Annotated in this window: 60 protein-coding genes (1 of these 60 running past the window's edge); 40 read left to right on the plus strand and 20 right to left on the minus strand. The window is 66.1% G+C overall.

Features of this window, described 5'->3' with window-relative positions:
- Positions 1-1,514, minus strand: a 1,514-nt coding sequence (locus MFF30_RS06745; RefSeq protein WP_238278077.1) for a phage terminase large subunit family protein, incomplete at its 3' end; no start/stop codon positions are given.
- A gap of 34 nt (positions 1,515-1,548) precedes the next feature.
- On the minus strand, positions 1,549-2,193 hold the full coding sequence (locus MFF30_RS06750) for a hypothetical protein (RefSeq protein ID WP_238278079.1): 645 nt from the start codon (positions 2,191-2,193) through the stop codon (positions 1,549-1,551).
- A 209-nt stretch (positions 2,194-2,402) separates the two neighbouring features.
- Between MFF30_RS06750 and MFF30_RS06755 the strand changes: the two genes are divergently transcribed.
- The 8 genes from MFF30_RS06755 to MFF30_RS06790 all read left to right on the plus strand — a co-directional run bounded on the left by MFF30_RS06755 (position 2,403) and on the right by MFF30_RS06790 (position 7,200).
- Entirely contained in the window at positions 2,403-3,530 is a 1,128-nt protein-coding gene (locus MFF30_RS06755; RefSeq protein ID WP_238278081.1) for a hypothetical protein, read from the plus strand.
- Positions 3,531-3,805: 275 nt separating this feature from the next.
- Entirely contained in the window at positions 3,806-4,048 is a 243-nt protein-coding gene (locus tag MFF30_RS06760) for a DUF6522 family protein (protein ID WP_283205871.1), read from the plus strand.
- 177 nt (positions 4,049-4,225) lie between these two features.
- Positions 4,226-4,546 (plus strand): hypothetical protein, encoded by a 321-nt coding sequence (locus MFF30_RS06765; RefSeq protein WP_238278083.1) that lies wholly within the window; start codon positions 4,226-4,228, stop codon positions 4,544-4,546.
- Positions 4,547-4,882: 336 nt separating this feature from the next.
- Complete coding sequence (locus MFF30_RS06770; protein WP_238278085.1) at positions 4,883-5,155, plus strand: hypothetical protein; 273 nt, start codon at positions 4,883-4,885, stop codon at positions 5,153-5,155.
- A 75-nt stretch (positions 5,156-5,230) separates the two neighbouring features.
- A complete protein-coding gene (locus MFF30_RS06775) occupies positions 5,231-5,491 on the plus strand; it encodes a hypothetical protein (protein ID WP_238278087.1) in 261 nt (86 codons plus the stop codon).
- 44 nt (positions 5,492-5,535) lie between these two features.
- Complete coding sequence (locus tag MFF30_RS06780) at positions 5,536-6,081, plus strand: hypothetical protein (RefSeq protein WP_238278089.1); 546 nt, start codon at positions 5,536-5,538, stop codon at positions 6,079-6,081.
- A complete protein-coding gene (locus tag MFF30_RS06785) occupies positions 6,078-6,848 on the plus strand; it encodes a hypothetical protein (RefSeq protein WP_238278091.1) in 771 nt (256 codons plus the stop codon). Before MFF30_RS06780 ends, MFF30_RS06785 begins: the two co-directional genes overlap by 4 nt.
- A 112-nt stretch (positions 6,849-6,960) precedes the next feature.
- On the plus strand, positions 6,961-7,200 hold the full coding sequence (locus MFF30_RS06790) for a hypothetical protein (protein ID WP_238278093.1): 240 nt from the start codon (positions 6,961-6,963) through the stop codon (positions 7,198-7,200).
- A gap of 634 nt (positions 7,201-7,834) precedes the next feature.
- On the opposite strand, the gene nusG is transcribed toward MFF30_RS06790, so the two are convergent.
- From nusG to MFF30_RS06820, 6 genes are all read right to left on the minus strand, one after another.
- Positions 7,835-8,389: a transcription termination/antitermination protein NusG gene (nusG, locus tag MFF30_RS06795; RefSeq protein WP_238278094.1), complete on the minus strand. Its 555-nt coding sequence runs from the start codon at positions 8,387-8,389 to the stop codon at positions 7,835-7,837.
- 205 nt (positions 8,390-8,594) lie between these two features.
- Complete coding sequence (locus MFF30_RS06800) at positions 8,595-10,136, minus strand: AAA family ATPase (protein WP_238278097.1); 1,542 nt, start codon at positions 10,134-10,136, stop codon at positions 8,595-8,597.
- A gap of 207 nt (positions 10,137-10,343) precedes the next feature.
- Entirely contained in the window at positions 10,344-11,174 is an 831-nt protein-coding gene (locus MFF30_RS06805) for a hypothetical protein (protein WP_238278098.1), read from the minus strand.
- Positions 11,171-11,455 (minus strand): DUF837 domain-containing protein, encoded by a 285-nt coding sequence (locus MFF30_RS06810; RefSeq protein ID WP_238278100.1) that lies wholly within the window; start codon positions 11,453-11,455, stop codon positions 11,171-11,173. The genes MFF30_RS06805 and MFF30_RS06810 overlap by 4 nt, the downstream gene beginning before the upstream one ends.
- Before the next feature lie 107 nt (positions 11,456-11,562).
- Positions 11,563-11,709: a hypothetical protein gene (locus MFF30_RS06815; RefSeq protein WP_238278102.1), complete on the minus strand. Its 147-nt coding sequence runs from the start codon at positions 11,707-11,709 to the stop codon at positions 11,563-11,565.
- 409 nt (positions 11,710-12,118) lie between these two features.
- Positions 12,119-12,343, minus strand: a complete 225-nt coding sequence (locus MFF30_RS06820) for a hypothetical protein (RefSeq protein WP_238278103.1) — start codon at positions 12,341-12,343, stop codon at positions 12,119-12,121.
- On the opposite strand from MFF30_RS06820, the gene MFF30_RS06825 reads away from it, so the two are divergent.
- From MFF30_RS06825 to MFF30_RS26160, 8 genes are all read left to right on the plus strand, one after another.
- Positions 12,342-12,584: a hypothetical protein gene (locus tag MFF30_RS06825; protein WP_238278105.1), complete on the plus strand. Its 243-nt coding sequence runs from the start codon at positions 12,342-12,344 to the stop codon at positions 12,582-12,584. The two genes, MFF30_RS06820 and MFF30_RS06825, sit on opposite strands and share 2 nt — an antisense overlap.
- 51 nt (positions 12,585-12,635) lie before the next feature.
- Positions 12,636-12,899 carry a hypothetical protein gene (locus tag MFF30_RS06830; RefSeq protein ID WP_238278107.1) on the plus strand — a complete coding sequence of 88 codons (264 nt, stop codon included), beginning with the start codon at positions 12,636-12,638 and terminating at the stop codon, positions 12,897-12,899.
- A 403-nt stretch (positions 12,900-13,302) separates the two neighbouring features.
- The gene (locus tag MFF30_RS06835) at positions 13,303-13,965 is read left to right on the plus strand and encodes a helix-turn-helix transcriptional regulator (RefSeq protein ID WP_238278109.1); all 663 of its coding nucleotides are present in this window, start codon (positions 13,303-13,305) and stop codon (positions 13,963-13,965) included.
- A gap of 275 nt (positions 13,966-14,240) precedes the next feature.
- Positions 14,241-15,431, plus strand: a complete 1,191-nt coding sequence (locus MFF30_RS06840) for a hypothetical protein (RefSeq protein ID WP_238278111.1) — start codon at positions 14,241-14,243, stop codon at positions 15,429-15,431.
- A gap of 4 nt (positions 15,432-15,435) precedes the next feature.
- The gene (locus MFF30_RS06845; RefSeq protein WP_238278113.1) at positions 15,436-15,888 is read left to right on the plus strand and encodes a hypothetical protein; all 453 of its coding nucleotides are present in this window, start codon (positions 15,436-15,438) and stop codon (positions 15,886-15,888) included.
- Positions 15,885-16,151, plus strand: coding sequence for a hypothetical protein (locus MFF30_RS06850; RefSeq protein WP_238278115.1), 267 nt, complete (start codon positions 15,885-15,887; stop codon positions 16,149-16,151). The genes MFF30_RS06845 and MFF30_RS06850 overlap by 4 nt, the downstream gene beginning before the upstream one ends.
- Positions 16,138-16,881: a hypothetical protein gene (locus tag MFF30_RS06855; RefSeq protein ID WP_238278117.1), complete on the plus strand. Its 744-nt coding sequence runs from the start codon at positions 16,138-16,140 to the stop codon at positions 16,879-16,881. The genes MFF30_RS06850 and MFF30_RS06855 overlap by 14 nt, the downstream gene beginning before the upstream one ends.
- A gap of 133 nt (positions 16,882-17,014) precedes the next feature.
- Positions 17,015-17,215 (plus strand): helix-turn-helix transcriptional regulator, encoded by a 201-nt coding sequence (locus MFF30_RS26160; protein WP_354465622.1) that lies wholly within the window; start codon positions 17,015-17,017, stop codon positions 17,213-17,215.
- Here MFF30_RS26160 and MFF30_RS06860 read toward each other — a convergent pair.
- On the minus strand, positions 17,132-18,334 hold the full coding sequence (locus tag MFF30_RS06860; protein WP_238278119.1) for a tyrosine-type recombinase/integrase: 1,203 nt from the start codon (positions 18,332-18,334) through the stop codon (positions 17,132-17,134). The two genes, MFF30_RS26160 and MFF30_RS06860, sit on opposite strands and share 84 nt — an antisense overlap.
- Positions 18,335-18,963: 629 nt before the next feature.
- Between MFF30_RS06860 and MFF30_RS06865 the strand changes: the two genes are divergently transcribed.
- From MFF30_RS06865 to ribB, 3 genes are all read left to right on the plus strand, one after another.
- Entirely contained in the window at positions 18,964-19,770 is an 807-nt protein-coding gene (locus MFF30_RS06865; protein WP_238278121.1) for an FkbM family methyltransferase, read from the plus strand.
- 976 nt (positions 19,771-20,746) lie between these two features.
- Positions 20,747-21,850 carry a chorismate synthase gene (gene aroC, locus MFF30_RS06870; RefSeq protein WP_238278123.1) on the plus strand — a complete coding sequence of 368 codons (1,104 nt, stop codon included), beginning with the start codon at positions 20,747-20,749 and terminating at the stop codon, positions 21,848-21,850.
- Positions 21,851-21,901: 51 nt separating this feature from the next.
- Entirely contained in the window at positions 21,902-22,978 is a 1,077-nt protein-coding gene (gene ribB, locus MFF30_RS06875) for a 3,4-dihydroxy-2-butanone-4-phosphate synthase (RefSeq protein ID WP_238278125.1), read from the plus strand.
- A 2-nt stretch (positions 22,979-22,980) separates the two neighbouring features.
- On the opposite strand, the gene MFF30_RS06880 is transcribed toward ribB, so the two are convergent.
- Positions 22,981-23,877 (minus strand): carotenoid 1,2-hydratase family protein, encoded by an 897-nt coding sequence (locus MFF30_RS06880; protein WP_238278127.1) that lies wholly within the window; start codon positions 23,875-23,877, stop codon positions 22,981-22,983.
- Positions 23,835-25,364 carry a 1-hydroxycarotenoid 3,4-desaturase CrtD gene (gene crtD / locus MFF30_RS06885; protein ID WP_238278190.1) on the minus strand — a complete coding sequence of 510 codons (1,530 nt, stop codon included), beginning with the start codon at positions 25,362-25,364 and terminating at the stop codon, positions 23,835-23,837. Before crtD ends, MFF30_RS06880 begins: the two co-directional genes overlap by 43 nt.
- Before the next feature lie 89 nt (positions 25,365-25,453).
- Between crtD and MFF30_RS06890 the strand changes: the two genes are divergently transcribed.
- The 12 genes from MFF30_RS06890 (at position 25,454) to pufC (ending at position 36,651) form a co-directional block, all read left to right on the plus strand.
- Complete coding sequence (locus MFF30_RS06890; protein ID WP_238278129.1) at positions 25,454-26,323, plus strand: polyprenyl synthetase family protein; 870 nt, start codon at positions 25,454-25,456, stop codon at positions 26,321-26,323.
- A gap of 85 nt (positions 26,324-26,408) precedes the next feature.
- On the plus strand, positions 26,409-27,473 hold the full coding sequence (locus tag MFF30_RS06895) for a methyltransferase (RefSeq protein ID WP_238278192.1): 1,065 nt from the start codon (positions 26,409-26,411) through the stop codon (positions 27,471-27,473).
- A gap of 130 nt (positions 27,474-27,603) precedes the next feature.
- The gene (bchC, locus tag MFF30_RS06900) at positions 27,604-28,539 is read left to right on the plus strand and encodes a chlorophyll synthesis pathway protein BchC (protein ID WP_238278131.1); all 936 of its coding nucleotides are present in this window, start codon (positions 27,604-27,606) and stop codon (positions 28,537-28,539) included.
- Positions 28,536-29,552, plus strand: a complete 1,017-nt coding sequence (locus MFF30_RS06905; protein ID WP_238278133.1) for a chlorophyllide a reductase iron protein subunit X — start codon at positions 28,536-28,538, stop codon at positions 29,550-29,552. The genes bchC and MFF30_RS06905 overlap by 4 nt, the downstream gene beginning before the upstream one ends.
- Before the next feature lie 6 nt (positions 29,553-29,558).
- Positions 29,559-31,154, plus strand: a complete 1,596-nt coding sequence (gene bchY, locus MFF30_RS06910; protein WP_238278135.1) for a chlorophyllide a reductase subunit Y — start codon at positions 29,559-29,561, stop codon at positions 31,152-31,154.
- Positions 31,154-32,620: a chlorophyllide a reductase subunit Z gene (bchZ, locus tag MFF30_RS06915; RefSeq protein ID WP_238278137.1), complete on the plus strand. Its 1,467-nt coding sequence runs from the start codon at positions 31,154-31,156 to the stop codon at positions 32,618-32,620. The genes bchY and bchZ overlap by 1 nt, the downstream gene beginning before the upstream one ends.
- A gap of 119 nt (positions 32,621-32,739) precedes the next feature.
- Positions 32,740-32,955, plus strand: a complete 216-nt coding sequence (locus MFF30_RS06920) for a hypothetical protein (protein ID WP_238278139.1) — start codon at positions 32,740-32,742, stop codon at positions 32,953-32,955.
- Positions 32,956-33,155: 200 nt separating this feature from the next.
- On the plus strand, positions 33,156-33,377 hold the full coding sequence (pufB, locus tag MFF30_RS06925; protein WP_055956020.1) for a light-harvesting antenna LH1, beta subunit: 222 nt from the start codon (positions 33,156-33,158) through the stop codon (positions 33,375-33,377).
- 14 nt (positions 33,378-33,391) lie between these two features.
- On the plus strand, positions 33,392-33,580 hold the full coding sequence (gene pufA, locus MFF30_RS06930) for a light-harvesting antenna LH1, alpha subunit (protein WP_238278141.1): 189 nt from the start codon (positions 33,392-33,394) through the stop codon (positions 33,578-33,580).
- A gap of 108 nt (positions 33,581-33,688) precedes the next feature.
- A complete protein-coding gene (pufL, locus tag MFF30_RS06935) occupies positions 33,689-34,513 on the plus strand; it encodes a photosynthetic reaction center subunit L (protein WP_238278143.1) in 825 nt (274 codons plus the stop codon).
- Positions 34,514-34,540: 27 nt separating this feature from the next.
- Positions 34,541-35,533, plus strand: coding sequence for a photosynthetic reaction center subunit M (gene pufM, locus MFF30_RS06940; RefSeq protein ID WP_238278145.1), 993 nt, complete (start codon positions 34,541-34,543; stop codon positions 35,531-35,533).
- A complete protein-coding gene (pufC, locus tag MFF30_RS06945; protein WP_238278147.1) occupies positions 35,530-36,651 on the plus strand; it encodes a photosynthetic reaction center cytochrome PufC in 1,122 nt (373 codons plus the stop codon). Before pufM ends, pufC begins: the two co-directional genes overlap by 4 nt.
- 488 nt (positions 36,652-37,139) lie before the next feature.
- Here the strand turns inward: pufC and MFF30_RS06950 are convergent, their stop codons facing one another.
- The 3 genes from MFF30_RS06950 to MFF30_RS06960 all read right to left on the minus strand — a co-directional run bounded on the left by MFF30_RS06950 (position 37,140) and on the right by MFF30_RS06960 (position 40,059).
- On the minus strand, positions 37,140-38,576 hold the full coding sequence (locus MFF30_RS06950) for an IS1182 family transposase (RefSeq protein WP_238278149.1): 1,437 nt from the start codon (positions 38,574-38,576) through the stop codon (positions 37,140-37,142).
- Positions 38,577-38,676: 100 nt separating this feature from the next.
- Positions 38,677-39,162, minus strand: coding sequence for a GNAT family N-acetyltransferase (locus MFF30_RS06955; protein ID WP_238278151.1), 486 nt, complete (start codon positions 39,160-39,162; stop codon positions 38,677-38,679).
- An 84-nt stretch (positions 39,163-39,246) separates the two neighbouring features.
- The gene (locus MFF30_RS06960) at positions 39,247-40,059 is read right to left on the minus strand and encodes an aminoglycoside phosphotransferase family protein (protein ID WP_238278153.1); all 813 of its coding nucleotides are present in this window, start codon (positions 40,057-40,059) and stop codon (positions 39,247-39,249) included.
- 926 nt (positions 40,060-40,985) lie between these two features.
- On the opposite strand from MFF30_RS06960, the gene MFF30_RS06965 reads away from it, so the two are divergent.
- From MFF30_RS06965 to MFF30_RS06990, 6 genes are all read left to right on the plus strand, one after another.
- Positions 40,986-41,735, plus strand: a complete 750-nt coding sequence (locus tag MFF30_RS06965) for a glucose 1-dehydrogenase (protein WP_238278155.1) — start codon at positions 40,986-40,988, stop codon at positions 41,733-41,735.
- 11 nt (positions 41,736-41,746) lie between these two features.
- The gene (locus tag MFF30_RS06970) at positions 41,747-42,748 is read left to right on the plus strand and encodes an AraC family transcriptional regulator (RefSeq protein WP_238278157.1); all 1,002 of its coding nucleotides are present in this window, start codon (positions 41,747-41,749) and stop codon (positions 42,746-42,748) included.
- Between the two features lie 10 nt (positions 42,749-42,758).
- Positions 42,759-43,451 carry a Rossmann-fold NAD(P)-binding domain-containing protein gene (locus MFF30_RS06975; protein ID WP_238278159.1) on the plus strand — a complete coding sequence of 231 codons (693 nt, stop codon included), beginning with the start codon at positions 42,759-42,761 and terminating at the stop codon, positions 43,449-43,451.
- 251 nt (positions 43,452-43,702) lie between these two features.
- The gene (gene rplM / locus MFF30_RS06980; protein WP_238278161.1) at positions 43,703-44,164 is read left to right on the plus strand and encodes a 50S ribosomal protein L13; all 462 of its coding nucleotides are present in this window, start codon (positions 43,703-43,705) and stop codon (positions 44,162-44,164) included.
- Positions 44,165-44,166: 2 nt separating this feature from the next.
- Positions 44,167-44,646 (plus strand): 30S ribosomal protein S9, encoded by a 480-nt coding sequence (gene rpsI, locus MFF30_RS06985; protein ID WP_238278163.1) that lies wholly within the window; start codon positions 44,167-44,169, stop codon positions 44,644-44,646.
- Between the two features lie 80 nt (positions 44,647-44,726).
- Positions 44,727-44,978: a hypothetical protein gene (locus tag MFF30_RS06990; RefSeq protein WP_238278165.1), complete on the plus strand. Its 252-nt coding sequence runs from the start codon at positions 44,727-44,729 to the stop codon at positions 44,976-44,978.
- 35 nt (positions 44,979-45,013) lie between these two features.
- Here MFF30_RS06990 and MFF30_RS06995 read toward each other — a convergent pair whose 3' ends face one another.
- The gene (locus tag MFF30_RS06995; RefSeq protein ID WP_238278166.1) at positions 45,014-45,514 is read right to left on the minus strand and encodes a hypothetical protein; all 501 of its coding nucleotides are present in this window, start codon (positions 45,512-45,514) and stop codon (positions 45,014-45,016) included.
- A 217-nt stretch (positions 45,515-45,731) separates the two neighbouring features.
- Between MFF30_RS06995 and argC the strand changes: the two genes are divergently transcribed.
- The 3 genes from argC to MFF30_RS07010 all read left to right on the plus strand — a co-directional run bounded on the left by argC (position 45,732) and on the right by MFF30_RS07010 (position 48,268).
- Positions 45,732-46,670 (plus strand): N-acetyl-gamma-glutamyl-phosphate reductase, encoded by a 939-nt coding sequence (argC, locus tag MFF30_RS07000; RefSeq protein WP_238278168.1) that lies wholly within the window; start codon positions 45,732-45,734, stop codon positions 46,668-46,670.
- A gap of 400 nt (positions 46,671-47,070) precedes the next feature.
- Positions 47,071-47,469, plus strand: coding sequence for a hypothetical protein (locus tag MFF30_RS07005; RefSeq protein ID WP_238278170.1), 399 nt, complete (start codon positions 47,071-47,073; stop codon positions 47,467-47,469).
- A 256-nt stretch (positions 47,470-47,725) separates the two neighbouring features.
- A complete protein-coding gene (locus MFF30_RS07010) occupies positions 47,726-48,268 on the plus strand; it encodes a Ros/MucR family transcriptional regulator (protein ID WP_238278194.1) in 543 nt (180 codons plus the stop codon).
- A gap of 563 nt (positions 48,269-48,831) precedes the next feature.
- On the opposite strand, the gene MFF30_RS07015 is transcribed toward MFF30_RS07010, so the two are convergent.
- From MFF30_RS07015 to MFF30_RS07035, 5 genes are all read right to left on the minus strand, one after another.
- Positions 48,832-50,088 carry a hemolysin family protein gene (locus MFF30_RS07015; RefSeq protein ID WP_238278196.1) on the minus strand — a complete coding sequence of 419 codons (1,257 nt, stop codon included), beginning with the start codon at positions 50,086-50,088 and terminating at the stop codon, positions 48,832-48,834.
- Positions 50,089-50,239: 151 nt separating this feature from the next.
- Positions 50,240-50,749 carry a ferritin-like domain-containing protein gene (locus tag MFF30_RS07020; protein ID WP_238278198.1) on the minus strand — a complete coding sequence of 170 codons (510 nt, stop codon included), beginning with the start codon at positions 50,747-50,749 and terminating at the stop codon, positions 50,240-50,242.
- Positions 50,750-50,921: 172 nt separating this feature from the next.
- The gene (locus MFF30_RS07025; protein WP_238278172.1) at positions 50,922-51,131 is read right to left on the minus strand and encodes a hypothetical protein; all 210 of its coding nucleotides are present in this window, start codon (positions 51,129-51,131) and stop codon (positions 50,922-50,924) included.
- 121 nt (positions 51,132-51,252) lie between these two features.
- Positions 51,253-52,818, minus strand: coding sequence for an efflux transporter outer membrane subunit (locus MFF30_RS07030; protein WP_238278174.1), 1,566 nt, complete (start codon positions 52,816-52,818; stop codon positions 51,253-51,255).
- Between the two features lie 98 nt (positions 52,819-52,916).
- A protein-coding gene (locus MFF30_RS07035; RefSeq protein WP_238278176.1) for an efflux RND transporter permease subunit crosses the window boundary here: on the minus strand, positions 52,917-55,325 show its 3' portion. The gene runs 753 nt beyond the window's last position; the window shows 2,409 of its 3,162 coding nt (coding positions 754-3,162); its start codon lies off the right edge, out of view — the gene reads right to left on this strand; the stop codon is at positions 52,917-52,919.

Here is a 55,325-nt window from a genome sequence, read left to right on the forward strand (position 1 = left end):
GCTACGCGGCGGCATTCCTCGGCGTGGGCGCCAAGGAATGCCGCCGCGTAGCTGTCCTGGCCGTCGACCGCGTGAACGGCGCGCCCGGCCTGGGTCCGGACGAAGGCGTAGACCTCGGCGGTGAAGCCGCTGGAATCCACGCCCCAATCGCGAACGCGCATGTCGGCGCCGCTCTCGTGCTCCCATGTCTCGTCGAACATGGCCTCGAGGTCTTTCCAGACCTGGGCCCGAACCGTGTCACCGGGGAGCACCCGGTGCTCGACCAGCCAACGCTCCCGGTTGCGCCCGAAGGCCCAGACGCTCGCCTCGAGGCGGTCTTTCTGGACGTCGACGCCGCCGAAGAGGATGAGGCCGCTTGCCGGCACGGTGCCGCTGCGATACCGATCCTTCCGCGCGTAGACGTCCTGCCACTCCGGCGCGTCGGCCCCCTCTTTCCATGTCCGCGCCAGCTGGGTGTTGAAGAACGTCCTCAACGCCTCCGGACCTCGTCTCAGCGCGCGGGCGAACTTCGCCACCGTCTCGCGGATGGTCTGCTTCGGGGCGTAGAGCTTGGACGCCTGGAAGCCCGCATGGTCGTTCGGCACCGCCTCCGCGCCGCAGTGGATGCACAGGGCCAGGGCGACGCCGTGCGCCTCTGGCGCCCAGCGTTCCGGAGTCTGATTTTCGCCGCAGCAGGTAAACGGCCGGGTCTGGCGCCACTCCACCTTGCGCAGCGCGACGAGCCGCTGGGGCTCCGTCATCGGGTGCTCGCAGGCCACGCATTCGTAGCGCGCGGTCTCGGGCCGGATCTTGCCGGCCTCATCCTTGTCGAAGCGAACCTGCTCCCATTCGAGCGGGTGCCAGCCGTGGCAGCCCTGGCACTCGACGAAGGCCTTTCGCTGGTCGCTCTCCTCGTAGGAGGCCTCGATGGCGCTGCGGCCTGCGATCGTCGGGGAGCAGGCCCGCACCGAAAGGCTGTTCGCCTTGAACTCGGCCTGCCGCTCCTCGGCGAGGTCGATGGGCGAGCCTTCACCGCCGGCCGAGAGCGGGTATTTGTCGATCTCGTCGCAGCAGAGCAGCCGGATCGGCCGCATCGCGAGGTTGGTCGGGCTGTTCGAGCCCACGAGGGTGATGTGCCCGCCGGGGAACTGCTTGTGCGTCAGCGTAGCGCCGGCGTCCCGGGACTTCAGGTCGCCGAAGATGTCCCGAAGGGCCTTCGAGTCCCGGATCATCGGGGCCAGCCGGTCCTTCGAGAACGTCTCGGCTGCGTCGTCCTTCGGCTGCACCACGAGGATGGGGCACGGGTCGATGTGGATGAACCGCCCGAGGATGTTCTCGATGACGGTCGTCTTCAGCAGCTGCGTGCAGGCCATCAGGGTGATGGTGGCCACCCCCGGCTCCGTCGCCGCCAGCATCGGGCCGCGGGCGACCTCGACCCGGGAGGTGACGAAGCGTCCTCCGTTCGAGGATTCCTTGCTGAGGCGCCGGAACTCCTCTGCCCACTCGACCACGTTGAAGTCTCGGGTCGGGGTCATCCCCTTCCGCCAGGACCGGAGCAGGCTCCCCGTGTCAGCCGAAGTCGGCTTCAGGATCGCCGAGCTCGGAGAGGTGCTGTTTGACATAGGCGTTCAGGATCGCCGTCAGCGCGCGGGGGTCGACCTTCAACTCATCGGCCATCGGGATGGCGACCCGGGCGGGCCAGGACAGCCACGCGTCGCGGACATCGCGCGCCTGGTCGAAGAACAGTTTCTCGGCGGCCTCGCGGTCGACCAGCTTGCCCTCGTTCTTCTCGACCTCCTGCTTGCGCTGCAGGCCGAGGAAGTTCTCCTTCCGGCGGATGGCCAGCGGGAGGGGCAGGTTCGTCGGGTCGAGGCCCGCCCCGTCGTCCTCACCCTCGACCGGCACCGCGCCGGGCCTGGGCATCGCCTCGCTGATCGTCTGCCAGGTGTCCGGCTTCGGCTTGGCGGGCGCCTTTGGCTCTGGCGCTGGCCTGTTACCCGGTACGGCTCGTACCGGGCGATGGGTAACACCGCCCCGATAGTTCGCCGGGCGCTGGTCGAGGGCCCATTCGGTGGCCTCGACGTCGATCCGGCCAGCCTCGTCGGTGACGAGAATACCCTTTTGCTTCCAGCCAGTTACCGTCTTCCGGGACACTCCGCGACGGCGGGCGAAGTCGGCTTGGCTTAGGAATTTAGCCCCGGTCGTTTCGGCCATAGGCGCTGTTACCTGTTACCCTGTTACCGGGTTTTGGGGCCCTGGCGCTAGGAACATTGGGGGCCCCGACCACCCGTATAGGGTTCGAAGGCCTAGGGTCCCTGCCGGTCAGCTGATCAAAACAAAATCTGGATCGATAAGTAGGATGTCGACATCTGGACTCAGACCGAAGATAGCCGAGCCCCTTACCTGACAGCGTAGGATACCTGATGCGAGCGACTGTATGGATCTCCGGATGTTTTGCCGCCCTTACCCCAGTCTCGGTTTTCTCACTGGACGCGACGAACCCTCCGGTGCGCGGCGGGCCAATCACTCTTGAGACGTTGACGATTACGCAGCCCGGCTCGACCGGCGACGCTTCGCTGCTAAGCGTCAAGCGAGGAGACGGCGCAACGGAAACCCTACGGGCTCTTGCGGACGGTGTGGCGGCTAAGGCCGACAAAGCGGACTTGGGCAGTAGCATCCCAGGGGTTGCGTGGAGGCCCTTTCAAACCCGGATACTCATCACGAAAGATCACCAGCCGGGCGAGGCGCAAGGGCTTCTTGATGTTCAGGTCAACACCCGTCCGGGTACGATCAATGGCGGCAGCGGTGTGGGAAACGGTGTCTCGGTGACGTCCCGAGTGCTTGCTGGAACGAAGTACGGGCACTTCAGCTTTGTCGCACTCACCGAAAATTACTCTGAGATGAAACCCGGCGATCCGTTCTTCGGCCACACCGGGGCGTCGCTTTACATAAATCAGAACAAAATCAACAGCGCACCAGGTTGGGGCTATGCGGCCGAGGTGAAGGAGACGCACGGCCTGTCAAACCCGATGCACGGGTCACTGGCGGGCGAGAACGCCATTATCGCAACAGGTACAGACGTTCACAGGAAGCGAGCAGGCCTTTTTATTCCGCTCAACATTCTGCCTGGCAACGAGAAGACCCCAACTGAGGCTGCGCAGGGTTGGTACGTTAAAACTGCCCCAAACGCCCGCTTCTACGACGGTGGTCTCTTCGAAGGCGACTACGGCAATGTCATTAATGCAAGCAGTGTCAACGCTCGCTCTTTCATCGTTGGGACGGGTAAGTTCTCATCACCTGTTATCGACCTCCATGCCGTTCAGGCGGCAGGTAATGGCGCGGCGATCGCGCTGAACGCGACCCACTCCTTGCAATGGCAAACGGCAGAAGGCGTGAGCTTGGGAGGCATAGGGTATGATACGTCAGTACCTGCGGCTCAGACGATTCAAATCACAGGTGTGCGCGTGCAAGAAGCACCGGGAGGAGAAATGGAAGCAGTCATCAACATCAACGGCAAGCGTTACGGTATCCGCCTACGTCCGCTTCCTTAGATTAGCTTCCGATCGGCTCCGCTCAGAATTGCAGATCATGTTGCGCGAATGAAGCCCACAAGCGGGTGGATCTGCTGAACTCCTGCGGGATCGTCCGGTACAAGGCGGTGGCGATGTGAAGGGAGGGACTTTGGCCCCGAACCTTTGCCTGATCGCTTTGCAATGCAAAGTGCGGCTTATGCAGCCGAAGAGGTATATAGCGCGGCGATTATATAGGACTGTGCTAGCGTCGCATTCAGCTCCGCATCTGCTGCCAAGCTGATCAGGGCCACCCTATGCGTCTAGAGCGAACCAAGAATGGCGACTGGATGATTGATCCAGAGCAACTCCACTCCAGGCTCATGATCAATCCTGGCGTCATGCGCCAAAAAATGCGCCTAGGGCTCGTGACTAGCCGCATCGAACGAGGCTCCGATAAGGATCTCGGCTCATCCCGGGTGACGATACGTGTCGCCGGGTCATCCTGGGAGGGCATCTTCGATGATGCCGGAGCCCTGATTAGCGAGAAGATGCTGTAACCCCGCGCGAGCGATCTCGCGTTCGAGGCACGGGCCTCCATCGTGGAGAAGCGATCTGACCCGTCTTTGCCAAGGGCTGACCGGCGCGCACGTACTGACGCGGGCGCCGTTCAGACTGTGGCTTCTAGAGTGCATGGGCGGACTGCCTGAACGGGTAGGTCTGCGAGGAGCAACCCTATGTTCAAGACACTCACGCTCGGTGCTGGCCTGTTGGCTGCCGGTTTGTTCATGGCACCGGCACCGTCGTCAGCAGCACCGCTCGGTGCTGTGACGATGCCTGAAGCCACGAGCACAGTAGAGAACGTCCAGTACGGCTACGGCGGATATGGTGGCGGTGGATACGGGCGCCGCGGTTATGGCGGTGGATACGGACGTCGTGGCTACGGTGGCGGTCGTCACTTCGGACCGCGCTTTGGTGGCCGTGAGTTCGGCTTCGGTCGGGGACGCGGTCATGGTTATGGACACGACCGTGGATACGGCCGGCGCAGCTACTACTAGAACATAGAGGCGTCCCTCAAGTTTGAGGGGCGCCATCAATGGTATCAAGAGATACGCTGGCTCAAGCAGTGCCCTCTTGGGGTACAACTTACTGAACCAGCCTTCAAAGTGGAGAGGCGGTTTCACCCGTCTCCGTAGAGGCTTAACCTCAATCCCGCTAGGGGAGAGTACAGCGCCTACAGGGTCACTGAACAACTACAATACTCGGTCGACATGCGCAACGCCTTTGAGCCGTTCAGAGCGTCGTTATTGACATCCTGCAGATTTGGCTATTGCGGCGAGTGCCCTATCAGGGCACCTTTCTGACCTGTGGCGTCGGGGAGCAGGGCACCGGGTATGGCTGACGATCACAGCTCCGAGCAGGAGCAGTTCTTCGCCCTGGAGGCAGCCGAGCAGGTCGAGTTCGACGGCGAAGGCCCCTTCATGTTCCCCCTGTGCGAAGCTAAAGCCGGCATTCTCATGGGGGAGGATGTGGGAATCCTGATCCTGAAAACCGTCGAAGGTGATCGCTTTGGCGTGCCGCTGGGGCACGAGGCGCTGTCGACCCTCTACCAAGTACTGGGCGAAGCGCTGCGTGGGCTGAAGCCTGCTGATGAGATCATACAGTGACCCCCGGGCTCGACGACGCGAAAGTCGCGCGCGTCCACTGCGTCATTCCCTATCCCGAACTCATAGGCATCTGAAATGGCGGATCAGAAGCCCTACCAGCCGTCAGAGGCTGAGGATCTGTTCCCCGAGCCGGAGAAAGGCGACTTTCTCGCACCGATGGCCATGCCATCCCCCGGACTGATGATGGGTGAGAGCATGGCCATCATCGTTTTTACGACCGTCGAGGATCAGCGCATTGGCGTTCCAATGAGCCACCAGGCCCTATCCGACCTGCATCAAACGGTTGGAGAAGCCCTCCGCATGCTCCAGGCCCCTGAGGGTGGATCGGTGCAGTGACAGGAGGCCCGCTCGGCTATCCATTGAATGAGTGGGCGTCCCTGTTGAACGAATCGAAGGGCGTCTTCAACTGGCCGGACTGGCAAACGCCGCGCGTCTTTGTCGAGGGCAAACGGGCCGCTGCCAAGGCTGGACGATCAAGGTTCGTCTCGCACGAGACTGAGCGGTGCCGCCTGCACGTTCAGCTAATGGACAAGTCCGGCGCTTCCATAGAAGGGGCCGAGGTCTGCCTCATGATGTGGCGCTACCGTCCCATGGAGGATATGTCAGCCATCCTAAGCGTCGCTTACGAGGGAAAATCGGTCTGCATCTGCCGGGTCGACGTCCGCCCTGCGGCACCTCATATCAACAAGCACTGGCGGCGCTTCGGCGGCCCCTCGGAGATCAACGGATCGCACGTCCATCAATTTTCCGATAACGCCACGCTGGGCCGGAAAGCGTTCGATCCTTTCGGCAATCTCCCGCAAGCCGTGCCACTGCACACCGAGCCGGACCATTTGCGGGATTTCTTGCAAGTCGTAGAGCGCGCGTTCAATGTCGATGGGCTAACGACCCTTCACCCACCGCCAACCCAGGAGAGCCTATTATGACTTCGCTTCTCGGGTTGGCCGTCAACCCGACCATTGTGACGCCGAGGAGCATCAGCGCCATCGCTGACGAGGTTGCTCGTTCGCTTGCATATTCGCGAGAGTCGGCCGAGGCACCTGCTATCGTTACGCCGCTGCTCTATCCAGGCGGCTCAAGGGTTGTTCTCACCTTGCGGGAAGATAGCGGCAGCTTCTTCGTGACAGATGGCGGGCATGGCGCGCGCGAGGCCGACATGATGGGCGGTTCCCGCGTTTTTCAGCGTGTCGCTCGCGACCTCGCAGAGGCCAACGACATCCGCTTCGACAGCGACCTCATTTTCGACATCGAGGTTCCTCGCGATGCGCTGCTGACGGCGGCCATCGTGGTGGCAAACGCCTCAAAGACCGCCGTCGAGACCACAGCGCTCCGACTGGCGAACCGCAAAATTGAAGGGCGGCTGGACGAGCTGCTTGTGCGGTTTGACCGCCAGTTCGGCGTTGAGAAAGTGATTCGCGCGCCGAGCATTCGGGGCGCCACCGAAGAGTGGGAGGTCGATGCAATGATCATCACCTCTGGACGCTCGGCGCTCGTTGATCTTGTTGCTGCCAATGCAAATTCGGCAAACTCAGTCCTTGCTAAGTACTTTGATATCAGTCGACTTCCAGAAGATGAGGGCTTCCGTAGGTTCGCGGTTTTGCTTGATCGCGAAAAAACCCCGAACCTGAGTGTGCTCGGCGCAACCTCTCGCTTGGTAGAATACGATCAGGCGGTTCAGGCCATAGCCGCCTGATCTATCGGGCGCCTAGAACGGCAGCGCATCCTCCACCCCTGGCGGGACATTCTCGAAGCTGCCAGGGTGGCGCGCCCTCGCGATGGACGTTCCGAAGGCAAGCGGGGATCACGTGAAGCTCACCCTATACATCGCCGGCGCGCTGCACATCGCGTTCGGCATTTTCTTCTTCCTCGCGTCATCCGGTGCACCCGCAACGGAAGGCGGCGTCTACTTGGGGCCAGCGCTTGGCGGCACGATCGGTGGGTTCGTGATGCTCGCCCTTGGCCGTGCCATCCAGCTGCTAAAGCGGATCGAGCGGAGCGTTCGCCAACCGGTGTCGGACGAGACGCAGTCCAACCGCCTCTCGTAGCTCCCTAGAACGGTAGAGCATCCTCGATACCCGGCGAGACAGGTCCATAGACCGCCAGGGTGTTGGGCTCGCTCGTGCCGGAAAATCGGCAGCTGGCATCCGCCTGCCACTATCTACTTTTGGCTTACGGCCCATGCGGTTATTGGCTGAACACTAATTTGGCCATTGTGGCACCATCTCACCGACATCCACCGATAAGTTCTATCGTCGCCAAATTTTAACTCTACCCTTGGCGGCATCTTATCTGGAAGCTTTGAAGCGACTTTCACTAGTGTTTTGCTGCTAATTTCGCCGACAACTTCGCAGTCAAGTATATTTCGCCCCACCCTTAGCTTTGATGCGTGTGAGCGAACGGACGAAGGCGGCTTTTTGTTTTTACCGACATGAAGGGTGAATCGCTTAAATCTTGAAGGAACCCAAGCAAACATGTTGTATACCAAATATCAGATTTGTCTAAGATAGCATCCAAGGCCTTACATGTCGGAGCATTAATACTTCTTTTCTTGCATCCCAACTGTACGAATTGTGATGAGGGTGGTGCCACATGGCGTTTCCCAAGAGGCCCACTCCTGAGAACGGTGCCTCCGACCTCCCTCGTTCGGAATGGTGCGAGGCGCTTCGCTGATCGCGTCGCCTACAGCATCTGCACATCGGCCATCCCCATCTCAACCGGCGAGGGACGCCCGAACAGGCTGACGGCGACCCGCAGACGGTCGTTCGGCAGGATCGCTTCGACCACGGCTGGGAAGCTCGCGAATGGGCCCTCCCGCACGACGACGCTCTGACCGACCTTGATGCCGACTGGCTCGACGATCTCGCCGCGTGCCAGGACGTCGACGAACTGCTGCAAGCCCTCGGCGTCGAGGCGGGCCGGCTTGAGGACGGGACCCGCGATGTTGCCCTCCGTGCTGGCGTCCTCGACCGGGTAGCAGACGAGATCGGCGACGCCGGGAGCAGCCTTGGCTTCGTCGAGGTGGTCGGCATCAGCGACACCGATGAAGACGATGCGGAGGAGCATGGCTGTCCGGCGGATCACGCGGCGGCCGCGGCGCACGACCACCTCCGAGGTGCGGGGCTGATAGGTGACGACCTGGGCGGCCTGGAGGGCCTGGAGGGCCCGCTCGCCCATCCGTGGCTTCGTCCGGGCAATGTACCAGAGCAGGCTCGGATCGATCGTCAGGGAGGCCACGCCGCAGACCGGGTCCGCAGCGCTCTTGGCACTTGTAGCGACGTTCGGCGAGGCATTGGCACTCAGGCCGGCTGGAAGCCCCCGACGCTCCGACCTGCGCTGTTCCCGACGCTGCCTCCGCTCTCTATCGCGTTGACGCTTGCCCTTGGCTCGGCTGCTCATCGGTGATCCTCGGCTGGCGACTGGATGAGGGTGGAGGGCAGGGTCACGGCACGAAGGCCAGCAGCTCGTCGTCGAACATCAGCGAGACGTCGCCGATCTTGCCAGTCTCGTGGAATTTGACCTTCCGGATGCCGACGTTGGCGATGCGGTCGTGCGGCGAGGCGCGGTGAATCACGACGCCGATCTCGGCCTTGTTGGCCCATGTGGCGCCGTCGGCGATGTCGTAGAGGGACATCGGCTCGCCGGCCTTGACCGAGAGGCCGGCCGCCTTCGTGGGATGAGCCACGACGATCGTGCAGACGTCGTAGGAGTGGGCGAAGCGCTTCAGCAGGCGGATGGCCCGATTGGTGTAGTCGGCCACGTTCTCGCCAGGCCGGCGTTTGTGCTCGACCTCGTTCCAGGGATCGAGGAGCAGCATCGAGATGCCCTCGCGCACCACGGCGTCGGCTGCCCTATCAATGACCCACTGCACGTCGGCCTCGGTCTCGTCGTCCTCCGGGGCCAGGGCGATGAAGACGAAGTGCTCGTCAATGAAGCGCCGGCAGCCGTCGCATTCCGGCTTGGTCCAGAGGGACCGGGGCTTCTGCAGGAGGAAGCCGATCAGCATGTTTTCCAGGATCGGCCGGACGTGCATCTCGAAGGAGGCGATGGCGATGCGCCAACCGTGGCCACGAGCCATGTTCATGGCGATTTGGGTCATGAGGGCGGTCTTGCCCCCGCCGGGCAGGCCGCTGACGACGACGAAGGCGCCTCGATAGAGCCGCATGTGCAGGTCGAGCGGCGGAAAGCCGGTGGTGAGTGCCTGGAGCGGTGGTCGCTCCGGGAAGTCCGAGAGCTTGTAGAGACCCTTCACGGGGAAAGGCTTGGCATCCCGGATGCAGGCGAGGACGGCGTCGGCTCCGAAGTAGTGGAGCACCTCGTTCAGATCCTTGGCCGGCCTCAGGACCCCGTCCGCGTCGGGCACGCACGGTTCGGGCGGGTAGCTCACCATGGCGCAGCGGGAGCGACCAAGGCGACGGGCGAGCTCCAAGCTGAGGCGGCTGCCGGGCTCGTCACCATCGGTCGCCAGGACGAACCGGCGAATCCGCTTCAGGCGCTCCCAGTTGTTCGAAACGTAGCGGTACTTGTCGTCGTGCTCGGGCACCACGTCGTCGGCGTTGTCCGGCACGGCGACGAGATTGCCGGCCTCGTCACGGGCCGGCGGCGCACCGTCAGGGACCGAGACAGCGAACGGAAAACCGGCCTGGATGGCCGCGATCGTGTCCAATTCGCCTTCGGTGATCACGGCTGGAGCCTGCCCGGAGTGCAAGGCCGGATCGTCGAGAACGTCGGCGTTGAAGAACGTCTTGCGAGCCCCGGCCCGCTGCCAGAACCGCTTGCCGCCCTTCGCGTCGCGAACCCGGTACTTGGCGTTCACCTCCTCGCCGCCGTCGATGTACGGGAACACCAGGATCGTGCCGGCGATGTCAGGAGCCGGGTCGCCACCCTGGACGTGCTTGGCGCTGTAGATCCCCAAACGTGATGCGGTCTCGCTCTCGATGGACCGGCTTTCCAGCCACGCCACGGCCTTGGGATTGAGGTGCATTGTCGAAGAACTTTCCGCCGCTCAGGTCGCAGTTGAGGCATCGAAACCCGACGCCACCGGCGTCGATCGTGACGCCCAGGGAACGGCGTCGGCGGTTGGCGGCGTGCTTGGCGTGGACCGCGCAGTTCGGGCAGATCGCGTAGTGCCGGCCGGGCGAGGTGGATCGCAGGACGATCCCGAGTTCGCGCAGGATCTCATCGACCGATCTCACGGCACGTAGCCGCAGGCCTTCGGCTTGGGCGCGTTGGCATTGGCGATGGCCTCGGCCTTGATGCGCTCGACCGCGAGCCGCGCCTCCCGATCCCGCTTGGCCAGGGCGCCGGGTACGGCGAAGAACCAGTTCGGCTGATCGGCCGCCCAGCCGGCAAGCCCGGTCAACTCGGCTCGCAGGCTGACGCTCGGGAACGCCGTCTCCCACTTCCGGAAATCGACCTCGTTCAGCCGAATGACGCCAGCCTCGAAAAAATACCGGCTCGTCTCGGGCACCGATCGCGAAGCGGCGGTGCGAGTTACGGGCTCAGTTTTTTCAGGAAGAGGCTCAGGTATCTGCTCTCCACCCTTCCCCTTCATCCTACATCCTACATCCTCCATCTGAGAGCCGCATTCAGAACCAGTTCCGAACTCAGCCGGAACTGGTTCGGAACTCGATGCGAACCGCTTCCTCCCAGTGGTGGCGTCAGGACGCGATCCGTCGCCGTTAAAGCCGGCGTAGTTCCGGTGGGATTCCGGCAGAGGGTGGACGACCTTCGGCGACTTCGGACGCTGGTGCTTCACGAAGTTGCGGACGACGCCGTAGGGCCTGCCCTCCTCGAAGCGACAGATGCAGCCGGCATCCAGAAGCTCCTGAAGCAGGGGCTCGACGCTCTCGGTTGAGGCCGGCATGAGGCGCATCTTCAGCGTGAGCGGCTTCCATTCGAAGACGCCCTGATCGTCAGCCTCGCACCAAAGGCCGATCCACAGGACCTGTGCCGGCGCCGATAGCGAGACGAACGCCTCATCGGTGAAGAGACCGGGATGAATTGATCGTATGCGGCTCATGCCGGTCCTCCTCCACGTACGCGGGCCTTGAGACGGCTGTTCTCGACAGTCAGCCGGGCGATCTCGTCCTCGAGGTCGAGGTGGGTGCGCTCGTCCGAGGCCAAGTGGGCCCGCATGAAGGCCGTGTAGGCATCCACCGCGGCCTGATGGTCGGCGAGGTCGTCGCTGGTCTGGGCGAAGCGCTTGGCCTCCACCCACCGGTCGAACAAGCAGGACCGGTACGCCTTCACCCGCTCGACGATGGGCGGGGACGTCGAGGAATTGGAGACAGTAAGGGGCATCGGCCAAAGCTCCGGGGTTCGGGAGCGCCGTGTTCAGGCGGGGATGTCGGATGGCGGTGGAGCGCTAGGGCCGGATCAGGGCGGCGGCTGCGCGTGGGTCAGCGGGATCACTCGTCACTCTCCCTGAGCCAGACGCCGAGAGCGGCTAGCGAGAGCCCGAAGCGCATCAGCATCCGGCCCACCGGGTCGCGCAGCCAGACGGGACACGCGTTCCGCAAGCGCTTCGAAATCTGCCGCGAGGCACGCCAACTCATCTGAACTCTCCCGGCTGCGGGCTGCGCGTGCCGCGCGGATAGCTTCTATCTCAATGGCCTCGACACGCCGGGCCTTGCGGTACCAGAGGTCAAAGGCGCGCCAGTAGGACAGACCGGCCCGGCGGGCGGCACGCCCGATCTGGGTCTTGACGCGGTCGTCCGCCCCGACCGGCCGGGCAAGCTCGCGCAGCCCTTCGGCTGCCTCAAGAAACAGAGCGGTCAACGACCTCTCCCAAGACTTTTGGGACATCTCCCAACGCTCCCTCGCCACAGTGATGGGCGTGACGAGGAGGTTGAGTGTGCAGTCCCTGAACGGTGGAACGGACAAGGTCGGACCTGACGTGCGCGGTGCTCTGGCGGGCGAGCGCGTACGGCAGGGCCGAGCCCTGGAAAAAAGGATCGGAGGCGATCACGAAGACGCCTCCGCGACGGCGCGGGCCGGCTTCACCGGCTCGAGGTCCGGGGCGCGGACCATACCGCCGGAGATCTCCTCGATCCGGGCGGCGACCCGGATAGACGGGCCCCTCTGGCGGAACCGGAGCTTGCGGACGCCGAACACGGAGATGTCGCCGATGCGCTCGGCCAGGCCGGCATCGTCGATCTCGCTCGTGCGCATCCAGTCCTTGAGCAGCATGGGCGGGCTACCTCCGGCCGGCGGAAATGAAGACGGCGGCGCGGCCGCGCTGCCGACCTTGGGCGACGCTCTGGCGGTGCTGTGCGTCGACCTGATCGCGGTGCTGCCGGCGCAGGATCGCGCGGCCGCGCGGGAGCGGCTGGCGAACCGCCTCTACGAGCAGGCCCGTACGCCCCGGAGCGGGCCGGCGGCCGCCCTGCTTGGCGCCATCGCGAACGCGATGATGCGCCTGGAAGGCTGAAGGGTCCCGGCTATGCCCATCTGAAGATTTCGACATCCCGACGAGGAGACGATGATGGCCGACGCGCCGGACGAGGACCTGTTCGAGATCGAGTTGGATGGCATCGAGCGGACGATCTGCCCGTCCATCGGCGACAAACTCTACGACATCGCGTTCGACTGCACCCGGGGCAGCTGTATCGTGAACATCACCGTCACGATCGACGCGGAGGTGGTGACGACCCTGGAGATCGTACCGATGGGCATGAGTGAGTTGAACCGGGCCTTCGCCGCTCTTGCCGAGCAGACGAAAGCGTGGCGGATCGCCTTGGAATAGTACCCGGGGCATGATCAGCGATGCGCTTGCAGCTAGAATCATTTCCACACCGTGGAATAGGAGGCTGTTCGCTTTTGAGATGCACGAAAAGAATTACGTGCTTTTGCCCAGGCTGCTGCGCCCACAGAGCCGTTACTGATCACTTCAACAAGAGCTATAATTTCGACTGGTACGGGACGCTGGCCTCTCTCCCACCGTTGTAGCGTTCTTGCTGGGTTTTGACCCCCTAGACCCAATCCCAAGGCGCACTCCCGGAGAGACATGTTTTGGCTAGTCCGCCATTGGGTCGGTAGGGTTGGAGCGCTCATACCAGCACCATAGCCGAATGGGCTAACTAAGCGCAATAGGCTAAATAGCCTCAGGCGCTATAGACGTCAAAATCTCCCAAGCGCATACGGCTTATATGTCTGATACGAGCCCAAACCGGATTGCAGAACTGCGTAAGCTGCGAGGTATGACTCAGCAGGCGCTCGCTGATGCCGTGGGCGCGCACTGGATTACGATCTCAAAGCTAGAAAGAGGAAAGCTGCCGCTCAGCTTCGAATGGGCAGAGCGAATTGGTCACGCGCTCGGCGTCGGAGAATTTGATGTATTTAGGACTAGATTTGCCCCTAATACTGTATTTGTTGATGGCGTCATAATTGAAGGTGGCAGGGCATTCTACTATAAAGACGAAGCTGGAAATCTTGATCATCAAGCATACATGATTGAGGTGGAAACCGCGCAGTCCCCATTAAAAGATTGGTTCATTATTGAAAATAACGCATTATTTCCGTTCTTTCAAACGAACGATCTTGTACAGGTGACTTATGTCGATCCAACGGAAATAGACTTGTTTATTGACCGCTTATGCCTCGTATCAATGCCTATAGAGAATACCGATAAGCTCAATAGTGTTTTAGGTTTTGTTGTGAATGGCCGCAAAAGTGGCTTTGATCTCAATATCCCCGGCAGTGCGCCTCTGAGGGACATCAAGATTGAAGGTGTGCGTCCGGTTACGATGGCCTTGTATAACCCGCCCGTATGGGACCAGCGATCCGGACGACCGAGGCAGAAAAAGGCCTGACATAGCCTGAACGGCTAATTATCTGTTGACGTCGATATAGCCAGTTTGGCTATGTACGCGTGACGTCGCTTAGCGCGAGGCGCTTCAATGTCCGGTTCGATTTCTATCGTGGATATAATGCCTGAGCGGTTGCGCGTCAGCACCGAAGCCCTGTCCGGAAGCATATCGAACATCTGACAGGTCTCGGGTGAGCGCGGCGCGCCACTCGACACAAGCGGCCCCCGCCAGTGCTGCAACACCAGCGAGGGCCTTCCCCGAACTCAGGAGCTGAAACCATGGAACAGGGCAATTGCCTTGATAGCACCCGCATGTCCGCAGTGCATGAGGTCGACACCCGAACGGATGGCGAGCCTGCGCTGGATGCGGCGATCACCAACCTGCTTCAGGCCCCGACGCGAGCGACGGCCTCCGAGCCGATGTCCGCGGCACGGTCACAGGACGACGTTCCCGATCTCGCGGATGCCTGCATTGAGCAGGTGGCCCGCCTGAATCATTGGGATGCGAACACGGGCTCGCTGACCGAAGAGCAGGGTATCGCGGAGATGGCCCGCTGGAACGGGGTGTTCCGGCGCGCAATCGAAACGCCCTCAGCCGGCCTGCGGGACCTTGCTGGCAAGGCGTATCTGATGCTGGCTGACCTCGACCGGTTTCATCCGGTGGAGAAGGATTCGAGCGACGACTTCCAATTGATGCGGGTCATCTTAGGGGAGGTTTTGACGCTCGGGGGGCTCGCAGACCACGTCGGAGTCACAAAGGGCGACCCGATCCTCACCGTGATCAAGGAAGGCCGGCGCCTTCTGCGCGCCTACCTCGATGCACACCACATATACGAGCAGGACCCAAACACCGTTGAGCCGCGTCCCGAATGGGGTGAGGCCGGCCGTGCCCTTTGGGCCTACGTCGATGCGACGATTCTCCAGACGGTTCCCCTGACGGCGGTCGGATGCCGCGAACTGACTCGGTTCGCCGTCGATTACGCCGATGCGTTGGAGTGCTCTATTTGCGATGACGACGAACAGGCGATCTCGCGCCTGATCGCTCAGAGCCCTCTGCTGTGCGACGGCACCGAGAACGCGAAAGCCGACTCCGTCTTCGCGCTCGCCAAGGCGGAAGCCGAGGCGCTGGGGGTCTCAGGGATGGGCATCAGCGAGTTGGGCGCCCTCTATGACAAGCTCAGAGCGGCGCGCGAATTGTGGGGCGCGGCGATGTGTGAGCCCGTCGCAGTGGCCAGCCACTCGACCCAGGGTTTCGTCGTTCGATCGCACTACGGCAGCCGTGCGGAGTTCGAGGACGTTCGCGCCGGCTTCCTCATGGATCGCATCGCAACTGAAATTGCGAACCGTCCTGCGATCAACGATTGGGAGCGCGACAATCAGCTCGTACTGCGTATCCAGCAGGAGATCGCGTGCGAGGGACGCATTCAAGATCCTGCCTTGCTGGCCGAAATCGCCCGGACATGGGGGTGAGCCGATGAACATCCCCTCTGCTCCTATCCGGGGCGTCACCACCATCCTCCTCCAGGATGGCAGCGAGATCACCCTCGATGCCATTGAGACCAGCGCTCATGGGCAAGCCATCCTGGCCGAGATCGACGAGGCGATCTTGGCCATCGAGGGGCAGTTCGCCTTCGGGCGAGAGACAGACGATCCGTCCTGGCGCACCCGTGCCGAGATTGCGCTGAAGCGGAAGCGCCGCAGCCGTCCGCTCCTCCAGGAACGCATCGGGGTTCTGCGCCGTGCCGAGCGTTCGTTGGCGCTCGGTGCGAGCCAGGCCGCCGTGTCCTCGAAGGTCGACGCCAAGCGGCAGGCCTTCGTCCACGCCGCCTACGAACTCCTCGGTCACGAGGCGTGCACGGAGGTGTGGGCCCGGGCTCAACAGAAGCAGCCGGGGCTGTTCGCGGATGGGAGAGGACCGGACGCATGAGCACGCTCAGCATCCTCCCGTACACGGACGCCACCGGCCGGACGTGGTTCGTCGAGAAGCTCGACCGGCTCCTCGAAGACCCCGCTGTGAGACGTAAGGCCGAGGAAACCCTTCGCGCCAGCACCAACAGGGCCGGGAGGTTCAATCCCGGCGCCGCCTTCACCAAGGCGTGCCGCCACTACAAGCGCGACGAGTGCGGTGCCCTCCTGCACATGCTGGTCGTCCGACTGAGAGACCGGGGGGATGAGGATGAGCACGCCTGATCCGATCTTCGCCGTGCTCGATCGCGTCAACACGGCGGAGCAGGAGCACGTCACGGCGTGCTCCAACCTCGACGAGAGTGACGAGACGGCCATGCGCCGCTGCAACGCCGACTGCGATCAGGCAGCCGCCGTCCGGCGCGACCTGACGCAGATCGTGCCGGCGACGATGGGCGGGCTACAGGCCCTCGCCGCCCACTACTGCCGCTGGGGGGAGGCAGGAGCGGAGGAGAGTTTCCTCCACATCGTGCGATCGCTGGAGGGGTGTGATTCCGAATGGCCGTTAAGGCGTTTGGATCAGGTGGAAAGCCAATCGTTTCAAGCACATGGCTCCGTGAGTCGGATAACGGCTTTCGAGCCTCCGTGCGCGGGGAACGTGAGGGTCCCGACCCCACTCGAACTCGGCTCGGCTTGGTCACGCCTCCCTCCCACAGCGCGCGATCAGATCGGTCTCGTCGTGCTGGATATGATTCTCCAGGAGTTCATCCACGGCGACGCCTGCGTGGTCGGCGGGCAGCCCGAGGATCGGCCGTTCCCCGACGACACAGAGGAACACGAGCAGATCCGTGGAGCGGCATGGTCAGCCTCGAACCGACGCCTCAACGAACTCACCCCGCTGATCCACGACCTCTTCCCGGACCTGTTCGGCCAGCCGGGAGAGAACCCGATGTGGTGCGCGAATCCGGGCCCCGGACCCGCGAGGGTGGAACGAAGCGAGGTGCGTTGTGCCTAGCGCAAAACTCCTCCAGGCGCCGGACAATCGCTTTCGTGTCGAGCCCCGTGACGCTTGCGTGGATGACGCCTCCTCGCATGCCGGCGGTCTCCGCTCACTCCATAGCATCACCGAGAGCCATAGGAGCAGGACGATGCAGCAGGCCGATCCGACGCGCTTCGTCGTTCGATTCCCTGAGGTGGCGAGGGAGCTCGGGGTGTCGGCGACGACCCTTCGCCAGATGTGCCGGAAGGGGAAGGGGCCGCCCCTGCTACAGCTGAGCGAGCGGTGCTTCGGCGTTCGCCGCGGCGAGCTCGATGCCTGGATCGAGACCCGCAAGGTGGCGAGCCCATAGGTCGAGAGCGGCCCGCTTCTCCGGGTTGTAGAGGGCATAATTGTAGACGCCGGCGACGCCGGCCTTCGTCCCTGAGATGTGGTTCAGCACGGCCTCGACCACATGAGGCAGCACCCCGAGGTCGCCCATCCCCGTGGCGGCCGTCCGACGCAGATCGTGCAGCCGCCAGTCCTTCACCCCGGATGCCCGGTCGAGCGCGGCCTTCGCCCGGGTGAAGCCCTGGAATCCGCCAGCGCCGCTGCCGAACACCAGACCCCGTCCTTCGATCCGCGGCGCGCCGGCCAGGATCGCGAGCGCCGGCCGGGACAGGGGCACATCGTGCGACAACCCGTTCTTCGTCCGCTCGCGCGGCAGGCTCCAGAGCCCGGTGGCGAGATCAAGTTCGGCCCACGGCATGTCGGCCACCTCGTCACGGCGCTGGGCGGTGAGCAGGAGTAGGCGCACGATCCGCCCGAAGTCGCCGACGGGGAGGGCGCCCAGGATGGCCTTGATCTCCTCCGGCTTGAGCACGCGCTGCCGGCTCTCCTCCCGGTGCGGCTTGCGGGTGCCGACGACCGGGTTCGACTCGGCCACCCCCTCCGCAATCAGCCAGGCGTAGAACGATGAGAGCGTGGTGCGCGCGCGGTTCGCTGCGTGTGGCCCCGAAGTCTTGACGATCTCGTTCAGCCGGGCCGACACTTGGGCGCGGGTGACGCCATCGACGGGGGTGCGGTGCAGCGGCGTCCAGATCTTCTGCATGTAGTAGGTCGATTCGCCGTGGCCCTTGGCGCGCACGCGGGGCCGGTGCGCATCAAGATAGGACTCGATTTTCAGCCCCACCGTGATGGCGGCACGCTTTCTCTCAGCCTCGCGCTCGGCGCTGGGGTCGCCTCCCAAGCGGACCCGGGCCAAGCGCTCAGATGCGGCGCGGCGCGCGTCGGCCGCGGGCAGCAGCCCGACCTTGCCCAGCGTCTCCCGCTTGGTCTGCCCGAGCGCATTGCGGTACTGCACGACCCACACCCGCGAGCCGCCCGCGTTGGCCCGGACCCCGAACCCGGCCAGATCGTCGTCGAACACGATGACGTAGGCCTTGCCCTCGGGTACTTTCAGGGCAGCCGCCGATTGGTTCGTCAGGCGCATGGGCCAGTAAGCGTCCGGTAAGCAGGTAGTAAGCAGATGGAGCGCCCGCCACGGCGCGCCGTGCGCATGACGGAGATGGTATCTGCGAAATTGCTCGCGTTCTCAAGGGACTTGCGCCGCTGGTAAGCGCGGGATAGTGGTCTTCCTCCCCGGGGCATCTGTTTTACACGGAGAGGGTCGGCGGTTCGAGCCCGTCACCGCCCACCACGTTTCGAAGTAAGCATCGGCACTGCTGACTGCCCACTCCGATACGTCAACTAATAGTAGGCGCCGTGCCCCGTTGGTTTTTTCTAGTCGTTTCGGCTTTTCTCGCTTTGGGCGTCGTCGGTAGCACCCTGATCATTTTGCGTTCGCCGACTCCGGTTGTGCAGCGGTCGGACTGATGTCGTGGATGCGCGTAGGATTGCTTTCGCGCATCGGGGAGCAAACTTCCGACACCTGGAGCGACGCTTCCTTGACCATGGCTTGGAGCTCCGCTTTCAAGGCCCGAGTGTGAAGATCTGAACCTCTAGATATCAAGATCAACTAGTGCCGATCATCGGAATGGGCAGTACGTACGTTCAAGCAGGTAATGATATTCAGCGAAGGTCTTCGCAGATAATCGCCAGAATTCACCGGAGATTTCGGTTATGGGTGCCCTGAAATACATGCTTCGGTTGGTTTCGCAAAATCTTGGTCCGGTTTCGTTGGCTTTGCATCAGGCGGCAAATTTATACACCAAGAGCTACACGAACGTGAATCACGACATGAGGACAAACGGTGAGTTCTACCTTCTGGACAAGTTGGCGCGCTTCGACGTAAAGACAATTTTCGATGTCGGCGCCAATAAGGGCGAGTATACAAATGCTTGCCTGACCAAATTTCTAAAGGCACGAGTGCATGCCTTTGAAATCGTCCCTGAGACGCATGCCAAGTTCATAAGCAACGTGAGGTCTGACAGGGTTATTATCAATAATTTTGGTCTCGCCGATCGATCTGGCACTATTGAGATAAACTATAATCCGAAGAAGGACGGTCTTTCTTCCCTCATAGAGGGTACTGACATTAACAAGGGACACTGGACTACCCGGCGCGTGGAAATCCGGTGCGGCGATGAGTATTGCCGAGCAAACGATATCAAGTCGATCGATTTTCTCAAGATGGATGTGGAGGGTGCTGAAAATCTAGTTCTGCTCGGATTTTTTGAAATGTTGCGTGGCAATAAAGTATCTATTATTCAATTTGAGTTCGGTATGATAAATATATACAGTAAATTTTTACTAATAGATTTCTGGAAAATATTGGAGGGACATGGATTTCGTCTTGGGCCTGTAATGCCAAAGGGTGTCGACTTCATGGGGTACAACCCGCGGAACGAAAACTTTCAGGGGCCTCCGAATTATGTGGCGGTACATTCATCGAGGCCTGATCTGATCGATGCCGTCAGACTGAAGTGAGTCTCGTCGGGGCTGGCGTGAGAACGTTGTCAGCCTGAATGAAACATAGGGGAGCGAGACCTCTCCTCATGCGTCCATGGTCCGACTGCCTTCAGCGGCGAAACCTCTACCCCAGCCGGACCCGGGCTGGCGAAAGGATGCGGGTGGTAAACATTCTCAGCCGGGCGCGAGAGCTCCGTTAATACTCCGGATGCGGCGGTACGAAAGTGACCGCGATGCGTTTCCTCCTGCCTTCGAGTTTGAGAAATCTGCATCGGTGCCGGTCGCACTTAGCGATTTTACATGAGTCGGACGCTCACGGGTGGTGTTCCTCCTAATGTTCAATGACGTAATCGCCTCGGTCCGTATGCCGCGAGCCGACTTCGGCTTCTGTGACCGTCGTCACAGGGATGGGGTTGGCAGGTAACAGGTCGCGAAGAGACGGCATCAGCAATTATATTTTAAAATTTGGGTAGTCGGAAAAGGCGAGAGAAGATTTTCGATGTCTCCAATCAGCTGCGGAAAATGGACTGGTCCCTCGATTTTCGTCGATGCGGCTAGATTGCTGCTGTTTTCCTCGGCTCACCGGAGATCTGATCGGACTTCTGTCGTCTTGCACCGTTTCAGGTTGGCGCGGCGGCCGATGACTTTCGGTCGATTCCTTTGAGGTACGGGATCAATCGGTGACCGAGTTGATCGCTTGTGACGCCGACGCGGTTCAAAGCGGATGGGTCAGTGATTCCAAGAAAAACCCGCCACAGCTTTTGCCGGGCGGGTGAGAAAGATCCTGATCCCTCGGGGATAAGGATTGTGTAGCGGGTGCCCCTGCGCATGCATCCCGCATCTGGGGGATAGCTCGGCAAATCACGCTGCTGGATCCAGGCGTCCGAGCATGTCTTTGGCGCTCTTGCCACGCGGGCGAGAGCGCCTCACACCACCCCGCTCCGGGCTGCCCGCCCTGGCCCTCGGGGCAAACCCGCGCTAGAGCGAGGTCGCCATGTCGCACAATACATTCGGACATCTGTTTCGCGTCACCACTTTCGGCGAGAGCCACGGGGTCGCCCTCGGCTGCATCGTCGATGGCTGCCCGCCCGGGTTGGCCCTCTCGGCTGAGAACATCCAAGCGGAACTGGACCGGCGCAAACCCGGCCAGTCGCGCTTCACCACCCAGCGGCGGGAGCCCGACCAGGTCCGCATTCTCTCCGGGGTCTTCGCCGACGACCGGACCGGCGGCGTCCAGCTGACGACCGGCACGCCGATCGCCTTGGAGATCGAGAACACCGATCAACGCTCAAAGGATTATTCAGAAATCCGCGACAGCTACCGGCCGGGCCATGCCGACTACGCCTACGATGCCAAGTACGGCATCCGCGACTATCGCGGTGGCGGCCGCTCCTCGGCCCGTGAGACCGCCGCCCGTGTCGCCGCCGGCGCGGTCGCGCGCAGGGTGCTGCCCGCCGGCGTCACCGTCCGAGCTGCCCTTGTGCAGATGGGGCCGCATGCCATCGACCGGTCACGCTGGGACTGGGAGGCGGTCAACGCCAACCCGTTCTTCTGCCCGGATCCAGAGGCCGCGCGCCTCTACGAGGATTATCTCGATGGCATTCGAAAGGATGGCTCGTCGGTGGGCGCGGTGATCGAGGTCGTGGCCGAGGGCGTGCCTCCAGGCCTCGGCGCACCGATCTATGGCAAGCTCGACGCGGATCTCGCAGCGGCGATGATGTCAATCAACGCCGTGAAGGGCGTCGAGATCGGCGACGGTTTCGCATCGGCCGCGCTGCGGGGCGAGGAAAACGCCGACGAGATGCGCTCGGGCAATGGAGGCGCTCCGATCTTCCTGGCCAACCACGCAGGTGGCGTACTCGGCGGCATCTCCACAGGCCAGCCGGTCATCTGCCGCTTCGCTGTGAAGCCGACCTCGTCGATCTTGACCCCCCGCATGAGTGTCACGCGAGACAACCGGGACGTCGACCTTATCACCAAGGGGCGCCACGACCCCTGCGTCGGCATCCGCGCCGTGCCGGTGGCCGAGGCCATGATGGCGTGCGTCCTCGCCGATCACTATCTGCGCCATCGAGGGCAGACCGGCGCCCGCGTTTGATCCCGCCTGCGCCCGCCGCCGACCCGATTCGCGAACGTTGAGAGACAGCCCGTGCCCCACACCCACGTCACGCAAGCCATTGAGGCCTATGCCCGCGGCGAGATTGTCGTTGTCACCGATGACGACGACCGCGAGAATGAGGGCGACCTTGTCGTCGCAGCCTCCCTCTGCACACCGGAGAAGATGGCCTTCATCATCCGCAATACCTGCGGCATCGTCTGCGCGCCCCTGACCCGTGCCGAGGCGCGGCGCCTGCGCCTTGATCCCATGGTGGCATCGAACGACGCACCCCTCGGCACCGCCTTCACGGTCACGGTGGACGTCAAGCACGGGCTCACCACCGGCATCTCGGCCGAGCAACGTTGCAACACCGTGCGGGCGCTCGCCAATGGTAACATGGGCGAGGACGATTTCGTGCGCCCTGGCCACGTCTTCCCCCTCATCGCCAAGGACGGCGGTGTTCTCATGCGCTCGGGCCACACCGAGGCGGCGGTGGATCTCTGCAAGCTCGCGGGCCTGCCTCCCGTGGGCGTGATCTGCGAACTCGCCAACGACGACGGCACAGTGATGAAGGGGCCGCAGATCACGGCCTTCGCCGAGGAGCACAATCTCAAGCGCGTCTCGGTGGCGGACCTCATCGCCTTCCGGCAGGCCCGTGAGACCTTGGTGGAGCGAGTCTGCACCTTCCCGGTTCGGACTGAGTTCGGCGAGATGACGGGCTACGCCTACACCACGCCTTTCGAGACCGTGCAGCAATTCGCCTTCGTCCACGGCCGCATCGGTGATGGGCGGGACGTGCTGGTGCGCCTGCACCGCTCCAATGTGGTGGCCGACGTCATCGAGGGCGGCCGTCAGATCGAGGCGGTGATGCGCCGGTTTGCGCAGGAAGGCCGTGGCGTCCTCGTCTACCTGCGTGACGGGACCGCGGGCGTGCCCGTGAAGCCCATCGCCGAGGAGGGCTCGGAGGCCCAGCGTGTCGCCCAATGGCGCGAGGTCGGGCTCGGCGCCCAGATCCTGCGCGACCTCGGCGTTTCCTCGATCCGTAACCTCGCGACGTCGTCGCGCGCCTATGTGGGGCTATCGGGCTTCGGCATCGAGTTCCTGGGCGACCAGCGTCTGGAGGGCTAAGTTCAGACCCGGCGCGGCATTCGGAAGGGTAGCATCAGGCGCACCAAGGGGTTGCTGAACCGAGTTAGCGAGAGGCTCTCGTGCACCGGCCGCACCGATTCTCCGCGCAGGGTCGCGGCGAGGTGCGAGCGCGCGTAAAATGGGGTGTCCTCGAAGGTTCTCAGGATTTCGGCTTGGCCGTCGTCGCTGCGCGTGTGGCGGGGCATTCGCCAGAAGCGGGTCGGGGGCAGGGCGGCGCGGCGCGGCGGCGTGATCTCGCGCGGGGTTCCGTCCGAAGCGAAGCAGAGCGTGAGGGCCTGGGCGGTCCCGTCCCGGCGGTGCACATCGTAAAGGATCGCAGCCCCGTCCTGCAGGTCTGCCCGGCACCAGGTCCAGTCCGTGAAGGCGGCCTCCAGGGCGGTGTCGCCGTGGTTCGTGTCAAAGTAGGCCGTGCCGCGCCAGTTGATGCCGGGCTCGGACAGCGCCACCTCGACGGGCGAACTCGGTGCCATCGGCCACCAGCGGTGGCGGCCGTCCGCGTCGAGGCTATGAGGGCCCGGCGTGAAGCCGGGGGGCTTGAGCCGCACCGTGCCCCGAACCTGGTTGGGAATCGGCGCCGTCACCTCGTCGAGGCGGATCGTCAGGGTTGTCCCGTCCCAGTCGATGCCGCTTGGCCCAATTCGGATGTGGTCCGCCTCCCGGTCCAGGGCGGCACGCCCGCGCTCGGTCATGCAGAAGCGGTTGGCCCGTTCGCCGTACAGCACCACGTTGACGGCGCAATGGTTGAACGGATCGCGCGTCGGGTCCCAGGCATAGTAGGGAGAGAACACGCTGCCGATGAAGGCGATGATGGTCAGCCCCTGGCGTCCGTCCGCGCTCAGGGCGTCGACGTACCACCAGACGTAGCCGTCGCGATCCACCCGCGTATCGAAGCGCGGGCGCGGCTGCGGTCGTGCATCAGACTGTCCGCCGCGATCCGCCCGGATTGCGCCGCCATCGGCACCCCCGGACCCGGATGCACGCTCCCCCCTGCCAGATACAGGCCCGGGATCTTCGTGCGCGCCCCCGGTCGCTTGAACGAGGCCATCCAGCCATGGGAGGCCCGCCCGTAGAGCGCCCCCGCCGAGCCCGGAAACAACCGGGCGAAATCCTCCGGCTGGGTCGTCACCGGCTCCGCCGTGTCCGCCAAGGTCAGGCCGCTCGCGCTCAGGCGCCGCCGCATCGTGGTCACGCATGTCTCGATCTCCGAGGGGCTGAACGGGCGGGCCGGGGCGTTGGCGAGGCAGAGCAAGCGCTCCGAGCCGTGAGGATGCGGGGCGGCGTCGCTTCGGTCCTGGGCGCAGACGTAGATCGTGGGGTCGTCAGGCAGGGTGCCCCGAGCGATCTGTGCGAACTCGGCGGCGTAATCGGCCGAGAAGAACACGGTATGGCGGGCGAGCGGGAAGCCCTGGGCCCGGGCCGAAAGGCAGAGCGTCACCGCTGAGAGGGAGCGCTCGGAGGCCGGGACCGCGTCCGCCCCCCGGGCAGCCTCGCGACCGAGCAAGCCCTCGGCGAGGCCCGCGACGTCGGCGTTGCAGATCACCGCGTCGGCGGGAACTCGCTCGCCGTCAGTAAGGTCGACCCCGACCACGCGTCCCCCCGAGACGGCGATGCGCCGGGCGGGCGTGGCATAACGGAAGCGGGCGCCGCGCTCGCCGGCTAGGTGCGCCACGGCGTGAGCTAAGCGGCTGAGGCCCCCCGTTACGTGCCATACCCCCTGGCTCTCCACATGCGCGACAAGCATCAGGGTGGCGGGTGCTGCGAAGGGCGAGGAGCCGCAATAGGTCGCGTAGCGCCCGAAGAGCTGACGCAGGCGTGAATCGGCGAAGTAATCGCCGAGTGCGCTCCACAGGCTTGTGAAGGGCTGGATTCTCCAGAGATCGCCAAGACCCGAGAGGCCAGCGCGCCGGGTCAGGTCGACGGGACTCGGGCGCTCGCCACGGATGAACGGCCCCTCAAGGGTGGCGTAGACCTCTGCTGCTCGAGCGCGGAAGCGACGGTACCCGTCCCGCTCGCGTGCCCCAGCGAACGTCGCGATCGCGGCCTCGGAGGCCTCCGGCTCGGCCATGAGATCAAGCGTCTCGCCCGGCCGCCAAGTATGGCGGGCCAGGATCGCAGCTGGTTCGAGTCCGACATGGGCGGCAAGTTCGGCTCCGCACTCCGCGAAAAGTTCGTCGAAGACCCAACGCATAGTAAAGACCGTGGGCCCGGCCTCTACCGCGCTGACGCCCACAGGAACGCTGCGCATCTTGCCGCCTGGACCGTGCGCCTGCTCCAGCACCGTGACGTCGAGACCCGCATGGGCGAGCCGTAGGGCAGCCGTGAGGCCTCCGATCCCGGCACCAACGATAACGACCTTCAACGCTATATCTCCGGCACGCGGAACTGCCTTGACGATTGTCAACTAATACTGACACTCTGAAATTCTAATAACAAGTGACATGGAAGGATCGCCGGATGGACGCCAACCGTCGTATCGAACAGGCGCTGGACACCGCTGTCGCGCATTTGGAGGCACCGGGCGCTCCGCCCCGCCTCGCAGAGGCCCTGCGTTACGCGGTCTTTCCTGGCGGTCACCGCATTCGGCCGCGTCTTTGTTTGTCCGTTGCGCGGGCTTGTGGTGACGACGATCCGGCGGCTTCCGATGCGGCGGCGGCGGCGATCGAGCTTCTGCACTGCGCCTCCCTGGTCCACGACGATCTGCCCTGCTTCGACGATGCACCCCTGCGGCGGGGGCAGCCCTCGGTGCACGCGGCCTTCGGTGAGCCCCTGGCGGTCCTGGCGGGCGATGCCCTGATCGTCTCGGCCTTCGAGACCCTGGCGCGGGGAGCAGCCCGCAGCCCGAAGCGCCTCGCCGCCCTGGTCGGGCTCGTCGCCCGCGCCGCCGGCTCCCCCGCCGGAATCGCCGCCGGGCAGGCCTGGGAATCGGAGCCGAACGTGGCGCTCACCGAGTACCAGCAGGCCAAGACCGGCGCGCTGTTCGCCGCCGCGACGGTGACGGGGGCGGCGGCGGCCGGCGCGCCGTCGCTGCCCTGGCGGCTCCTGGGCGAGTGCCTGGGCGAGGCCTACCAGGTCGCCGACGATCTGCGCGACGTCGCCTGCCGGCAGGAGGAGGTCGGCAAGCCGGTCGGGCGCGATTCGACCCTCGGGCGGCCGAACGCCGCCGCCCTCCTGGGGATGGGGGGCGCCCTGGCGCGCCTCAGGCGCCTCGTGCGGGAAGCCATCGAGGTGATTCCCGATTGCCCGGGCGCCGAGACCCTCCGGGCCGAGATCGAAGCGCAGACGCGGCTGTTCCTGCCGGCGAGCCTCGCGCGGGAGCTGGCCTGACGTGGCGCGGGGCGCCGCGATCGGGACCCCGCGCCCGGCCCCGGGGGAGGGCTGGCGCACCCGCTGGCGCGCCTTCCGCACCCGCATGGTCGCCGATCCGCGCTTCCAGCGCTGGGCCGCCGGCTTCCCCCTGACCCGGCGCATCGCGCGGGCGAACACCCGCGCGCTGTTCGACCTCTGCGCGGGCTTCACCTACTCGCAGACCCTGTTCGCCTGCCTGCGTCTCGACCTGTTCGGGGCGCTGGCGCCGGGCCCCCTCGGCCTCGACGGTCTCGCGGCGCGGATGGGCTTGTCGGCCGAGGCCGCGAGCCGCCTCCTGAAGGCGGCCGCCGCCCTCGGCCTCGTCGCCCCCCTGCCGGACGGGCGCTACGCCCTGGCGGATCTGGGCGCGGCCCTGATCGGCAACCCCGCCATCGGCCGGATGGTTGAGCACCATGCCATGCTCTACGACGACCTGCGCGATCCCGTCGCCCTCCTGCGCGGAGAGGCGGGGCCGACCCGGCTCGCCGCCTACTGGCCCTATGCCGGGCAGGACGGCACCACCCTCGGGGCGGAGGCGGTGGCCCCCTATGGCGGGCTCATGGCCGCCTCGCAGGCGCTGATCGCGCAGGACATTCTCGAGGCCTACCCGCTGATCCGGCACCGCTGCCTGATGGATGTCGGCGGCGGGGAGGGCGCCTTCCTGACGGCGGCGGCGCGCGCGGCCCCGCACCTCCAACTCCGGCTGTTCGACCTGCCGGCGGTGGCCGCCCGGGCGCAGGCCCATCTCGACCGGGAGGGCCTCGCCGACCGGGCGCGGGCGATCGGCGGCAGCTTCCTCGCCGGCCCGCTGCCAGCGGGCGCCGACGCGATCTCCCTGGTGCGCGTGGTGCACGACCACGACGATGAACAGGTGCGCATCATGCTGCGCGCGGCCCGGGTCGCGCTCCCGCAGCATGCGGCGCTCATCATCGCCGAACCGATGAGCGGCACGCCCGGCGCCGAGCCGATCACCGACGCGTATTTCGGGTTCTACCTGCTGGCGATGGGGACCGGCCGCTGCCGGACCGTGGCCGAGCTGACGGCCCTGCTGCACGAGGCCGGCTTCACGAAGGTCCGCGAGATGCCGACCCGACGCCCGCTGCTGGCGCGCGTACTTGTGTCAACCTGAGTTGACGAAAACGGCGAATTCCACGCCCGTTCAGGTAATTTCAGATTGACGTAGAAAAGTGTCTATCTAGGATGACACATCAGATCCGGCGCGAACCGGATCGAATGCCGGGACAGGGAGGAGAGGCTCGATGAACGCACAGGCCGTCATCCTCCATCGTCCCGGTCAGATCGCCCTCGAGACCCTGGCCCTCGATGCTCCGACCCCGGCCGACGCCGTGGTGGCGATTCGCTGGAGCGGGATCAGCACCGGCACGGAGCGCCTGCTCTGGTCGGGCCGGATGCCCGACTTTCCCGGCATGGGCTACCCGCTGGTGCCGGGCTACGAATCGGTCGGCGAGGTCGTGGAGGCCGGCGCCGAATCCGGATTGCGCGCGGGACAGACCGTGTTCGTCCCCGGCGCCCGCTGCTTCGGTCCGGTGCGGGGTCTCTTCGGCGGCGCGGCCTCGCACCTCGTCAGCGCCGGCGCCCGCCTCGTACCCATCGATTCCTGTCTCGCCGAGCGCGGCACCCTGATCGCACTCGCGGCGACCGCCCATCATGCGCTGGTCGGCATCGACCTCGCCCGGCCGCTCCTCGTCGTCGGCCACGGGGTGCTGGGGCGCCTCGTCGCCCGCATCGCCACGGCCCTCGGCGGTGATCCGCAGGTCTGGGAGACCGTGCCGGTGCGCCGGCAGGGTGCGGAAGGCTACGCCGTGCGCGCCCCCGAGGACGATGCCCGGCGCGACTACGCCACGGTTCTCGACGTCAGCGGCGATGCCGGGATTCTCGATGCCGGAATCGCCCGCCTCGCGCCCGGCGGCGAGATCGTGCTCGCGGGCTTCTACGAGGCCCGGCTCGCCTTCGATTTCGCCCCCGCCTTCCTGCGGGAGGCCCGCATCCGGGTCGCGGCCCAGTGGCGGCCCGAGGATCTCGCCGCGACCCTGGCGCTGATCGAGGCGGACCGCCTCGCCCTCGACGGCCTCATCACCCACCGGCGTCCGGCGGACGCCGCTCCGGACGCCTATCGCACGGCCTTCGGCGATGCCGAATGCCTGAAGATGATCCTGGATTGGAGAGCCGCATGAACATCCAGCTGAAGTCGATGCAGCTGAACGGCGGCGCCCTGACGGCTTCCGAGGCGCTGCGCGCCGAGGCCGGCATCGAGCCGGACCCCGTGCCGGTCAAGGCCACCAAGGAGACGCAGATCATCGCGATCTACGGCAAGGGCGGCATCGGCAAGTCGTTCACCCTGGCCAATCTCAGCTACATGATGGCTCAGCAGGGCAAGAAGGTCCTGCTCATCGGGTGCGACCCGAAGAGCGACACCACCTCGCTCCTGTTCGGCGGCCGGGCCTGCCCGACCATCATCGAGACCTCCACCAAGAAGAAGCTCGCGGGCGAGCAGGTCGCCATCGGCGACGTCTGCTTCAAGCGCGACGGCGTCTACGCCATGGAGCTCGGCGGCCCGGAGGTCGGGCGCGGCTGCGGCGGGCGCGGCATCATCCACGGCTTCGAACTTTTGGAGAAGCTCGGCTTCCACGAATGGGGCTTCGACTACGTCCTGCTCGACTTCCTGGGCGACGTGGTCTGCGGCGGCTTCGGCCTGCCGATCGCCCGCGACATGTGCCAGAAGGTCATCGTCGTCGGCTCGAACGACTTGCAGTCGCTCTATGTGGCCAACAACGTCTGCTCGGCGGTGGAATACTTCCGCAAGCTCGGCGGCAATGTCGGGGTCGGCGGCCTCGTCATCAACAAGGACGACGGTACCGGCGAGGCCCAGGCCTTCGCGCAAGCCGTCGGTATCCCGGTCCTGGCCTCGATCCCGGCCCACGACGACATCCGCAAGAAGAGCGCGAATTACGAGATCATCGGCCGGCCGGAGAGCCCCTGGGGCTCGCTCTTCGCGGATCTCGCGCAGAACGTCCACGACGCGGCCGCCAACCACCCGACGCCGCTCTCCCAGGACGGGCTGCTCGGCCTGTTCAAGGGCGAGGCCGTCGGCCGGGGCGTCACCCTGGTGCCCGCCACCTTCGAGGACATGTGCGGCACGACCCAGGTCGTGAAGCCGTCCCTCGAAGTCGTCTACGACGAGGTCTGACGCATCATGGCCGTCACCCTCGACATCGCGGATCTTCGGGCGCGCCAGACCCTTCGCGCCGGCAACGAGCGCCCGGCCTCGGCCCTGGCGCCCGTCGCGGCCCCGGCCGAGGTGGTGAACCTCGCCGCCGCGAAGGAGGACGGCCTGGGCTGTCATTCCGGTAAGGCCACGATGCGGGCGGCCGCCGAGGCCGCCGGGATGTCCGATACGCTGGATCAACTCCGGAAAGACTACCCGACGGGGCCGCACGACCAGCCCCAGAGCATGTGCCCGGCCTTCGGTAGCTTGCGCGTCGGGCTGCGGATGCGGCGCACGGCGACGATCCTGTCGGGCTCCGCCTGCTGCGTCTACGGCCTGACCTTCACGGCGCATTTCTACGGCGCCAAGCGGAGCGTGGGCTACGTGCCCTTCAACTCCGAGACCCTGGTCACCGGCAAGCTGTTCGAGGACATCCGCGAAGCGGTGTTCCAGGTGGCCAAGCCCGCCGATTACGACGCCGTCGTCGTCATCAACCTGTGCGTGCCCACGGCTTCCGGCGTCCCCTTGCGCCTCCTGCCCAAGGAGATCGACGGGGTCCGGATCATCGGCATCGACGTGCCGGGCTTCGGGGTCCCCACCCATGCCGAGGCCAAGGACGTGCTGGCCGGGGCGATGCTGAAATTCGCCCGCGGGGAGGCCGAGCAGGGCCCCGTCCAGGCGCCCCGCGCCGGCCGGGCCGAGCGCCCCACCGTGGCGCTGCTGGGCGAGATGTTCCCCGCCGACCCGGTGGTGATCGGCGGTCTCCTCGAGCCGCTGGGGCTGGCGGCCGGTCCCGTCGTGCCGACGCGCGAATGGCGCGAGCTCTACGCGGCCCTCGACTGTACCGCCGTGGCGGCGATCCACCCCTTCTACACCGCCTCGCTGCGCGAGTTCTCCGCCGCCGGGCGGCCCATCGTCGGCTCGGCGCCGGTCGGGCACGACGGCACCGCCGACTGGCTGGACCGCATCGGCGAGGCCTGCGCCGTGCCCCGCGCCACCGTCGAGGCCGCCAAGAACCGCTTCCTGCCCATGATCGCGGGGGCGCTCGCCGCCAACCCGATCCGGGGGCGGATCACGCTCTCGGGTTACGAGGGCTCGGAACTCCTGGTCGGACGCCTCCTCGTCGAGAGCGGCGCGGACCTGCGCTACGTGGGCACCGCCTGCCCGCGCACGCCCCATTCGGAGGCCGACCGCGACTGGCTCGAGGCCCACGGCGTCACCGTGCGCTACCGCGCCTCCCTGGAGGACGATCTCGCCGCCCTCATGGATGTGCGGCCGGATCTCGCCATCGGCACCACGCCGGTGGTGCAGAAGGCCAAGGCGCTCGGGCTCCCGGCCCTCTACTTCACCAACCTGATCTCGGCCCGTCCGCTCATGGGCGTGGCCGGCGCCGGGTCCCTCGCCAAGGTGATCAACGCGGCCCTCGGCAACCGCGCGCGCTTCGACGCCATGCGGGATTTCTTCGACGGGGTCGGCACGGGTCACGCCGCCGGCATCTGGGAGGACGTGCCCAAGCTCCGCAAGGCGGTGGCGAGCCCCCGTCGCGAAAAACCCGCTCATGATCCGATCGGGGAGATGGCCTGATGCTCGTCCTCGATCACGACCGGGCCGGCGGCTACTGGGGCGCCGTCTACGTCTTCACCGCCATCAAGGGGTTGCAGGTCGTCATCGACGGTCCGGTGGGCTGCGAGAACCTGCCCGTCACCTCGGTGCTGCACTACACCGATGCCCTGCCGCCGCACGAGCTGCCCATCGTGGTCACGGGGCTGGCGGAGGAGGAACTCGGCCGGCACGGCACCGAGGCCGCGATGAAGCGGGCGCACGCCACCCTCGACCCGGCCCAGCCGAGCGTGGTGGTGACGGGCTCCATCGCCGAGATGATCGGCGGCGGCGTCACCCCCGAGGGGACCAACCTCCAGCGCTTCCTGCCGCGCACCATCGACGAGGACCAGTGGCAGACCGCCGACCGGGCCATGTCCTGGCTCTGGCAGGAATACGGCGCCAAGCGCTTCGCCAAGAAGGGCATCCCGGCCCGGCCGCAGCGCCAGGAGGGCGTAAAGCCCCGGGTGAACCTGATCGGGCCCGCCTACGGCACCTTCAACATGCCCTCGGACCTCGCCGAGATCCGCCGCCTGGTCGAGGGCATCGGCGCCGAGGTGAACCTCGTATTCCCCCTCGGCTCGCATCTGGCCGACGTACCGGCGCTCGTGAACGCGGACGCCAACATCTGCCTCTATCGCGAGTTCGGCCGCCTGCTCTGCGAAGCCCTGGAGCGTCCCTACTTTCAGGCGCCCATCGGCATCCATTCCACGACGCGGTTCCTGCGGGCGCTGGGCGAAGCGCTCGGCCTCGACCCCGAGCCGTTCATCGAGCGCGAGAAGCACACCACCATCAAGCCGGTCTGGGATCTCTGGCGCTCGGTGACGCAGGATTTCTTCGGCACCGCGAGCTTCGGCATCGTGGCCTCCGAGACCTACGCGCGGGGCGTCCGGCACTTCCTCGAGGACGAGATGGGCCTGCCCTGCCATTTTGCGGAATCCCGCAAGGCCGGCGCCAAGACCGACAACGCCGCCATCCGCGAGATGATCGCCAAGAACCCGCCGCTGGTGCTGTTCGGCTCGTTCAACGAGCGGATGTACGCGGCCGAATGCGGCGCCCGCGCGGTGTTCGTGCCGGCTTCCTTCCCGGGCGCCATCATCCGGCGGCACACGGGCACGCCCTTCATGGGGTTCTCCGGGGCGACCTACCTCGTCCAGGAGGTCTGCAACGCGCTCTTCGACATGCTCTTCCACATCCTGCCGCTCGCCCGCGACATGGACAAGGTCGAGGCGACTCCGGCCCGGCTCCACCGCGAGCTGCCCTGGGACGAGGCGGCGCGTGCCCGCCTGGACGAACTCGTCGAGGCGCATCCGGTGCTGGTGCGGATCTCGGCCGCCAAGCGCCTGCGCGATGCCGCCGAGCGGGCGGCGCGCCAGGCCGGCGCGGGCCGGGTCGTCCCGGACCATGTCGAGCGCGCCCGCGCCGAGGCGAGCCTCGGAGCCGCCGCATGAGCGCCGGCCACCATTCCCTTTCCGGCTGGATCGGCGCGGCGCCGTCCAGCCGGTCGATGCCGACCCCGCGCGTCCTCGCAAGGACGCGTCCCGCCGCGGAACGCCAGGAGAGAGATCCCATGCAACGTTCGCTGAATCCGGTGTCGCGCCTGCATCAGGACGAGGTCCAGGCCCGGATCCTCCTGGCCACGACCTACCCGTTCTTCCTCGCCGCCGCCGTGGTGCAGCGCGTGCTGCCGCAGGCGCGCAGCGCCGTCGCCCAGCCGCGCCGCTCGGTCTTCGCCGAGGCGCGGGCCATGGCCGTCTCGGCGATCCCCTTCGTCTTCATGGGGTGATGCCCCCCGGAGCGCGCCGCCCGCGCGGCGCCGCTGCCCACCTGTTTGCCCCTCGGGCCGAGGCGTCACGCCCGGCCCCCGACCGACCTCCCGTCCGAACAGGCGGGAAGGACCGCCTCGAGCCGCGCCGCGCGGCCCGAGGCGCACCCCGCCGTCTCCCGATCCGCGGGCGCGGCCAGTCACAGCGGAGGTTTGAACCGATGGCCAATGGCATTGTCGAGAAACCGAGCAGCCTGTCCGGGCTGACGGAACCGGAAGCCAAGGAGTTCCACGCGATCTTCTTGACGAGCTTCATCATCTTCACGGCGATCGCCGTGGTCGCCCACATCCTCGTGTGGCTGTGGCGCCCGTGGCTGCCCGGACCGAAGGGCTACGCCGCCCTCGAGACGGCGGCCCAGGGCGTCGTCTCCCTGCTCTCCTGAGAAGGACCCTCATCATGCACAAGGTCTGGCTTCTCTTCGATCCGCGTCGCACCCTCGTGGCGCTCTTCACCTTCCTGTTCGTCCTGGCGCTGCTGATCCACTTCATCCTGCTCAGCACCGACCGGTTCAACTGGCTGGAAGGCCCCAAGGCGCCGCGCGCGGCCAACGCGCAGACGCTGGTTCTGCCGACGATGCCCGCCTGACCGGGCCGGCATCCAGAGCAGAATACCCCGAACACGGATGATCGGCGGGCTGGCCACGAGCCACCCGTCGGCCATCGCCAAAGAGCGTGGTGGGCCTGGGAGGTCGCGATGGCGATGCTGAGCTTCGAACGAAAATACCGCATCCGCGGCGGCACCCTGGTCGGCGGAGACCTGTTCGATTTCTGGGTCGGGCCGTTCTACGTCGGCTTCTTCGGCGTCACGACGCTGTTCTTCTCGGTGCTGGGCACCGCCCTGATCATCTACGGCGCGGCGCTGGGGCCGACCTGGAACATCTGGCAGATCAACATCGCGCCGCCCGACCTCAAGTACGGGTTGGCGCTGGCCCCCCTCCAGGAGGGCGGCCTCTGGCAGATCATCACCTTCTGCGCGGTGGGCGCGTTCTGTTCCTGGGCGCTGCGCGAGGTCGAGATCTGCCGCAAGCTCGGCATCGGCTACCACGTGCCCTTCGCCTTCTCGATCGCGATCCTGGCCTACGTCACCCTGGTGGTGGTGCGGCCCCTCCTGATGGGCGCCTGGGGCCACGGCTTCCCGTACGGCATCCTCAGCCACCTCGATTGGGTCTCGAACACCGGCTACCAGTACCTGCACTTCCACTACAATCCGGCGCACATGCTGGCGGTGACGTTCTTCTTCACCACGACGCTGGCGCTCTCGCTGCACGGCTCGCTGATCCTGTCCTCCACCAATCCGGGCAAGGGCGAGGTGGTGAAGACGCCCGAGCACGAGGACACGTTCTTCCGCGACACCATCGGCTACTCGATCGGCACGCTGGGCATCCACCGGCTCGGCCTGTTCCTGGCGCTCTCGGCGGGCTTCTGGAGCGCAGTCTGCATCGTCATCAGCGGCCCGATCTGGACCCGCGGCTGGCCCGAATGGTGGGGCTGGTGGCTCAACCTTCCCGTCTGGCGCTGATCTCGGAAAAGGGAGGCTCGTGACACCATGGCCTACTACCAGAACATCTTCTCCGAAGTGCAGGTCCGCCCGATCTCGCCGGACCTCGGTATCCCGGTCGACTCCAACAAGCGCTGGGGCACGCCGTTCAACTCCTACCTGTTCGGCCTCATCGGCAACGCGCAGGTCGGCCCGATCTACATCGGCTATCTCGGGGCGCTCTCCTTCGCCTGCGGGCTGATCGCCTTCGAGATCATCGGCCTGAACATGTGGGCCAGCGTGAACTGGGATCCCGTCCAGTTCGTGCGTCAGTTGCCCTGGCTGGCCCTCGAGCCGCCGCGACCGCAATACGGCTTGCGGGTCCTGCCGCCGCTGGCCGAGGGCGGCTGGTGGCTGATCGCCGGCTTCTTCCTCACCGCCTCGGTGCTGCTCTGGTGGCTGCGCCTGTTCCGCCGGGCCAAGGCGCTGGGTCTGGGCTACCACGTGCCCTGGGCCTTCGCCTCCGCGATCTGGCTGTTCCTGGTGCTGGGCTTCATCCGCCCCGTGCTGATGGGCTCCTGGTCGGAGGCGGTGCCCTTCGGCATCTTCCCCCACCTCGACTGGACCGCCGCCTTCTCGCTCCGCTACGGCAACCTGTTCTACAACCCGTTCCACATGCTCTCGATCGTCTTCCTGTACGGGTCGACGCTGCTCTTCGCGATGCATGGCGGCACCATCCTGGCGGTGAGCCGCTTCGGCGGCGAGCGTGAGATCGACCAGATCGTCGATCGCGGCACCGCCACGGAACGCGCCGCCCTGTTCTGGCGCTGGACCATGGGCTTCAACGCCACCATGGAATCGATCCACCGCTGGGCCTGGTGGTTCGCGGTCCTGACCACGCTCACCGGTGGCATCGGCATCCTGCTCACCGGCACGGTGGTCGACAACTGGTACCTCTGGGCGGTCAAGCACGGCGTCGCCCCGGCCTACCCGCAGGTCTACCCGCCCGTGATCGATCCGCTCGCCACCTCTGCCACCACCATTCCCGGGGGAGCTCCATGAAGATCTTCTTCACCGTCCTTGGAGCCGCCGTCGCCTTCTTCCTCACGGTGGCGATGATCGGGTTGACCGATTGGGACCGGCCGCCCCTGGCGGTCCAGCAGAACGGCTATCGCGGCACCGCGATGGCGCAGGTCCACACCCGCGAGGCGGTGGCGGAGAAGAAGGAGGCCAACCTGGCGCCCGCACCCGCCGACCCGGCCGAACCCGGCGACGATCTGGCCGGCACCACCTACGAGAACGTCCAGGTCCTCAAGAACGTCAGCGTCAACGAGTTCAACCGCCTGATGGTCTCGATGACCGAGTGGGTCAGCCCCGAGCAGGGCTGCACCTACTGCCACAACACCGAGAACATGGCCGACGACAGCCTCTACCAGAAGAAGGTCGCCCGCCGGATGCTGCAGATGACCCAGCATCTCAACAGCGACTGGAAGGACAAGCACACCGGCGGGGCCGGCGTGACCTGCTACACCTGCCACCGGGGCCAGCCGGTGCCGGCCAATATCTGGTTCACCGATGCGGGCCCGAACCGCCCAGGCGGCTTCACGGCCCGCAACAACGGCCAGAACCTCGCCAAGAGCTCGGTCGGCCTCGCCTCGCTGCCCTACGACACGCTGACCGAGTACCTCGCCGACAAGACCATCGACAACAACGTCATCCGGGTGAATTCGACCACGGCCCTGCCCACCACCAAGGGCAAGCCGATCCAGGACGCGGAGAAGACCTACGGCCTCATGATCCACATGTCGGAGGGCTTAGGGGTCAACTGCACCTTCTGCCACAACACCCGGGCGATCTCGAACTGGTCGCAGAGCACGCCGCAGCGGACCACCGCCTGGCACGGCATCCGGATGGTGCGGGACATCAACGGCAACTACCTCGAGCCGCTGACCTCGACCTTCCCGCCGAACCGCCTCGGGGCGCTCGGCGACGTGCCGAAGGTGAACTGCACCACCTGCCACAACGGACAGAACAAGCCCCTCAACGGCGCCCACGTGGTGGACGCCTATCCGGAACTGACCAAATCCACCGAGACCGCCAGCGCGACCCCACCCGCCGTGCCGGCGAACCCGCCCACCATGCCGGCGACCCCGGCGCAACCCGCGCCCGCGCCGCAATAGCGGCCCGGGGCGAGGGCGAGACGACAGAGGCCGCCCGGGCAACCGGACGGCCTCTTTCGTTTGTCCGATTCGCGGAGGGCGTGTTTCGCTCGCCACCCAGCGGCGGGTCGATCGCATCCGCAAGTCCGAGGCATTGCCCGGCTCTCCTCCCCCTTGTGGGGAGGCGTTGGAGGTGGGGGTGGCTCCGCCAGCCTCCGCCGGCTGAGAGTGACTCAGCCACCGTTACCCCTAACGTTAAAGACCAATTAGCTTGACCGCGCGAAGGGCTGATGAGGGTGGAGAGAGGTTGGTCCGCTTCAGAGCGGCAGGGCATCGAAGCAGACGTTGCCGCCCCGCCCGTTCACGACCCTTTGCAGAAGGCGGGAACGTCCGCTTCTAAGCGGCTCGTGAAGGCCGAAACTGACGACTGGAACGGATGGAGGCTGTGTGAGAACGCGGTTTGGCGTGTTGACGCGGATCAGTGATGGCGCGCGGCAGTCCGCGTGCCCTCACGCCCGCAGGGCGGTGAGGAGTGGCCCGGTGCCGAGGATCGCGATCACCCGCTTCAGGTTGTAGGCCAGGACCTGCAGGCTCATCTCGGTGGCCACGTTCTTCAACCTGCGCATCCGGAAGTGGGGCGCCCCCATCCAGCCTTTGAGCGTCCCGAACACGTGCTCGACCGTCTGCCGACGTGTGCGCATCGCGTGAGGATACTCGTCGAGCCGGCGCTGCACGGCTTCCAGGACCGCCTCGTGCTCCCAGCGCGTCACCCGCCGCTCCTTGGCCGGCGTGCAGCGTGCCTTGATCGCGCAACCCTGACAGGCCGTCGTCCAGTAGCGGCGCAGCGTCAACCCACCCTCCACGTTCGTGTAGCGGTAGGAGAGCCGCTCGCCGGCCGGACACCGATAGGCATCCGCCTCCGGCTCGTAGACGAAGTCCTGTTTGCCGAAGCGCCCCTCCGCCTTGGCGCCCGAGGTCAGCGGCTTGGGCAGGGTCACCGCGATGCCGACCCGCTCACAGGCCAAAATCTCCTCGCCCGAGAAGTAGCCGCGGTCGGCCAGCACGCTGAGCGCTTCGTGCCCGGTCGCCGCCTGTCCCTGGCGGCTCATGTGAGCCAGCTGGTTGCGGTCGTGCCTGACGTTGGTGACCGCGTGCGCGACGATCAGATGATGCTCGGCGTCGACGACCGCCTGGACGTTGTAGCCGACCATCCCCGTCCCCTTGCCGCTCGTGGCCATCGCCCGCGCGTCCGGGTCGGTCAGCGAGATCTGCCGGTCGGGGGCGGCTTCGACGAGCCTCTCCATCGCCTGAAGTTCGCGCATCCGCGTCCGCAAGGCGTCCAGACGTTCAGCAACGCGGACCTTGCGCACGCGCGCGATCTCGTCCTCCTGACGGTCGGCCGTGTCGAGGGCGGCGAGATAGCGTGCGATGCTCGCCTCGACCTGCTCGATGCGGCGCCGGACCGCCGCCGGCGTGAAGTTGCGGTCGCGGGCGTTCACCGCTTTGAAGCGGCTGCCGTCGAGAGCCACGACGCCACCGGCCAGGAGGCCGAGTTGGCGGCACAGCACGACGAACTGGCGGCAGGCGGCCTGGATCGCAGGTCCGTTGTCGCGCCGGAAGTCGGCGATGGTCTTGAAGTCGGGGGCAAGGCGGCCGGTCAGCCACATCAGCTCGACGTTGCGGCCGGCCTCACGCTCCAGGCGGCGGCTGGAGGAGACCTGATTGAGGTAGCCGTAGAGGTAGAGCTTCAGCAGCGTCGCGGGATGGTAGCCGGGCCGGCCCGTCGCGGCCGGTCTCACGCCAGCAAAACCCAGAGCCGCGAGATCGAGTTCGTCCACGAACAGATCGACGACACGCACCGGATTGTCCTCGGACACGTAGTCGTCCAGGCGATCCGGCAACAACGTGACCTGATGGCGATCCGCACCCAAAACGAACCGCGCCATACAAGCCTCCGCCGTCACGCAGAGACTATCAGAACAGCAGCGTTTTCACACAGCCTCGATGGAAAGCTGTCGTTCGTTCTGCCGGGCAGGCCACTGTTCGTCATGCAAAACGGTGCATAAGGATGGCTTGGCCCCACCGTGTTACGAGCGGCTCGCCTGAGACGACGAACCCCGCACGGGCGAAAGACTTTCGTGCGCGTTCGTTGTCGGGATGAGGATCGATGCCCACCGCTGGCACGCTGAGGCTGAACAGACAATCCACATGCTGTCGTACGATCCTGGCACCATGCCCCCGGCCAAGTGCCCCTTCTTCGCCAATATAGACGTCCATGCCACGCGAGCCGTTCGGGAGATAATCGAAGTGGTGGGGCGACCAGTTAGCAACGGCATAGTCCTGTATGAAGGCCAAGGGACGCTCGGTGTCCGCAGCGATCCACATGGCAACCCGACCCTCACGCAATTTCTCCGCTTCGGGCTCAACGTCGGGTGAGCCCCACCAACGGCAGACGTGATCTTGTCGCCGCCAGCACGCGAGCAGAGGCAGATCGTCTTCCCTCACTCGTCGGATCAGGTAGCTGTCGGACATTGGAGCCATGATACCACAGGCAAGAACTCGTCTGTAAAGCCGCACCAGAAGGGAATCAGACCTTCAAGACCTACGAGATTTCGCCTACCGGTCCAACTCGGCGGCAGCCAAGGCAGCGATCCGAAGATCGATTTCCGCGAGGGGATCGTTGTCGCCGAGAAACCACGAGGCCGAAAGGCCGGTCCATGCCAGCACCCAGAACAGCAGACGTCCCCGTTCCAGCCCACTCGCTGCGGTGACGATATCCAGCCGACGCGCGAAGCAGCCGGGCTGTGTCGCCACCGGCCGCGCGGGGTCAGCTAGGTCGGGATTGGTGAAGATGTTAGCGAAGTCGAATCCCCGCTCGCCGATCAGGTGCTTGGGATCGATGGCCAACCAGCCCCGCACGCCGAAGTCGAGTACGTTCCCATGATGCAGATCGCCATGTAGCGCAACGACTTCACGCTGATGTGCCAAAAGGTTGCGGGCTGTGTCCGCGCTACGGGCGAGGATGCCGCCGTGGCGGTCCGCCACAGGCCACAGGTCGCTGAACCACTCCGCAAGGGGCGTTAGCTCCGGTAGGGGCTTCGAGCGGGGTGCGTGCAAGCGAGCGGCGGCCGTGCAGAGAATACGACACGCCTCGTCGTCCTGCCCGTGCCGGGCCATGTCGCTTAGGGACCCCAAGCCAGTTGCACGCTCCATCAACAAGGCGTCGCCGTCCCTAGCGATCACCTGTGCGGCCCCATCACCGCCCCACCATTCCATCAGCACGCCGCCGAGGCGTTCATCAGCCTCATGGGACAGCTTGAGCATTGCTGGCCTACCGTCCTTCAGAACCGGGAGGAGGTGGGCAGCTTGCGTGGCTATCGGCGCGCCGTCGGGGACCAGACCCCAGCGGGTCAGATGGGCTTCGAACATACCGCCTGCATAGCACGCTGTAGAACCGTTCTGGGTCGGATGCGGAAGGTCCGATTCCGGGCGGAGGGCTAAAGCCTGCTTCCCACCCTTCCTGGCAGTCAGGACATTCCACTTTCGGGCGCTTGGCTGGATCAGCCCTAAAGCCTGGAGCCATCGGTCCATTCGACAAAGCTCGTGTATGTGCTTTGTACGCAGCAGACCCGCATCCTTTTCCGCGCAATACTCGCCAAAAATAGGGAGAGGACGATGCGCAAAAACCTTATCGCGACCTTGATCCTCGCTTTTGTCGTATCCGGTTGCTCGACGACAAATACGGGTGGTCGAAACCCGGACCGCGACAACGCATCCTCCCTTGATCCTAGCCGATCGAAGTCGTGTTACGGCGGCCCTGTCTACGTACCCTGTTAGGTATTCCGCCGACCAGCAAAATTGGCGTTCGCAACCGTAATGTTCGCTTGGAGGCGGAATGTCTGCTTCTGGCCGAAGGGCTGAGGTCCGTTTGCCACCCCGAGCCGAAGTTGTCGGACGGCCAACGAATGACCGCTTTCGGGGAGCACCATCCGGGGCCTTGTACGGCAGAAGTGGGTCGGCACCCGCCTGTCGGCTCTACGACCGCCCTGGGTGGTTTTGCGACGATCTGCTTTCGGATCACGATACGGATGAGCGGACATTCGGCGGGAAGCGATTTGCTCGAAAGGGGATCTGACCATTTCGAACGGCCGAACGGCCTATGATGATCGCCTTCCACGAAAGCCAGCCTGCGCCACGAAGCCCCCCACGGATCGCCGCATACCGAATGGCGGATATTGCAAGTCTATTGGCATGTCGTGCTAGTTCAAAGACGATTCAAACCGTCGATGTGTCGGTCGGTCGCCCCGGGTTCTCCGGTGGCGGCATCCTTGGCTCAGACACGAATGGACCCTTCCATGGCCGACAAGATCGCACTCATCACCGGTGGAGCGACCGGCATCGGCAAGGCGACGGCGCTGATCCTGGCGCGGGGCGGCGTCAAGGTCGTGATCACCGGCCGTCGCGACGACCGCGGGCGCCAGGCCGTCCAGGAGGTCGAGGCCGCCGGTGGCGAGGCCTCCTTCGTCAATTGCGACGTCGACAGCGAGGAGGCGGTCGGCCGGACCGTCGCGGACATCGTCGCACGCTACGGCCGCCTCGACCTCGCGGTGAACAACGCCGGCATCTCGAACGAGAACAAGACCATCGGCGCCTCGGACACCGACGCGTTCAACGGCATGCTCCAGACCAACGTCCTCGGCCTGTACTTCTGCATGAAGCACGAGATCCACCAGATGGAGCGACAGGGCGGCGGCGCCATCGTGAACCTGGCGTCCATCGCCGGACTGAACGGCATTCCCTGGGCCGCGACCTATGCCGCGACCAAGCATGCCGTGGTCGGCCTGACGAAGTCCGGCGCCCTCGACTACGCGACGAAGAACATCCGCATCAACGCCGTCGCGCCAGGAGCCATCAAGACCGACCTGATCGAGAAGCAGATCGAGCTCGGGCAGTACGACGAGGCGATGATCTCCGGCATGCATCCGATGGGCCGGATGGGCCATCCCGAGGAGATCGCCAACGGCATCGTCTGGCTGCTCTCCGACGAGGCGTCTTTCGTCACCGGGCATGTGCTGAACATCGATGGTGGCTTCCAGGCCAAATAGGGAGTTCCGTGATGGCGTCGCGCCGCCCCGACCGGTCCAAGGTCGCACCAGCCTTCTGGCAGGGGCTCGGCGCCGTCGGGCTCACCCCGACGGCGGTGCTGCGCCATGCGCGGCTACCGGCCACCTTGGCGACGGACCCGCGCGGACAGGTCACCACGGCGCAATACTTCGCGCTGTGGCGGTCGCTGGAGGCGCTGTCCCCGGCCCCCGACATCGGGATGAGGTTGGTCGTCGGGATGGAACCCGGCACGCTGCCGCCAGCCTTCCTCGCCGCCTACTACGCCCGCGACCTTCGCGAGGCATTGACGCGTGTCGCGCGCTTCAAGGCCCTGTGCTCGCCAGAGGAGATGATCCTGGAGGAGAACGGGGCTTCGGCCACGATCAGCCTGGCCTGGCCGCTCGCGGGCGAGGATGCCCCGGCGGCGCTCGTCGACGCGGCTTTCGCCTCGTTCGTGGAACTCGGTCGCCGGGGCACGCGTCGGGTCATCCGTCCGCTACGCCTCGAACTCTCCGGCACGGGGCGCAACGTCTCCGGGCAGTCGGACTACCTCGGATGCGCCGTGATCCAGGGCGCGCGCCGGAACGCCCTGATCCTGCATCGTGCGGATCTCGACGCGGCGATGGTCTCCCACAATCCCGAGATGCTGGAGGCCATCGACCCGCATCTCGCGAGGCAAAGGCAGGAGCACCTGTCCAAGGCCTCGGTCACCGAACAGGTGCGATGGGCCCTGAAGCGTCTCCTGGCGGGCCAGACCCCCGACGTCGGCGCGGTAGCGCAGGAGCTGGGACTGACCGCCCGGACCCTTCAACGACGCATCACCGAAGAGGGCGGCAGCTTCCGCCGTATCCTCGCCGACGTCCGCCGGGAGCTGGTGCGCCAATACCTCGCCGATCCCGCCCTCGACATGAACGAGGTCGCCTACCTGCTCGGCTACGACGACACGAACTCGTTCTACCGCGCCTTTCGGAGCCTGGAGGGCACGACGCCGGCGCGCTGGCGCTCCCTCCACTAGGATCGGCCCCATGAGAATCCTGCTGTTCGGCGCCACCGGCATGGTCGGTGCGGGCGTCCTGCGCGAATGCCTGCTCGCCTCCGATGTGACCGAGGTCAGGACGGTCGGGCGTACCCCGACCGGACGCGCGCATCTCAAGCAGCACGAGACCGTCGTCCAGGACCTCTTCGATCCCGGACCGACGGCATGGCGGGAGATGACGGGATACGACGCCTGCTTCTTCTGCCTCGGGGTGACGTCCTCCGGCCTGACCGAGGCCGAGTACCTCCGGCTGACCAACGATTTGACGCTGGCCGTGGCGGGAAGGCTGGCCCTGCTCGATCCCGACATGACCTTCGTCTACGTGTCCGGGGCCGGCACCGATGGTGGCGGACGCGGGCGCAGCATGTGGGCGCGTGTCAAGGGGCGCACCGAGAACGCGCTGCAGGCGCTGCCGTTCGCGGGGGCCTTCATGTTCCGGCCGGCCGTGATCCTGCCGATGCACGGCGAGCGTTCGAAGACCACGTCCTACCGGCTTCTCTACCGGCTGACCGGCCCTGTGCTGCATCTGCTGCGCCGCATGGCTCCCGCGCAACTCTTGACGACCGAGGTGATCGGCCGCGCCATGCTCGCCGTCGCGCGCCGCGGCCGGGGCCGTGCGGTCATGGAAGCTTCCGACATCTACAGGGCGGCCACGGCCACGGCGCGCTCATCTGAACGTTGATCGGCCGGTTCACAAGGACGACGCAAAGAGGCCCGCGTCATGTGGGCGAGCGCATTCCAGACGCTGCGGTATTCTGATACCGCACCCTGTAAATCGTTCATAGAACACGGATTTCCGAAATTTTTGCCCGCCGATCGGCGTTCGCGCTTGACGCCTGGACCGCGCTCCCCTATTGGCTCCGGCAACGCCGCCGCGTCCTGCACGCGGCGGCGCATCGTTTTGACTTCAGACACCATACGGAACGCCACGGGATGAAGACCTTTTCTCTGAAGCCCGCCGACGTCGACAAGAAGTGGATCATCGTCGATGCGGAGGGCCTGGTCGTCGGCCGGCTCGCCTCCATCGTCGCCATGCGCCTGCGCGGCAAGCACAAGCCCGCGTACACGCCCCACGTCGATTGCGGCGACAACGTCATCGTCATCAACGCCGAGAAGGTGCAGTTCACCGGCCGCAAGCGCGAGCAGAAGGTGTACTACCACCACACCGGCTACCCGGGCGGCATCAAGGAGCGCACGGCCAAGTTCATCCTCGACGGGCGCTTCCCCGAGCGCGTCGTGGAGAAGGCCGTCGAGCGCATGCTCCCGCGTGGTCCGCTCTTCCGCCAGATCATGGGCAACCTCCGGGTCTACAAGGGCTCCGAGCATCCCCACACCGCCCAGCAGCCGCAGGCGCTCGACGTCGGCAGCCTCAACCGCAAGAACGTGAGCGCTTGATCATGGCGACCCTTCAGTCCCTCTCCGACCTGAACCGCGCGAACGTCGAGAACCCCGAGAACGCGGCGCCCGTCCACGTTCAGAAGCTCGATGCCCAGGGCCGCGCCTACGCCACCGGCAAGCGCAAGGACGCGGTCGCCCGCGTCTGGATCAAGCCCGGCAACGGCACCGTCGTGGTCAACGGCCGCGCGGTCGAGGTGTACTTCGCCCGTCCCGTGCTGCGCATGATCCTGCGCCAGCCCCTCACCATCGCCAACCGCGTCGACCAGTACGACATCACCGTCTCGGTGCATGGCGGCGGTCTGTCGGGTCAGGCCGGCGCCGTGCGCCACGGCCTCTCCAAGGCGCTGACCTACTACGAGCCCGAGCTGCGCGCGCCCCTGAAGCGCGAAGGCTTCCTCACCCGCGACAGCCGCGTGGTCGAGCGCAAGAAGTACGGCCGCAAGAAGGCCCGCCGCAGCTTCCAGTTCTCGAAGCGCTAAGACGTTTCGACAGCTATACGGACAGGGCGGCTTCGGCCGCCCTTTCTTTTTGAGCCGCCACAGCGAGAGACGAACCCACGATGGCCAAACCCTTCCGGCGTGTCCGCGAGCCCGATGCTTCCGCCGTCACCCTCTGTCTCGCGGAAAGCGACGGCGCGACGACCGGGGAGGTGAAGCTGGCCGACGGCCGCCTGTTCAGCACCACCGGAGCGCTGCCCATCGCCCAGGCCTTCGGAATCGCCGTGCACGTGGCCAACGAGAGCGGCCGGGAGATCGTGGTGATCGACCCCCGCAACCTCTGGAAGCCGAGCTGGGGCGAACTCGTCGCCTGAGGGCGCGGGCCCGGTATGGGGCCCGCGCGCTTGCGTCACGCGAGGGCGTGTTCGAGCTCGCTCTTCGACATCTTGGAGCGGCCCGGAATATTCTTGTCGCGGGCGGCCTTCATCAGGTCGGCCTTGGTGTGGCCGCTGTCCGTCTTGCGCGCCGCGGCGGTCTTCTTGGCCACGTCGGCTGGCTGCTTGGAGAACTGCTTGCCCTTCGCCGTGTCGGCGCGCTTCTTCTTCGTCGAGCGGTCGTACTCGGATTTGGAGACCGCCTCGCGGGCCTTCTTCGGCAGGTAGCGCTCGCCGGTCTCGCCGCTCTTGTGGCCGGACTTCGTGTCCCACTCCTCCTCGGTCCATTGCTTCAGGTGGTTGTCGTCCGACTTCTTGCCCTTGTAGCCGCCGCCGGCATCCTTGTAGGCCTTGGTCGCGGCCTGGGCCTTGCGCGCCGACCACTGGCCCGGCTTGCCGCCCTTGTCCGATTTCGTGACCTGGGTCTTCACCTTCTCCCAAAGCTTTGGGTCGGTTTTCTCCGCGCTCGCTGACATCTGCGCCTCCGAATTGCTGATTTCTCGGGGCGACAACCGGCGACCCCCGGCCCGTTCCGGGGCGGCATGCGTCGTGCACAGATGAGTCGCGGCGTCATCAAGGCTTGTCGGAGGGATGCGAGACGATTGACTTGACGAAGCGGGCCGGTCAGGTGGCGCGCACGGATCCGTTGCGTGCTGAAGGCCCGCGAATCCGACGAAGGGAAGTCGAGTGTCCATGAGCGAACACGGCGCGGGGCGCGAGCCCACGGTCTTCATCGACGGCGAGGCCGGAACCACCGGCCTCGGCATCCGCGAGCGCCTGGAGCGCGAGGGGCGCGTGCGCGTGCGCAGCATCCCGCACGAGAGCCGCAAGGACCCGGCCGTGAAGCGTCGCCTGCTGGAGGAGGTCGACCTCGTCGTCCTGTGCCTGCCGGATGCCGCCGCCAAGGAGACGGTGGCGCTGGCCGACACCCTGCCCGGGGGCGGGCCGCGCATCCTCGATGCCAGCACCGCGCACCGGGTCGACCCGGCCTGGGTCTACGGGTTCGCCGAACTCGAACCGGCGCAGGCGCACGCCATCGCGCAAAGCCGCCGGGTGGCCAATCCCGGCTGTTATCCCACCGGCGCGATCGCGCTGATCCGTCCCCTCGTGGAGGCCGGGTTGCTCCCGTCCGACCACCCCATCAGCATCAATGCGGTCAGCGGCTACAGCGGCGGCGGCAAGGGCATGATCGAGACCTACGAGGCCGGGGAGGGCGAGCCGTTCCTGCTCTACGGCCTCGGCTTCGCGCACAAGCACCTGCCCGAGACCCAGGCCTATGCGCGCCTCACGCGCCGGCCGATCTTCATTCCCTCCGTCGGCAATTTCCGGCAGGGCATGCTGGTCAGCGTGCCGCTCCACCTCGACACCCTGCCGGGCACGCCGACGGTCGGCGCCCTCGAGGCCGCCCTGAGCGCCTATTACGAAGGGCAGGATCTCGTCCGCGTAATCCCGGTCGGAGATGCCGAGCGGATCGAGCCCGAGGCGCTCAACGACACCGACCGGCTCGAACTGCGCGTCTTCGGCAGCGACACCCATCGGCAGGCCGTCCTGGTGGCTCGCCTCGACAATCTCGGCAAGGGCGCGTCGGGGGCGGCCGTCCAGAACATCGGCCTGATGCTGGGCCTCGCCTGACGCCCGTAAACGACAGCCGCGCCGGGGGCCGGGCGGTCCAGCTTCCGTCGCGGTAGGCCGGCGCAGCCCCTGCGAAGGATGCGGCCGGACCTCGCCTCCGGCCGCCGGCTTGCGTTCCGCCCCATCGAGGGGCGTCGTTGCACGCGGTCGGAGCGGCCGTCGTCTCCGGCACAGACCGTACGACGGGGCGGTCGCTCAATGGCCGCCCTTGGGCCTCCACGCCCACCGGCCCGTTATTCTGAACCCAAGCCTCCGAACAAATCGTCCCACCAAGATACCGGGACCGACCGGCGCCTCGCGACCGGACCGTCGGCGCTCCACCTGATCGGCTTCCAGTCGATGGCTTCGGTCTGCCTGCGCGCGCCGCGCTTCCTCTCCTAAGAGGAGAGAGTCGTGATCGGTGTGGTCCCTCTCTGAAAAGATCACACCCGTCGCCCTGTGCCTCCCCCGAGAGAAAGAAGACCCGCGCCAGAAACCGTCGCGCAGGCGCGTCTGCGTCCGTGCTGCCGGATGCGTCGATCGCAGCCCCGCGCCGACCGAGGCGCGCCGGGGTCTCGAGCATCCGGTCGGATCTGATCTTGTCGAACTCGTAGTCCAGGCCAGGAATGAGATCGTGAAGCGCGCCGCTTTGCACGATGTCGTAGAAGACGTGACGTCCGCGTCGTTCGATCGGCAACCATTCGGCATCGGTCCGACTTGCACAGGGACGCCGCCGCTCCCGCGCGCGATCGATACGCCCGCAGCGCTGAATCCGCGTCGTGCGACGAACAAATTGATGAAATTGCCTGTCGCTGCCTAGCGGATACGAACGGGTTTCCAAGAACGCCGGACAGTCCGAACGAGTTTCGCCGATTCATCAGGTTCATCCCGCGTCTTACCGGGCAACCGGAGGGTGACTGTTGGGTGTCGTGCAGGCGGCGCGCGAAAATTTGACAAATGATCCACAGCGAGGCGAGGAAAAAACGCTTGACCGGCCGAACAACATCTTGCCTGGAAAAAGAAGTGAGCCTAAGTTTGTCAACAACATCAACACTTATGCAGATTGGCATCGCCTCATGAACGAAACTGACACCGACGCAGCGCGACTCATCACCCTGGCGGCCGATATCGTCTCGGCCTACGTCAGCAACAATCATGTCCAGAGCGCCGAGCTGCCGAAGCTGCTGAGCGATGTCCATGAAGCGATCCGCGGCGTCTCTGCCGCCGGGGCGCCGGCGGCCGAGACCGGCCCGCCGAAGGCGACACCGCAGGAGATCCGCCGCTCCGTTACCCCGGATTACTTGATCAGCTTCGAGGACGGGAAACAGTACAAGACCCTGCGCCGTCACCTCACCCTGCGGGGCCTGACGCCCGAGCAGTATCGCGCAAAGTGGGGCCTGGCGCCCGATTACCCGATGACCTCCGCAAGCTATTCCGAGCAGCGCTCCGAGCTCGCCCGCGCCCTCGGCCTTGGCCAGCAGCGCCGCAAAGGCGTCGCCCGCGCGGCACCCGAGGAGACCGTCAGCGAGGAAGTGCCCGAGGTCGAGGCGCAGCAGGAGGAGGAAGCTCCGGCGCCCGAGAAGAAGAAGCGCGGTCCTCGCAAGAAGGTCGACGCGTAATCGATCGACGCGCGCCCCACCGTCTCGGTCGGGCGGGCTTCGTCTCCGTCGCTTTTCGCAAACCGCCGAGCAGGTCGTCCGAGTCGAATCGGAGCGGCTTGCTCGGCTTTTTTCGTTCGCGGACGAGGCTGCGAGATTGGCTGGCGCGCGGGCCTGATGCGAGGTCCGGCTGTATCCGTTCGGGTTCCGGCGCGGGTCCCCTCTCCTGGAAGGCTAGGGTATCGACACATTTCAGCGCGACGCGGCCCTCCTCCCCCTTGTGGGGAGGAGTATGGAGGTGAGGGTGGTTCTGCCAGCCTCCGCGCTCGGAGGGGCACCCAACCACCCCCACGCCTACCCGCTCCCCACAAGCTTGACGGATCTTGGGCAGGCCCGAGATCCGCTGGGGAGAGGGACGCGTCGAGCCTCCAGAATACGGATGTGTGAATCGGATTGCCGAGAAAGAGCGGCCCAGGTGCGTGACCTCTTCGAAGAGGGATCAGACCTCACCCGCACCCTCTCCCTTCAGGAGAGGACGCGTGGCGCGCGCAGGCGGCCCGAAGCGATCAACCGAAACCTCGTCGTCAGACGAGCGGCGTCGCCAGCACCTTGTCGATCCGCCGGCCGTCCATGTCGACCACCTCGAAGCGCCAGCCATGCGATTCGAAATGGTCGCCGGTGGCCGGAATGCGGCCCATCTGGAAGATCACGAAGCCCGCCAGGGTGGTGAAGTCGTCGGAATTCGGCCGGTCGGCGAAGGCGAGGCGGTCGAAGGCCTGACTCGCCGGCATCATCCCGTCGATGAGGAGCGAGCCGTCCTCGCGTTCCACCACGTTCGGCTCGTCGCCTACCTCCGGGATGTTGCCCGCGATGGCCTCCAGGAGGTCGGTCTGGGTGACGATGCCCTCCAGGCTGCCGTATTCGTCGACGACGACGGCCATCCGCACTGGCTTGGACTGGAAGGTTTCGAGGACGGCGAGGATCGACATGCTCTCGTGCACGACGATGGGCGGCTGCGTGGCGGCCAGCACGTCGACGGGGCGGCCGTCGAGAAGCTGATCCAGCAGGTCCTGCTTGCGCACCACGCCGACGATCTCGTCGACGGCGCTGCGGCTCACGACGAGCTGGGCGTGGTCGCACTCGCGCACGGAGCGGAGCATCGCATCCCGCTCCTCGTCGGCGTCGACCCACTCCACCTCGTGGCGCGGGGTCATGATATCGCGCACCCGCCGTTCGCCGATCGAGAAGATGCGCTGCACCGCCTCCTGCTGCGCCTCGCGGATGAGGCCGGCCTCCTGGCTCGCCTGGACCAGAAGGTTGAGTTCGGCGGTGGAGTGCAGGGACCCCTCGCCGTGACCGGCCTGGAGCCCGAACATCCGCACGATGCCGTTGCCGAGGCCGTTCAGGAACAGGATCGCCGGGCGGAAGACGAAGAGGAACACACCGAGCGGCCGCACGACCGCCAGCGCCGTGCGCTCGCTGCGCTGGAGCGCGAGGCTCTTGGGCGCGAGCTCGCCGAGCACGATGTGCATCGACGTGATGATGACGAAGGAGATCACCACCGCGATGGTGTGCGCGGCCGTGGTGCCCACCGGCTCCGGCAGGAACGAGAGCAGCGGAATGATGATGTGGGCGAGTGCGGGCTCACCGACCCAGCCCAGCGCCAGGGACGAGATGGTGATGCCGAGCTGCGTGGCGGCGAGGAAGGCGTCGAGCTGATCGGTGGCCCGCTGGAGCGACTTGGCGTTGGTCCGACGCTCGGAGACCAGTTCGGCGACCCGGCTCTTGCGCACGGAGACCAGGGCGAACTCGGCGGCCACGAAGAACCCGTTGGCGAGCACGAGGGCGATGACGGCGACGAGACCCAAACCCGTCGCCCATGCGTCGTCGAAAATCGTCGTCTCCCCTGGTCAGCCGGGGATCTCTAACAGCAACGCCACGCACCGGCCACAGCGATCCCGAGAAAGTCCCGGAATCGCCACGTCGGATCGGTCAGCGGTCGGCCTTTTCGCCGGCGACGGTCAGGTCGATGTAGCGCAGGGTGGTCGGACGCACGAGTTCGCGTACCTTGCGGGCCATGCCCTCCTCTTCCCGCAGCGATTGCTGAAAGCCCGTGATCGCCGCCTGCTGGCCGGCGGCCTCGGTGATCGCGATCAGCGACTCGTAGGCCGCGATCTCGAAATTCTCGAAGGCGTGGTTGGCGTAGGCGTTCTTCAGGATCTCGTCCTGGGCGGGCGCGTGGCCAAGCGCCATGATGTTGCCGACGAAGCCGAGCACGCCTTCCTTGATGGTCGAAGGGCTCTCCGAGACGGCGTGCAGCGCCTCCTCGAGGCGGGTGCGCTGGCCGTGGGTCTCCTCGATGTGCCGGCGCAGGGCCGCCTCCATCTCCGGGTAGCGCTGCAGGCGCTCGACCTGACGCTCCATGATCTGAAGCGCCTGCATTTCGAGGGCATGCGTATTCTTGAGGGCCGTCACGTAGATGTCGCGCGTATCTAGGGTCACGTCGAAGCTCTCCTCGTCGGTCGCGAACGCATTCGCTCTCGTCACGAGAAGATCAGCTGACGGTTCGATGTTCCGCGTCGTCGCCGTGCTTTATCGGTGTCACCACGGCTATTTGGCGTGCGGCATCGGCGTGCTTGAGGTTTGCGTGCGGATACGCTTGCGGCGACGCGCGTCAGGGCGCCGAGGCCGCCTTCAGTCGCTCCAGCTCGGCCTCGGCGCTCAGGGCCCGGTCTTTCCAGGCGTCGCGCTCGGCCTCCGCCGCGCGCGTGGCGGTCTCGGCCCGCTTCGCCCGCGCAGCCTCCGCCGTCGCGACGGCCTGGGCCCGCTCGCGGGCCCGGGTCTCGCCCGCCATCTGCACCTTGAGGTCGCGGGGCGTGGCCATCGCGGTCCTTCCTGTCCAATTCAATCCGGGTTCGGAAGGCGTGCCTTCCCGCGCCGGGCGGCCGGGGTCAAGCGCGGATCGCCGGGTGGCGGGGTGCCGAACCCGGGGGCCGTGGGACCGCTCAGAGGAACTTCGCCGGATCCGTGCTCGGGGGCGCCGGCTTCACGTCGGTGCGGTTCCACCAGCCGCCGCCGAGCGCCTGGAACAGGGCGGCGGTGTCGGCATACTGGTTGGCGCGCGCGCCCGCCGAGGTGACGAGGGCCGAGAGGTAGGATTGCTGGGCGATCAGCACCTGCGTGCTGTTTAGCGCGCCCGCCGCGTACTGCTTGCGGATCAGGCCGAGGCTCTCATTCGTGGCCCGCTCGGCGGCCGAGGCCGCCGCCACCGCCTTGGCGTCGGATTGCAGGGCGCGCAGGGTGTCGGCGACGTTCTGGAAGGCGCCGATCACCACCGCCCGGTACTGGGCCTGGGCCTCGTTGAGGGTCTCCTCCGCCGCGCGCTGGCGCCGGAACAGGGTTCCGGCATCGAAGATCGGCTGCGCCACGGTGCCGACGATGCCGTAGAACGAGGCGGCCGAACTCGCGAGCTGCGCGATCCGCACCGCGCTGGCGCCGCCATTGGCGGTGATGTTGAACTGCGGCAGGCGGTTGGCCACCGCGACGCCGACCGCCGCGCTCGCCTGCTGCACGTTGGCCTCCGCCGCCTTCACGTCCGGGCGCTGCTGCACGAGGCGCGAGGGCAGGCTCACGGGCAGGCCGGTGGGCAGGCGCAGGGAAGCGAGGGTGAAGGTCTGCGAGACCTCCTCGCTCGGCAGGCGTCCGACCAGGGCGGTGAGCAGGTTGCGCTGCTGGGCGAGCTGCTTCTCCAGGGGCGGCAGCAGCTGCATCGAGACCGAGAGCGCGGCCTGCTGCACCACCACGTCGGCCCCGGCGATCTGCCCGAGGGACAGCTGCTTGTTGTAGAGGTTGAGGACTTCGGTCTGGGCCTGGATCACCTTGCGGGTGGCGTCGATCTGGGCGCGCAGCGACGCCTCCTGGATCGCCGCCAGGACGACGTTCGTGGTCAGCGTCAGGTAGGTGGCTTCCAGTTGGAAGCGCTGGTTCTCGGCCTGCGCCTCCAGGGACTCGATCTGGCGCCGGTTGCCGCCGAACACGTCGGGGGTGAACGAGACCGTCACCTGCGGCGTGTAGAGGCTGTAGAACAGCTGCCGGGTGTCGTTGAGCGGCCCCTGCAGGGCGCCCCCGGGGGCCTTCTGGCGCGAGCCGAGGCCGTTGGCGGCGACCACCGGGAACAGCGTGCCGCGCTGCGCCTCGACGTTCTCCTGCGCGATCCGCAGGGCGGCCTGCGCGGCGTCGAGGTTCGGATTGTTGGCGAGCGCTTCCTCGACCAGCCGATCGAGGGCGGGAGACCGGAACAGCGTCCACCACCGGCCCGGCACGTCGGCACCCGCGACGAAGCTCTGGTCGGCCGAGCCGCCATGGGCGGTGCGGATGGTGTCGGCGGCGCTGGGGTTGGCCAGGGGCTCGCGGGTGTAGCGGGTCACCGGCGGATCGGTCGGCGGCACGTAGTCCGGACCGACCACGCAGCCGCCGAGGCCGGTCATCGCGAGGGCGAGCAGGGCGCCGCGCAGGCGGCGCGGGGCCGGGCCCCGGCCGGCCGGCGCCGCGTTCTGGGATGATGCCGCCATGTCGGAGAATCCTGTCGCCAACCGCGGCCGTAGAGGCGCCGGAGCGGCGTCGAAGTCAACGCGGGCGGGCGCAGGCGCGCGAGGCTGTGATCCGCGCATCACGCGTGCTCGGCCTGGGCCACGGCCCGGACGGCCGCGTCCGAGGGAACCGCCGCCGGCACCCGGCGCGAGAACAGCGCGATCAGGATCGGGACCACCACCAGGATGAGGTTGGGCGCCAGCAGGATGCCGCCCACGACCACGAGGGCCAGCGGCTTCTGCACCTGCGAGCCGATGCCGGTGGAGATCGCCGCCGGCAGCAGGCCGACGCAGGCGGCCACACAGGTCATCATCACCGGGCGCATGCGCACGTTGGCGGCGTGCCAGACCGCGTCCGCCCGGGCCCAGCCCTCGTCGAGGAGCTGGTTGTAGTAGGAGAGCAGGATCACGCCCTCCATGGTGGAGATGCCGAAGAGGGCGATGAAGCCGATCGCGGCCGAGATCGAGAACGGCGTCAGGGTCAGGACGAGGGCAAAGATGCCGCCGATCATCGCCATCGGGATGACGCTGAGCGTCAGCGCCATGTCGGTGACGGAGTTGAAGTTCACGTAGAGCAGCAGGGCGATCAGCGCGATGGTCACCGGCACCACGATGGTCAGGCGCTGCACGGCGTCCTGAAGGTTCGTGAATTGCCCGACCCATTCGAGGTGGAACCCGGCCGGCAGGGTCACCTCGCGGGCGATGCGATCCTGGGCTTCGAGGACCGCACCACCCAGATCACGCCCGCGTACCGAAAACTTCACCGGGATGTAGCGCTCCTGGTTCTCGCGGTAGATGAAGGCCGCGCCGGAGACGAGCTCCACGGTGGCGATCTCGGAGAGCGGCACCTGAACCACGCCGCCGGCCGGGTTGGCCGCCCCGATGGTGATGTTGCGGATGGTCTCGAGGCTGCGGCGGTACTGGGGCGCGAGGCGCACCCGCATGGGGAAGTGCCGGTCCGAGCCGTACTCGTAGAGGTCGCCCGCGGTCTGGCCGCCGATGGCAGCCTGGACGGTGGTGTTCACATCGCCCGGCGACAGGCCGTAGCGGGCGGCCTTGCGCCGGTCGATGTCGATCCGCACGGTCGGCTGGCCGAGGGAGGCGAAGACCGCCAGATCCGCGATGCCCGGCACCGTCGACAGGGTGGCCTTGATGGCTTCGGCGGTCTTGGTCAGGTCGTTGAGGTCGTTGCCGTAGATCTTGACGGAGTTCTCGCCCTTCACGCCGGAGGCCGCCTCCTGGACGTTGTCCTCGATGTACTGGGAGAAGTTGAACTCGATGCCGGGGAAGGCCTCGTCGAGCTTGGCCGAGAGGTCGCGCACCAGCGTCTCCTTGTCGAGGCCCTTGCGCCAGGTGTCGAAGGGCTTCAGGGGCGCCAGGATCTCGACGTTGAAGAAGCCGGTGGCGTCGGTGCCGTCGTCCGGGCGGCCCTGGTGCGACAGCACGGTGACCACCTCCGGTACTTCGGCAATGATCTTGCGCAGGCGCTCCACGTAGGCGTTGCCGGCCTCCAGCGAGATCGAGGCCGGCATGGTGCCGCGGATGTAGAGGTTGCCCTCCTCGAGCTTGGGCAAAAATTCGAGGCCCAGCGTCCGTGCGGCGATGCCCGAGGCGCCGAGAAGCGCCGCGAGGACGAGGAGCGACAGCACCTTGTTGCGCAGGCCGAAGCGCAGGATCAGCACGTGGCCGAAGCGCAGCAGGCGCACGATCAGGGTGTCGCGCTCCTCCACGTGCTTGGGCAGGATCAGCGCCGAGAGCGCGGGCGAGACCGTGAAGGTGGCGATGAGCCCGCCGAGCAGCGCGTAGGCGTAGGTCTTGGCCATGGGGCCGAAGATGTGGCCCTCGACGCCGGTCAGCGTGAAGAGCGGCAGGAAGCCCACGATGATGATCGTGGCCGAGAAGAAGATCGCCCGGTTCACCTCCGCGCCCGCGATGGCGATGGTGCCGAGGCGCCCCGTCAGTCCGCCCGGCGGTGCCTCGCCGCCGCCGTGCTCCGGCTCGGCCAGGTGCCGGAACACGTTCTCCACCATGATCACGGTGGCGTCGACGATCAGGCCGAAATCGATGGCGCCCAGGGAGAGGAGGTTCGCCGAATCCCCGCGCAGGACCAGGATCAGGATGGCGAAGCCGAGCGCGAAGGGAATCGTCGCCGCCACGATGACGGCGCTGCGCAGGCTCCCCAAGAACAGCCACTGCACCACGAAGACCAGCACCACGCCGAAGACGAGGTTGTGCATCACCGTGTGGGTCGTGGTGTGGATCAGCCCGCTGCGGTCGTAGATGCGCTCCACCCGCACGCCCGGGGGCAGGATGCCGCTGGCGTTGACCTTGTCGATCTCGGCGTTGACCAGCTTCAGCGTCGGCAGGCTCTCGCCGTCCCGGCTCATGAGCACGATGCCTTCGACGATGTCGCTCTGCCCGTCGTGCCCGACGATGCCGAGGCGGGGCGCGTTCGAGACCCGCACCTCGGCGACGTCGCGCACCAGCAC

Origin of the sequence: Methylobacterium goesingense (assembly GCF_022179225.1) — a bacterium.
Lineage (GTDB): Bacteria > Pseudomonadota > Alphaproteobacteria > Rhizobiales > Beijerinckiaceae > Methylobacterium > Methylobacterium goesingense.

Bases quoted from the DNA above. Each gene is read 5' to 3' on its own strand.
- MFF30_RS06775 (WP_238278087.1), top strand. From the start codon at position 5,231: ATGGCGGATCAGAAGCCCTACCAGCCGTCAGAGGCTGAGGATCTGTTC.
- MFF30_RS06905 (WP_238278133.1), top strand. From the start codon at position 28,536: ATGAACATCCAGCTGAAGTCGATGCAGCTGAACGGCGGCGCCCTGACG.
- MFF30_RS06765 (WP_238278083.1), top strand. From the start codon at position 4,226: ATGTTCAAGACACTCACGCTCGGTGCTGGCCTGTTGGCTGCCGGTTTG.
- MFF30_RS06800 (WP_238278097.1), bottom strand. From the start codon at position 10,136: ATGCACCTCAATCCCAAGGCCGTGGCGTGGCTGGAAAGCCGGTCCATC.
- MFF30_RS06950 (WP_238278149.1), bottom strand. From the start codon at position 38,576: ATGGCGCGGTTCGTTTTGGGTGCGGATCGCCATCAGGTCACGTTGTTG.
- MFF30_RS06805 (WP_238278098.1), bottom strand. From the start codon at position 11,174: ATGAGCCGCATACGATCAATTCATCCCGGTCTCTTCACCGATGAGGCG.
- MFF30_RS06895 (WP_238278192.1), top strand. From the start codon at position 26,409: ATGGTCGCCGATCCGCGCTTCCAGCGCTGGGCCGCCGGCTTCCCCCTG.
- MFF30_RS06965 (WP_238278155.1), top strand. From the start codon at position 40,986: ATGGCCGACAAGATCGCACTCATCACCGGTGGAGCGACCGGCATCGGC.
- pufA (WP_238278141.1), top strand. From the start codon at position 33,392: ATGCACAAGGTCTGGCTTCTCTTCGATCCGCGTCGCACCCTCGTGGCG.
- MFF30_RS07025 (WP_238278172.1), bottom strand. From the start codon at position 51,131: ATGGCCACGCCCCGCGACCTCAAGGTGCAGATGGCGGGCGAGACCCGG.
- rplM (WP_238278161.1), top strand. From the start codon at position 43,703: ATGAAGACCTTTTCTCTGAAGCCCGCCGACGTCGACAAGAAGTGGATC.
- MFF30_RS06995 (WP_238278166.1), bottom strand. From the start codon at position 45,514: ATGTCAGCGAGCGCGGAGAAAACCGACCCAAAGCTTTGGGAGAAGGTG.
- MFF30_RS06975 (WP_238278159.1), top strand. From the start codon at position 42,759: ATGAGAATCCTGCTGTTCGGCGCCACCGGCATGGTCGGTGCGGGCGTC.
- MFF30_RS06840 (WP_238278111.1), top strand. From the start codon at position 14,241: ATGGAACAGGGCAATTGCCTTGATAGCACCCGCATGTCCGCAGTGCAT.
- MFF30_RS06920 (WP_238278139.1), top strand. From the start codon at position 32,740: ATGCAACGTTCGCTGAATCCGGTGTCGCGCCTGCATCAGGACGAGGTC.
- pufM (WP_238278145.1), top strand. From the start codon at position 34,541: ATGGCCTACTACCAGAACATCTTCTCCGAAGTGCAGGTCCGCCCGATC.
- MFF30_RS06760 (WP_283205871.1), top strand. From the start codon at position 3,806: ATGCGTCTAGAGCGAACCAAGAATGGCGACTGGATGATTGATCCAGAG.
- MFF30_RS06830 (WP_238278107.1), top strand. From the start codon at position 12,636: ATGATGGCCGACGCGCCGGACGAGGACCTGTTCGAGATCGAGTTGGAT.
- MFF30_RS06990 (WP_238278165.1), top strand. From the start codon at position 44,727: ATGGCCAAACCCTTCCGGCGTGTCCGCGAGCCCGATGCTTCCGCCGTC.
- MFF30_RS06770 (WP_238278085.1), top strand. From the start codon at position 4,883: ATGGCTGACGATCACAGCTCCGAGCAGGAGCAGTTCTTCGCCCTGGAG.
- MFF30_RS06815 (WP_238278102.1), bottom strand. From the start codon at position 11,709: ATGAGTTGGCGTGCCTCGCGGCAGATTTCGAAGCGCTTGCGGAACGCG.
- pufL (WP_238278143.1), top strand. From the start codon at position 33,689: ATGGCGATGCTGAGCTTCGAACGAAAATACCGCATCCGCGGCGGCACC.
- argC (WP_238278168.1), top strand. From the start codon at position 45,732: ATGAGCGAACACGGCGCGGGGCGCGAGCCCACGGTCTTCATCGACGGC.
- bchZ (WP_238278137.1), top strand. From the start codon at position 31,154: ATGCTCGTCCTCGATCACGACCGGGCCGGCGGCTACTGGGGCGCCGTC.
- pufB (WP_055956020.1), top strand. From the start codon at position 33,156: ATGGCCAATGGCATTGTCGAGAAACCGAGCAGCCTGTCCGGGCTGACG.
- bchY (WP_238278135.1), top strand. From the start codon at position 29,559: ATGGCCGTCACCCTCGACATCGCGGATCTTCGGGCGCGCCAGACCCTT.
- MFF30_RS06810 (WP_238278100.1), bottom strand. From the start codon at position 11,455: ATGCCCCTTACTGTCTCCAATTCCTCGACGTCCCCGCCCATCGTCGAG.
- MFF30_RS06750 (WP_238278079.1), bottom strand. From the start codon at position 2,193: ATGGCCGAAACGACCGGGGCTAAATTCCTAAGCCAAGCCGACTTCGCC.
- MFF30_RS06785 (WP_238278091.1), top strand. From the start codon at position 6,078: ATGACTTCGCTTCTCGGGTTGGCCGTCAACCCGACCATTGTGACGCCG.
- MFF30_RS06825 (WP_238278105.1), top strand. From the start codon at position 12,342: ATGGGCGGGCTACCTCCGGCCGGCGGAAATGAAGACGGCGGCGCGGCC.
- MFF30_RS06865 (WP_238278121.1), top strand. From the start codon at position 18,964: ATGGGTGCCCTGAAATACATGCTTCGGTTGGTTTCGCAAAATCTTGGT.
- MFF30_RS06890 (WP_238278129.1), top strand. From the start codon at position 25,454: ATGGACGCCAACCGTCGTATCGAACAGGCGCTGGACACCGCTGTCGCG.
- MFF30_RS06970 (WP_238278157.1), top strand. From the start codon at position 41,747: ATGGCGTCGCGCCGCCCCGACCGGTCCAAGGTCGCACCAGCCTTCTGG.
- MFF30_RS06955 (WP_238278151.1), bottom strand. From the start codon at position 39,162: ATGTCCGACAGCTACCTGATCCGACGAGTGAGGGAAGACGATCTGCCT.
- MFF30_RS26160 (WP_354465622.1), top strand. From the start codon at position 17,015: ATGCAGCAGGCCGATCCGACGCGCTTCGTCGTTCGATTCCCTGAGGTG.
- MFF30_RS06835 (WP_238278109.1), top strand. From the start codon at position 13,303: ATGTCTGATACGAGCCCAAACCGGATTGCAGAACTGCGTAAGCTGCGA.
- pufC (WP_238278147.1), top strand. From the start codon at position 35,530: ATGAAGATCTTCTTCACCGTCCTTGGAGCCGCCGTCGCCTTCTTCCTC.
- MFF30_RS06755 (WP_238278081.1), top strand. From the start codon at position 2,403: ATGCGAGCGACTGTATGGATCTCCGGATGTTTTGCCGCCCTTACCCCA.
- MFF30_RS06860 (WP_238278119.1), bottom strand. From the start codon at position 18,334: ATGCGCCTGACGAACCAATCGGCGGCTGCCCTGAAAGTACCCGAGGGC.
- MFF30_RS06820 (WP_238278103.1), bottom strand. From the start codon at position 12,343: ATGCTGCTCAAGGACTGGATGCGCACGAGCGAGATCGACGATGCCGGC.
- MFF30_RS06850 (WP_238278115.1), top strand. From the start codon at position 15,885: ATGAGCACGCTCAGCATCCTCCCGTACACGGACGCCACCGGCCGGACG.
- MFF30_RS06845 (WP_238278113.1), top strand. From the start codon at position 15,436: ATGAACATCCCCTCTGCTCCTATCCGGGGCGTCACCACCATCCTCCTC.
- MFF30_RS07030 (WP_238278174.1), bottom strand. From the start codon at position 52,818: ATGGCGGCATCATCCCAGAACGCGGCGCCGGCCGGCCGGGGCCCGGCC.
- rpsI (WP_238278163.1), top strand. From the start codon at position 44,167: ATGGCGACCCTTCAGTCCCTCTCCGACCTGAACCGCGCGAACGTCGAG.
- bchC (WP_238278131.1), top strand. From the start codon at position 27,604: ATGAACGCACAGGCCGTCATCCTCCATCGTCCCGGTCAGATCGCCCTC.
- MFF30_RS07010 (WP_238278194.1), top strand. From the start codon at position 47,726: ATGAACGAAACTGACACCGACGCAGCGCGACTCATCACCCTGGCGGCC.
- MFF30_RS06855 (WP_238278117.1), top strand. From the start codon at position 16,138: ATGAGCACGCCTGATCCGATCTTCGCCGTGCTCGATCGCGTCAACACG.
- MFF30_RS06960 (WP_238278153.1), bottom strand. From the start codon at position 40,059: ATGTTCGAAGCCCATCTGACCCGCTGGGGTCTGGTCCCCGACGGCGCG.
- aroC (WP_238278123.1), top strand. From the start codon at position 20,747: ATGTCGCACAATACATTCGGACATCTGTTTCGCGTCACCACTTTCGGC.